Annotated in this window: 38 protein-coding genes; 6 read left to right on the top strand and 32 right to left on the bottom strand. The window is 40.5% G+C overall.

What is annotated here, in order from left to right; translation table 11 throughout:
- Nucleotides 1-164: 164 nt before the first annotated feature.
- Both ACFILH_RS03460 and ACFILH_RS03465 read left to right on the top strand, forming a co-directional pair.
- Nucleotides 165-530 carry a hypothetical protein gene (locus ACFILH_RS03460; RefSeq protein WP_375667383.1) on the top strand — a complete coding sequence of 122 codons (366 nt, stop codon included), beginning with the start codon at nucleotides 165-167 and terminating at the stop codon, nucleotides 528-530.
- Between the two features lie 44 nt (nucleotides 531-574).
- Complete coding sequence (locus ACFILH_RS03465) at nucleotides 575-1024, top strand: hypothetical protein (protein ID WP_273791317.1); 450 nt, start codon at nucleotides 575-577, stop codon at nucleotides 1022-1024.
- Between the two features lie 2005 nt (nucleotides 1025-3029).
- On the opposite strand, the gene ACFILH_RS03470 is transcribed toward ACFILH_RS03465, so the two are convergent.
- The 6 genes from ACFILH_RS03470 to ACFILH_RS03495 form a co-directional block, all read right to left on the bottom strand.
- Nucleotides 3030-3791 (bottom strand): DUF4167 domain-containing protein, encoded by a 762-nt coding sequence (locus tag ACFILH_RS03470; protein WP_375631407.1) that lies wholly within the window; start codon nucleotides 3789-3791, stop codon nucleotides 3030-3032.
- 1690 nt (nucleotides 3792-5481) lie between these two features.
- A complete protein-coding gene (locus ACFILH_RS03475) occupies nucleotides 5482-5925 on the bottom strand; it encodes a hypothetical protein (protein WP_273791315.1) in 444 nt (147 codons plus the stop codon).
- A gap of 2040 nt (nucleotides 5926-7965) precedes the next feature.
- Entirely contained in the window at nucleotides 7966-8763 is a 798-nt protein-coding gene (locus ACFILH_RS03480; protein WP_375631408.1) for a hypothetical protein, read from the bottom strand.
- A gap of 90 nt (nucleotides 8764-8853) precedes the next feature.
- Nucleotides 8854-9180 (bottom strand): hypothetical protein, encoded by a 327-nt coding sequence (locus tag ACFILH_RS03485; RefSeq protein WP_273791313.1) that lies wholly within the window; start codon nucleotides 9178-9180, stop codon nucleotides 8854-8856.
- A gap of 699 nt (nucleotides 9181-9879) precedes the next feature.
- Complete coding sequence (locus ACFILH_RS03490; protein WP_273791312.1) at nucleotides 9880-10245, bottom strand: hypothetical protein; 366 nt, start codon at nucleotides 10243-10245, stop codon at nucleotides 9880-9882.
- 138 nt (nucleotides 10246-10383) lie between these two features.
- Nucleotides 10384-10671, bottom strand: a complete 288-nt coding sequence (locus ACFILH_RS03495; protein WP_273791311.1) for a hypothetical protein — start codon at nucleotides 10669-10671, stop codon at nucleotides 10384-10386.
- Between the two features lie 41 nt (nucleotides 10672-10712).
- Here ACFILH_RS03495 and ACFILH_RS03500 point away from each other — a divergent pair, with 41 nt between their 5' ends.
- Nucleotides 10713-11705 carry a hypothetical protein gene (locus tag ACFILH_RS03500; RefSeq protein ID WP_375667367.1) on the top strand — a complete coding sequence of 331 codons (993 nt, stop codon included), beginning with the start codon at nucleotides 10713-10715 and terminating at the stop codon, nucleotides 11703-11705.
- A 1280-nt stretch (nucleotides 11706-12985) separates the two neighbouring features.
- On the opposite strand, the gene ACFILH_RS03505 is transcribed toward ACFILH_RS03500, so the two are convergent.
- The 14 genes from ACFILH_RS03505 to ACFILH_RS03570 form a co-directional block, all read right to left on the bottom strand.
- The gene (locus ACFILH_RS03505; RefSeq protein WP_375667368.1) at nucleotides 12986-13990 is read right to left on the bottom strand and encodes a phage tail protein; all 1005 of its coding nucleotides are present in this window, start codon (nucleotides 13988-13990) and stop codon (nucleotides 12986-12988) included.
- Nucleotides 13987-15111 carry a tail fiber domain-containing protein gene (locus ACFILH_RS03510; protein WP_375667369.1) on the bottom strand — a complete coding sequence of 375 codons (1125 nt, stop codon included), beginning with the start codon at nucleotides 15109-15111 and terminating at the stop codon, nucleotides 13987-13989. Before ACFILH_RS03510 ends, ACFILH_RS03505 begins: the two co-directional genes overlap by 4 nt.
- Nucleotides 15108-15590: a hypothetical protein gene (locus ACFILH_RS03515; protein ID WP_273791308.1), complete on the bottom strand. Its 483-nt coding sequence runs from the start codon at nucleotides 15588-15590 to the stop codon at nucleotides 15108-15110. Before ACFILH_RS03515 ends, ACFILH_RS03510 begins: the two co-directional genes overlap by 4 nt.
- A gap of 315 nt (nucleotides 15591-15905) precedes the next feature.
- Entirely contained in the window at nucleotides 15906-17369 is a 1464-nt protein-coding gene (locus ACFILH_RS03520) for a hypothetical protein (protein ID WP_375659827.1), read from the bottom strand.
- A gap of 79 nt (nucleotides 17370-17448) precedes the next feature.
- Nucleotides 17449-17583 carry a hypothetical protein gene (locus ACFILH_RS03525; protein WP_273791306.1) on the bottom strand — a complete coding sequence of 45 codons (135 nt, stop codon included), beginning with the start codon at nucleotides 17581-17583 and terminating at the stop codon, nucleotides 17449-17451.
- Between the two features lie 95 nt (nucleotides 17584-17678).
- Nucleotides 17679-17876, bottom strand: a complete 198-nt coding sequence (locus ACFILH_RS03530) for a hypothetical protein (RefSeq protein ID WP_375667371.1) — start codon at nucleotides 17874-17876, stop codon at nucleotides 17679-17681.
- A 56-nt stretch (nucleotides 17877-17932) separates the two neighbouring features.
- Nucleotides 17933-18154, bottom strand: coding sequence for a hypothetical protein (locus ACFILH_RS03535; RefSeq protein ID WP_375658163.1), 222 nt, complete (start codon nucleotides 18152-18154; stop codon nucleotides 17933-17935).
- Nucleotides 18155-18175: 21 nt separating this feature from the next.
- Nucleotides 18176-18871, bottom strand: a complete 696-nt coding sequence (locus ACFILH_RS03540; protein ID WP_375667372.1) for a hypothetical protein — start codon at nucleotides 18869-18871, stop codon at nucleotides 18176-18178.
- A gap of 83 nt (nucleotides 18872-18954) precedes the next feature.
- Nucleotides 18955-20073, bottom strand: coding sequence for a N4-gp56 family major capsid protein (locus ACFILH_RS03545; RefSeq protein WP_273791303.1), 1119 nt, complete (start codon nucleotides 20071-20073; stop codon nucleotides 18955-18957).
- 1126 nt (nucleotides 20074-21199) lie between these two features.
- On the bottom strand, nucleotides 21200-21973 hold the full coding sequence (locus ACFILH_RS03550) for a hypothetical protein (protein ID WP_375637709.1): 774 nt from the start codon (nucleotides 21971-21973) through the stop codon (nucleotides 21200-21202).
- A gap of 567 nt (nucleotides 21974-22540) precedes the next feature.
- Nucleotides 22541-24391, bottom strand: a complete 1851-nt coding sequence (locus tag ACFILH_RS03555; protein WP_375659832.1) for a portal protein — start codon at nucleotides 24389-24391, stop codon at nucleotides 22541-22543.
- The gene (locus ACFILH_RS03560; protein ID WP_273791300.1) at nucleotides 24376-25737 is read right to left on the bottom strand and encodes a PBSX family phage terminase large subunit; all 1362 of its coding nucleotides are present in this window, start codon (nucleotides 25735-25737) and stop codon (nucleotides 24376-24378) included. The genes ACFILH_RS03555 and ACFILH_RS03560 overlap by 16 nt, the downstream gene beginning before the upstream one ends.
- A gap of 704 nt (nucleotides 25738-26441) precedes the next feature.
- Nucleotides 26442-26597 carry a hypothetical protein gene (locus ACFILH_RS03565; RefSeq protein ID WP_375667373.1) on the bottom strand — a complete coding sequence of 52 codons (156 nt, stop codon included), beginning with the start codon at nucleotides 26595-26597 and terminating at the stop codon, nucleotides 26442-26444.
- Between the two features lie 45 nt (nucleotides 26598-26642).
- Nucleotides 26643-26969 carry a hypothetical protein gene (locus ACFILH_RS03570; protein ID WP_273791298.1) on the bottom strand — a complete coding sequence of 109 codons (327 nt, stop codon included), beginning with the start codon at nucleotides 26967-26969 and terminating at the stop codon, nucleotides 26643-26645.
- Between the two features lie 807 nt (nucleotides 26970-27776).
- Between ACFILH_RS03570 and ACFILH_RS03575 the strand changes: the two genes are divergently transcribed.
- Nucleotides 27777-28145 carry a helix-turn-helix domain-containing protein gene (locus tag ACFILH_RS03575; protein WP_375637705.1) on the top strand — a complete coding sequence of 123 codons (369 nt, stop codon included), beginning with the start codon at nucleotides 27777-27779 and terminating at the stop codon, nucleotides 28143-28145.
- A 423-nt stretch (nucleotides 28146-28568) separates the two neighbouring features.
- On the opposite strand, the gene ACFILH_RS03580 is transcribed toward ACFILH_RS03575, so the two are convergent.
- Nucleotides 28569-28835, bottom strand: coding sequence for a hypothetical protein (locus ACFILH_RS03580; protein WP_273791296.1), 267 nt, complete (start codon nucleotides 28833-28835; stop codon nucleotides 28569-28571).
- Nucleotides 28836-29544: 709 nt separating this feature from the next.
- Here ACFILH_RS03580 and ACFILH_RS03585 point away from each other — a divergent pair.
- Entirely contained in the window at nucleotides 29545-29913 is a 369-nt protein-coding gene (locus ACFILH_RS03585) for a helix-turn-helix domain-containing protein (protein WP_375667375.1), read from the top strand.
- Between the two features lie 2052 nt (nucleotides 29914-31965).
- Here the strand turns inward: ACFILH_RS03585 and ACFILH_RS03590 are convergent.
- The 7 genes from ACFILH_RS03590 to ACFILH_RS03620 all read right to left on the bottom strand — a co-directional run bounded on the left by ACFILH_RS03590 (nucleotide 31966) and on the right by ACFILH_RS03620 (nucleotide 36816).
- Nucleotides 31966-32361, bottom strand: coding sequence for a hypothetical protein (locus tag ACFILH_RS03590; protein ID WP_375637704.1), 396 nt, complete (start codon nucleotides 32359-32361; stop codon nucleotides 31966-31968).
- A gap of 645 nt (nucleotides 32362-33006) precedes the next feature.
- On the bottom strand, nucleotides 33007-34242 hold the full coding sequence (locus tag ACFILH_RS03595; protein WP_375664658.1) for an MFS transporter: 1236 nt from the start codon (nucleotides 34240-34242) through the stop codon (nucleotides 33007-33009).
- Between the two features lie 429 nt (nucleotides 34243-34671).
- Nucleotides 34672-34890 (bottom strand): hypothetical protein, encoded by a 219-nt coding sequence (locus ACFILH_RS03600; RefSeq protein WP_375667376.1) that lies wholly within the window; start codon nucleotides 34888-34890, stop codon nucleotides 34672-34674.
- 296 nt (nucleotides 34891-35186) lie between these two features.
- The gene (locus tag ACFILH_RS03605) at nucleotides 35187-35357 is read right to left on the bottom strand and encodes a hypothetical protein (RefSeq protein WP_375667377.1); all 171 of its coding nucleotides are present in this window, start codon (nucleotides 35355-35357) and stop codon (nucleotides 35187-35189) included.
- A 220-nt stretch (nucleotides 35358-35577) separates the two neighbouring features.
- Nucleotides 35578-35796, bottom strand: a complete 219-nt coding sequence (locus tag ACFILH_RS03610; RefSeq protein ID WP_375667378.1) for a hypothetical protein — start codon at nucleotides 35794-35796, stop codon at nucleotides 35578-35580.
- A gap of 297 nt (nucleotides 35797-36093) precedes the next feature.
- Complete coding sequence (locus ACFILH_RS03615) at nucleotides 36094-36249, bottom strand: hypothetical protein (protein ID WP_375667379.1); 156 nt, start codon at nucleotides 36247-36249, stop codon at nucleotides 36094-36096.
- 264 nt (nucleotides 36250-36513) lie between these two features.
- Nucleotides 36514-36816: a hypothetical protein gene (locus ACFILH_RS03620; protein WP_375654320.1), complete on the bottom strand. Its 303-nt coding sequence runs from the start codon at nucleotides 36814-36816 to the stop codon at nucleotides 36514-36516.
- A 316-nt stretch (nucleotides 36817-37132) separates the two neighbouring features.
- Here ACFILH_RS03620 and ACFILH_RS03625 point away from each other — a divergent pair, with 316 nt between their 5' ends.
- Nucleotides 37133-37504: a helix-turn-helix domain-containing protein gene (locus ACFILH_RS03625; protein ID WP_375667384.1), complete on the top strand. Its 372-nt coding sequence runs from the start codon at nucleotides 37133-37135 to the stop codon at nucleotides 37502-37504.
- Nucleotides 37505-37676: 172 nt separating this feature from the next.
- Here the strand turns inward: ACFILH_RS03625 and ACFILH_RS03630 are convergent, their stop codons facing one another.
- From ACFILH_RS03630 to ACFILH_RS03645, 4 genes are all read right to left on the bottom strand, one after another.
- Nucleotides 37677-38804: a hypothetical protein gene (locus ACFILH_RS03630; protein WP_375667380.1), complete on the bottom strand. Its 1128-nt coding sequence runs from the start codon at nucleotides 38802-38804 to the stop codon at nucleotides 37677-37679.
- An 835-nt stretch (nucleotides 38805-39639) separates the two neighbouring features.
- Complete coding sequence (clpB, locus tag ACFILH_RS03635; protein WP_375631423.1) at nucleotides 39640-42219, bottom strand: ATP-dependent chaperone ClpB; 2580 nt, start codon at nucleotides 42217-42219, stop codon at nucleotides 39640-39642.
- 69 nt (nucleotides 42220-42288) lie between these two features.
- Nucleotides 42289-42606: a hypothetical protein gene (locus tag ACFILH_RS03640; protein WP_375667381.1), complete on the bottom strand. Its 318-nt coding sequence runs from the start codon at nucleotides 42604-42606 to the stop codon at nucleotides 42289-42291.
- Between the two features lie 250 nt (nucleotides 42607-42856).
- Nucleotides 42857-42985, bottom strand: a complete 129-nt coding sequence (locus ACFILH_RS03645; protein ID WP_273790827.1) for a hypothetical protein — start codon at nucleotides 42983-42985, stop codon at nucleotides 42857-42859.
- Nucleotides 42986-43265 lie beyond the last annotated feature (280 nt).

Below are 43265 nucleotides of genomic sequence, written 5' to 3' on the forward strand. Positions count from 1 at the left end.
CATCTCAAAGGGGAAAACCCATCTCAAAGGGGAAAACCCATCTCAAAGGGGAAAACCCATCTCAAAGGGGAACTAAAAAACTTTGAAAGCGTTTAACAGTGAAGAAGCCCCTAGGCTGACAAATTGGAGTCCGCTCTGTCAACCTCTCATTTGGAAAATAATTGATGAATCCCCTTGTTTTTATCCTCTTATTAGTTTCATGTACAGATGATTTTAATAGTTGCTATTCGAACAATACAATGGTTAAAATCTATCCAACGGCTCAAGCTTGTGAACAAGCCATGGTACCGTCCACAAAAAAGTTTGCACTTTATGGACAACAAATTTTTGCCCAATGTATAAACGTACATGCAAATTTGCATCAACAAGAAGTAAACTTGATCTGGTCTGTAACAAACCATGGAAATTTTCTTCTTAAAAGCCAAAACGTAAAGGACAAGGTGTCTACAGTCCACAAAGAAGATACTTTACCAACATCGCTTCCTCTTTTGCATTCTTCTTCCACAAACCTCTTGCACAAAAAACTTTAAAAGCATAAACCCATCAGATCTCAAAAAAATAATCAATGAAAGACATGATGGATAATAAGCGAATGCAACCTTCAAAAGACCATCACACAGAGCAAAATTCTCTGCCTCAAGATCTCCCTTTAGACCCTGCCGTAGAACGAGTGAGAAAAAAACTTATGGGTTTAATGATTATTTCCGTTTTAATAACGCTTTTCCTTATTCTAACCGTACTGTTTTTAATTGTTTATAAAGTGATAACAACCGGATCAGCGCCAAAACAAACCGAGTTATCTTCCTCTCCCAGCAAAAACCCACACGTTATCCATCATACGCTCTCTCTACCGGAAAAAACACAGATTTTGTCGCAAAGCCTCTCAGAACACAATATTGTACTGAAAGTTTTAACCCCTGATGGACAAACAAAATTTATGATTTACAATTATCATACCGGTGCTCTAATCGCCGTTCTTTCTGTTGAAACAACAAAAGAGAGTTCGAAGATAATGCCTCATTAAGAAAACTAACATCAATAAGCGCTTAACATAGCATCCTTGAAGATTTAACATTTTCTGCAAGCCGACACTATCACACGCTTTGCCAACTCGTGGGTGTTGCCAACAGCCCTTGGCGCTAGAGAGAGTTCATAAGAGCCATTTTTATTCCTTTCTTATACAAATTTATCCACACGGGCTCTCCCCGTTTGCAACGTGCAAGCGAATGGTTTTTGTTGATTCAACATGGAACAAATTTGGACATGAGAGAATTCTAGGGGCTTAGGGGCTCCAACCTAACATTCAAAACAATGAATTATTATTATAAATCAATGTGATAAGTCTTAAATATTCACCACACGGGCGACGGCGCGTTTTTTTTACTGTATCCCCTCACTTAAATCTTGGAAAAGAAGAAACCTTTCTGTCAACGCATTCCATTTTTAAGAAAACTGACATCACTTGGGAAAAGCTAATAAACGTGCAAGAAATACCTCTTCTTGAGTGCAAAAATTCAACATATTAATTTATAGTGATGATTTATTTTGCATGTCAAACGAGAATCTCAAATACTGTATGATTCTCCCTTTCAAATCTGTTCGTAAGAAACTGAATCAAAATCATTTCTTTACATATCCCAGCAAGGAAATGGATGAATAAAAATACCTCTTATGAATGATCCGGTATCAAAAGAAGAACTGTTGCAACATTGAAAATTAAAGCAATAACGCCCAGCTTACATCTTTTATTAAGCAAAGATAGCCGATGAATTTCACATAATAGAATTCATGAACACCAACGCGAAATGGGCATAAATACATTGAACAATATTAAATATAAGTGTGAATTAAATAAAACAACGACATTGCGTTCTTCATAAAAGAACTGCCTCTTAAAATACACGGATGCGGTTTTCTCTGTATTCCCTTACTTAAATCCCAGCAAAGAGGCAATCTTTTCTGTCAACACCCTTTGTTAAGTCTCAATACTGCCCGTGAAAATCTAAAGAAAGCGCAAGAGGCTTCTTGAGTATATACAATTTACTATCATGATACCAATAACATCACCACAAGCGCTTATACAGCACCTTTCAGGTTTAAACATTTTCCTCTGCCTCAAGATTGACCACTTGAGCGACGACGTATCTTTCCCTGTATTCCCTTACTTAAATCCCAGCAAAGAGGCAATCTTTTCTGTCAACACCCTTTGTTAAGTCTCAATACTGCCCGTGAAAATCTAAAGAAAGCGCAAAAGGCTTCTTGAGTATATATAATTTACTATCATAATACCAATAACATCACCACAAGCGCTTATACAGCACCTTTCAGGTTTAAACATTTTCCTCTGCCTCAAGATTGACCACTCGGCGACGGCGTGGTTTTCTCTGTATACCCTCACTTAAATCCCAGCAAAGAGGCAATCTTTTCTGTCAACACCCTTTGTTAAGTCTCAATACTGCCCGTGAAAATTCAAAGAAAGCGCAAGAGGCTTCTTGAGTATATACAATTTACTATCATAATACCAATAACATCACCACAAGCGCTTATACAGCACCTTTCAGGTTTAAACATTTTCCTCTGCCTCAAGATTGACCACTCGGCGACGGCGTGGTTTTCTCTGTATACCCTCACTTAAATCCCAGCAAAGAGGCAATCTTTTCTGTCAACACCCTTTGTTAAGTCTCAATACTGCCCGTGAAAATTCAAAGAAAGCGCAAGAGGCTTCTTGAGTATATACAATTTACTATCATAATACCAATAACATCACCACAAGCGCTTATACAGCACCTTTCAGGTTTAAACATTTTCCTCTGCCTCAAGATTGACCACTCGGCGACGGCGTGGTTTTCTCTGTATACCCTCACTTAAATCCCAGCAAAGAGGCAATCTTTTCTGTCAACACCCTTTGTTAAGTCTCAATACTGCCCGTGAAAATTCAAAGAAAGCGCAAGAGGCTTCTTGAGTATATACAATTTACTATCATAATACCAATAACATCACCACAAGCGCTTATACAGCACCTTTCAGGTTTAAACATTTTCCTCTGCCTCAAGATTGACCACTCGGCGACGGCGTGGTTTTCTCTGTATACCCTCACCTAATCCAGGCAAGGAAGAATCCTCTTTTGTTGCTGTTGATGCATCTCCATTGCTAGAGCTTTCTGCTGTTGTAAGTGAAAGCTCAAGAGATGATTCATCTTGAGTCCGTACAGTACGTCGACGGGGAGAACGACGTGTTTTTTTGACGGGTTCAACATTTTTCTCAGAAAGACTGTGCTCTTGATCTGTTTTTCCATCCGATAGAGCCTCTAAAGCGTTTTCACGCGCATCCCCATTTTGCGCTTTATCATATTGGCCATTGCCATTTTTTTGCGACGACATTTGTAATACATCTGTATCACCCTCGACAGCATCCTTTTTTTCACCATCAAGATTTATTTCACCGCATTCTTGCCCATTGTTTTCATCACGATTTTCGTTTTCATCACCACGATTTTCATCACGCCGAACCGATTGAGACATTTGCCCAGCTGCTGCTAAAATAATACGCAAATAGTGCTCGGCATGTTGTAAATAATTTTCCGACATAACACGATCGCCTGCACCTTGTGCATCACGCGCAAGGCTTATGTATTTATCAGCAATTTGCTGAGCATTCCCGCGAATTTTAACATCCGGACCGCTACTTTCATAATTGCGAGACAACGGATTAGGACCGCGACGATTATTATTGTTATTACCATTATTGTTATTATTGCGACCGCGTACCCGTCTATTTTGTTGTGGCCTCATCTTTATCCCTTTTTGGAGTGTTTGTCTTATTGTGTGTCTTAATTGACGCTTCCTCATTACATTATCTTTTGATAATGCTGATCATTTTTAACATACGATTATCAAGCTATCCGCGTTTATTTCACTCAAACGAACCCTACTGATATTGATAAAAGCATATATTTTCTTGAAAATCACAAAACAGCAGGGAAATCGTAAATCAAAAATTCCCTTTTTCTCTGTCAAACAGCAGAAATCTAATGATGTTCACGTAAAATGCCAAGTGTTTTTTTTAAAATAAACCATATTTCACTAAAAAAATAATTATCTTGTGGAAAACAAAAAGGAAAACACACACACAACATACCTGACAAAGAAAAAATTCCTGCCAGAGAATATTAGAAGCTTCCTTTTTTGCTCTAAAACCACAGCTCTTAAAAACGCCGATATTCTCTACCCCTCGTGCATTTAAACCACAAGCACTTCCATCCCAACGAGTCACTGCGCGAACCTCTTTATTTTATAAATATAGCCTCTCTTCATCGCTAAAGCAACCCCTTGCGAGCGATAATCCACGATCGCTTCACAAAACCTCTTGATTTTTATAGATAGATTAACACGAAGTATTATTCAAGCCCTATAATCACCAAGAGATCAATCTTCTTTTCCAAATAAGCTAACGATACTATCAATTTCTATTTTAACCCATAGAGTTTTTAAGTTAATCACAGTTTTTATTTATAACAAATTGAGCTTAAAAATAAAATATTTAAATACAAAAAAATATTAAATTATGAAAAACCCGACCAATATATCAAACTTTTTTTAAAAAATCAGTTTCTTCTCAACAAAATACCCTCCTCAAAGCCTATCAATAAGAATGGCCTAACGCATTTCCTCACTTATCTTTTCTGATAAAGTATTTTCTGATAAAGAAAACTAGAATTATAAAACAAGCACATTTGTAAACCCAGCACAGCGTTTTACGCATGAAGAAGCCTTGAATGTTTATAAAAGGAAGTTTTTTTACTCATTTTAGTCATGTCTATTGACTTACCCCCTCAAAGAACGAAGATTCTCGAGTCACACTGGTCTGTCAACAATGAAAATTCTTATAAAATTCGTACAGTGAATTGGTTTATAATGATAATTCATATTTGTTGTGTTGAGTAAGAAAACTTAATACCGTAGGATTTTTCATTTTCTATCTGTTTGCTGTTGAATCAATCTCTTTTTCTTGCATGTTACACGTGGGAAAACCTGCGTGGAGTAAAAACAATAAAAAAGACTTAAAGTACCTCTTATGAACCGTCTCTAAGGCTAAAGGGCTGTCGAGAGGCACCATTGGGAGCAAGCAAAGTGTGAGATAGTACCGGCTTACTCTTTTTCAAACCATAAAGATGAACATACTCTATAAATTTTATATATTTCATGAGGATTATACCATTCACCAGAACCATTACGAAATGGATTTCCCACACTCGTTATTTCCCTTTAAAAAGCGCAACAAATCCTCCTGAAACTCTACCACGCCCTCCCCTTAAACATTTCAAGACGGCATCCATACCTTATGTCGCCACACCTTAAATAAGAAGTGCGATATAACAAGATAAATAAATCAGGTTGCTATTGGTCTTGAGGCAGATAGTCATTTAAGAGGCTTTTATTTTTTTATAAAAATTCGCTTCCTTTTAACTTTCCGTATAAAAACTTAAAAGTAATTGCGCCTTTTGCCTGTTTTATTTTCTTTTTCATTGAGAAAACAGTCTCGTAAGAGAAAATAATTTCCATCCCCAGGACGGACCATCGTCAAACATTGTTTTTTAGCACTATCAGAAAGCTTATCCCACATTTCACGAATAGCAAAATAGGCCTCACTTTCCAAATTAAGACAATGCTGATAAACTTCTCTTTTCATATCGGGCATAACGGAAGCAGAAATTTCCTTGCAGTATACGCGCAGATCAAAAACAGGAATAACCAATTCAACGGGTGCTTGTTGTGTTACTTTTTTATGAGAAGAAAAATAACTAACCACCTTAGCAACAACAAAACACAAAAACACTATACAAAAAAGTATTATGCAAACAAAAGCAATCTTGCGATATAATCTTTTGAAATAAGCCTTTTGTCTTGCTCGGATTCTTTTTTCCATAAAGATTGTACCCTTTAACATCCCAAGAGAAGCTTTTACAGCAAAAAATGATAGAAGTATTTGTGTATACAATACAGGTTATAGCAACAAACGATCAAGACTCTTATGTCAAAAGCCCCTCTTTTTTTATCGTATAATTTTTATCGTATAAAATTCTTGTAAAATACTTTTCTCATACCCTTTATAAAAAAATAGGGCTGATGATTTTCTCTCACCACCTTTAAAGACGAAGATTCTTCATCCATGCGGATCTATAAACAATTCGTCTTCTTTAAGACATGTCATATTGATTTATAAAGAGTATTTATTGTTTTTTCATATTGAATGAGAGATCCGAACATCGCAGGATTCTCTCATCCTAAATTTGTTTTCTGTTGAAACGATCAAAACCATGTCGCTTGCAAGTTACAAGCGGAGCTGGCATGTGGATTAAAAACTGTACAAAAAAGGCATATGCCTCTTATGAATCGTCTCACGAACCAAGGCTTTCGTAACATTGGAAACTGGAAAAATATATGAGAGTACCAACCTGCACTTTTATGAAGCATAAAGATGAGGGAGATACCTTATAAGTTTTATACATTTCATAGGGGCTTTACCCCTATACCATTGACGAGTGTTCTTGTAAAAGGGACTTGGGAGTGGGATATCTCTTTAAAAACAAGTCCATGAATATGCAATAAATGTATATTCGGAGACAAATAATATTTTAATATTTGAGGCATTCTGTTTTTATGTGAGAGGCATGATCCCAAGAAGACACACGATACATAAAAGCATAAGGCATTATCTTCATTATTTAAATAATATTGCTATAGATAGTTTTGAAAATTATAAAGGAAAAAGATGATAGTCCGAAGAGTGATTAATATGCCTTTATATTTTTCTCAATAAGGCTGTCTTCCTATTTCAGAAATCACTCAAATACAGCCCCCATCTGACATACATAAAGTCTAGCTTACAAAAGCTGGAATCGCTCAGAGAGTGTTGCCCTTCTGAATCCGTAAGGCTCTCATTCTTCTTTCTCTCAAACATGTTACAGCTTTGAAATTTGATGTTGTTTGACAAGCAACAAAAAAGCTCTGTACTCTCTTAAGAAAACAACGCCTTAAAGTTACACACATAATGGATTGGAAAGATGTCTTAGCTTTTTATCAAACGCGCTGTAAAACAACGAGCGTAACATATTGGCTTTTTGCTTATCCCAAAATGTTCATCCTAATTTCTTGCCTCCAATTCCCTTGCCTCCAATTCCCTTGTGTCCCATGCATAAAGATCAAGTTGAAGGAAATATATGGATAACCCTAGACTTGAAAATATGAAAGGAAGGCGTGACAGAGTTTCGCGTTCCTTATGTCATGCAAAAGCATTAGACATTCTGAAATAAGCACTCTTGCTATCTCGTAATGATTTCTTTTTTCTGCTACCGGTCAAATCCCTTTATTTAGAGAATTGGCTATCACAAGTTATGCAACAAATAGCGCTATATGCAACAAACAGAACCTGATTTATATCCGCATGGAATTCGTTCCAGTTTACATGATTGGCTCGCAAAATCCACTTGACTTTCCCCTTCTTCTTTCCCCCTCATGGGATCTCTATCACCATAGAACAAAAAGCGATATTTTATGACGCTTTATGGACAAAATCCCCACCGCCCGAAGAGTTCATCACATGACGAAAAAACACCCCTCATATTCACCACACACAAACACTTCATATATAAAATCTTACACGCCTTCTATCACCGCACTCTCAAAAGGCAGCACGACAACAAGATAAGAAATTATTGATGTAAAACTCCAAACAAAGAAAAGAACGGACTTTCTAATCGAGATCAACAAATACTGTTAAATCAACGCTTCCATTTTTGATGATGTCACACCTATGCTTTATAGCACCCCTATCACACTTCATAATACCGAAAAATTTTCTCTGCCCTACGCACTATGCGCATCAGAACCAATCAAATAAAACAGAAATGCGCTATCTCCCTACTTTTTTGTTTTTGATTAAATAGCAAGATATAGCTGTAATTCTTTAAAGAGCTTCATACCATAGATTCATTTTATACATAATATCATCAACAGAATGTTTGTATGTGCTGCAGGAAGAATCCCCAGAACGCTCCATATGACCACTGGATGAAGAGCTGTTACAGGATTCTACAAGAAATGCCAGTGACATTGGAGATAACGCATCCTCGCTATCAGAATAATAAGCTGATAAAAAAGTGTAATCTTGTGAAGGAAGTGTCCCCGAATTTACTTGTGATGGAGCGGCAACAAAAAGAGAATTAAAGGTTCTAGGACCAATGACAATATCACCATTCGCTTGCTGCATAATACTTCTTGCAGAGTATATATGATTTGTATTGATTGCCCCCAGCGAAGCCCATTCATCCTGCCATAAATATGCATAATAAAGATCCATAACTTGTTCATGTTGAACAACGTTGTCAGCAGACATGGCTGTATCAAAGAGTGAGTTAGGAACATAATAAAAATTTATATCTGGAATAATTTCATATAGCCAGTACGTTTCATCAGGATTATTAGCAATCTGTTGCCGCGCCATTCTGTAAACTGCATCCATATTTGCAGTTGTAGACACAAATGCTGAAGTCTGTTGAGCAATAGAGTGCCCAGTTACATGATGTATGATATCCTGATCATCCCCCCAAGGGGCAAAACCTCCTCCAAAGAATATAACAGATGGAGAGCGATCATCTATACGGAAAACCATATGGGGAGGATCAATAGCATATGACAGATTTACATCTGAAAAGAAAAAAAATAAAACTGTCACTAAAAATACTGAGAATGCTCTTTGAAACATTTTTATACCTTTGATATACACTCCATATTTTATACCTGTAACCTCTTGAAGCGTTACAGATATAAAAAGGGAGAAAAACCCCTATTGATCTTATTTTAAAGTGATGGCTAAAACCCTTTTTGCTGGCACATGACCCGCTTCAAAAATAACCATTACTTTTCTGTTCAAAATGACTGCGGTTTTTGCCAAATCCAAAATACTTTTTCCAACAATGTTATCACAGCCCCAAATACCTTTTTGAATGTCTGAAGTAGGGCTGATACCGTATCTGAGCTCTAGGCGACATTGTGCTCCTGCGCTAACGACTTGAACCGAATTGAGATAACCGTTTTGTTCATAAACTCCAGCATGAGAAACACCTGTTGTTAATGCTATCATCACCAAAACAATGGATATTTTTTTCAAAAAACTTTTCATAATTTACCTCTTTTAAATTTATTGCAACGGACATGAAATGCATCCCCATGCAATCTAATGGATATTTTTAGCCTCCTCGCCTCCTTAAAGACGAGAATTTTGACCAGCTTTAGCCCGTGATAAGGCTGCCTCATCTCAGTCTATTCTGACCCCTACCCCGCTTGTTGCACGATTTATTTTACAGGCTCTACAGCAAAGCCTTCCCTTATTGGTGCCGCGTGAATGATGACTTATTCACACAACAAAACATCGCATGCACAAGCTCTATCATTGGCAATACTACCACTGAAAATGTCTGCCATTGTTAATGTACGTGCATTCTACGGATTCAAAATGTGTCTATGATTTATTGCCTATCGCAAGCGGCATACTGTCAACAAAGACAATTAAGACAAGTATTTACAGCCTCACTACGCTTAAAATCTTTCTAACACCAAACGCTAGAATGAAATTGCCATCTAAGCTCAAACGACGATTGATGCAAAATTACTCAGTTTAAAATAGAAAAAACTGTAGTTGAATATCTTAAGATAGATCCTCAATACCGATCACTCATGAATTCTGTAAAACATGAACGATTATACTCTGAGTAAAAACTGTAAATCAGAAAACTGCTAGGGTTAAAATAACCTTAGTGTAGAAGATTGACCATTTTCCAAGCATCACTTATTTAAGTCACAACGAATACAGATAATACGCTTAATTATCACGCACTCTCAGCCCTCGAATAACATTGATTGGATAGTTACTTCTGTAACAAATATCAACGAATTGCGATGTACTGTAAGCTCTATAGGCCAGCTCAACAATCTCAGGACTTTGAATATGAAATGTTCTTCCTGTAATTTGTGACATTTCTGGCTCTTCTGTAGGCCTCGTTTCCAAAACAGAGAGAATATTTACCCCTTGCAAATTTTTATATGGAATGACAGAAATATTATTGATGATTTGTGATCGAACCATTGTTCCGCCGATATCTGAACAATCATCTGAAATAGTCCTCAAACGTGCAGAAGCTGGTCCAGTAAGACACAAAGCTAAAAATATTAAAATCAATTTTTTCATTATAGAATACCTCTTTTTCATTTTTGGTTGATCAAAAAAATAAATGCTCTATGGACAGGCAAATAACTATCCTGTTCACAACTATCTATCTCACTGCTTTAAAGGAGCTAAATCCCATAGAGACACAAATCGAGATGGTTAATCACCCATCGTTTTACTTTTATCCGCTTCTTCAGCGTCTTGTTTGTGTTTCACATCTTCAAGATCTTTGATAATCGTTTTCAATTGTTGTTCTAAAATATCCAAACGCTGTGTAAGTTGGAGAATATTTTGAGTCTGTATTTTATCAAAACATTGGAGATCTTGACGTGTTTGCTTCAACAGAGCATTCAAAGGAGCATGTCCCATTCTTCCGCTAGCATAAAGAACCACACGAATACATTCCGGATCATCAATATCAGCAATAGAAAATGGAAAAAGTGCCATTATATCCCCCTTTTTGATAAGCTAAACGCGTATTAAGGCATTTGCATCTCTTTTTTCGTTGTACGGCTCTTGCATTTCTCAGAAAACCTCAGAAAACCTCAGAAAACCTCAGAAAACCTCAGAAAACCTCAGAAAACCTCAGAAAACCTCAGAAAACCTCAGAAAACCTCAGAAAACCTCAGAAAACCTCAGAAAACCTCAGAAAACCTCAGAAAACCTCAGAAAACCTCAGAAAACCTCAGAAAACCTCAGAAAACCTCAGAAAACCTCAGAAAACCTCAGAAAACCTCAGAAAACCTCAGAAAACCTCAGAAAACCTCAGAAAACCTCAGAAAACCTCAGAAAACCTCAGAAAACCTCAGAAAACCTCAGAAAACCTCAGAAAACCTCAGAAAACCTCAGAAAACCTCAGAAAACCTCAGAAAACCTCAGAAAACCTCAGAAAACCTCAGAAAACCTCAGAAAACCTCAGAAAACCTCAGAAAACCTCAGAAAACCTCAGAAAACCTCAGAAAACCTCAGAAAACCTCAGAAAACCTCAGAAAACCTCAGAAAACCTCAGAAAACCTCAGAAAACCTCAGAAAACCTCAGAAAACCTCAGAAAACCTCAGAAAACCTCAGAAAACCTCAGAAAACCTCAGAAAACCTCAGAAAACCTCAGAAAACCTCAGAAAACCTCAGAAAACCTCAGAAAACCTCAGAAAACCTCAGAAAACCTCAGAAAACCTCAGAAAACCTCAGAAAACCTCAGAAAACCTCAGAAAACCTCAGAAAACCTCAGAAAACCTCAGAAAACCTCAGAAAACCTCAGAAAACCTCAGAAAACCTCAGAAAACCTCAGAAAACCTCAGAAAACCTCAGAAAACCTCAGAAAACCTCAGAAAACCTCAGAAAACCTCAGAAAACCTCAGAAAACCTCAGAAAACCTCAGAAAACCTCAGAAAACCTCAGAAAACCTCAGAAAACCTCAGAAAACCTCAGAAAACCTCAGAAAACCTCAGAAAACCTCAGAAAACCTCAGAAAACCTCATGAAAAGCTTTTGAAAAAAATTTCCTCATCAAAAATTTTTACAAGGTATTTTTTTAGATTATATTCTGTTTTCCACCTAAAATGTTGATTTTATCACCTGAAACCAAAGAGAAATGCATGTCACCTTGCACGCTGTGTCAGCTTTCCCCAAAAGGACAAAGCCCACACCGGTCTTTAAATAATGCCAATCGATAAACAACAGTCTGTTAACAATCTGGCTTCTTATCTAACGGATTTGACTCAGCTTCCCCTTTCAAAGGCATCCTTGTAATGCAACCTTGTAATGCAGCCTTGTCTAGAGTTATTCTACAAAAAAAGCTGTTTTAAGAATACGCACAGACGAAAGGCATCCCATGCATAAAATTTTAACCGCATCTCAAACAATATTATTTTACAACACAATGGGATAAACTATTGTCTTACAGATTTTCTCGTATCACTCTCATTCTGTTTCAAGAAGTTGCCTGATAAGCACAAAATGCCATCTAAGAGAGTTCAATGCCTCACCATGTACTACAACGCATCGCCAACCTGCTGCTCTTGCCAACAGTGCACCCATTTTGAAAACAGTGCGACCATTTTGAAAGCAAAGAGCCCTTTTTTCCTAAACGCTTTGCCAAAAAAGAAAGCGCTCCATTTTGCCTTTTCTCGCTTTAAATAAACATATCCGTTGACCTCTTTCCACCACCTAAAAGGACGAAGATTTTAGCCCACATCGGTTTGTAAACAATCCAACTCTTCTGAAAGGATTCCGTCTGCTGCTCACTTATATGATTCACTTGCATAATACTTAACCAAGCAAATCCTTCTCTAAACAATTGCTAATGTATTAAATACTTTAAGCTATCTTACTGATATAACCACCTTCAATAATAGTGTTTTAATGACGGTGTTTTACGGTATAATAGGATAAATTTTACCCATGGGTTTTTTGTCATCGCACAGCAGCGCTTTAAACCCAGCACTTGAAATAATGGATCACGACACCACAAGAGAGAGGCATTTGGGATAAAATCTTTATTCCTCAGTAAAAAACGCCATGAATAAAGAAGGTTTTTTTGTTCTCCCTCTACCTTCAATAATCACTGTCTTGATCCTCTAAAGAACAATAGGCAAACTGACCGTTACACATCCAACAAAGGCAGCACAAAAAATAAAATAATAAAGAGAATTGAGTTTTTTTCTAAAGCGCCTCAAAACTTTCTACACAATATATTCAATAAGACTTTTTTTCATAACAAACATTTTAGCATTTTTATCTTTCTCTCACACAGCTTTCATTCTCAGGCTTTGACGGCATAAACCACCGCCATATTGACGGGGCGTGTTTCATCCCCCCCTGTTTTTTGCAACAAGACCTTATGTTCATGCTCTCCCGCAGCCTTCGTTAACCGATCTTTATTGTAAACTTGAGCCAGATTTTTATAATATTCACCGTGATTCATATCCCAAACTAGCTTGTCAAACATTGGATAACTATGCTGGTGGTTACCTGTTGAATCTGTTTTTCCCTCATGGGTATGGGATTGAAAAGACTCTTCTTGTCGGCTTCCCAAGCGACGTCCTCTATCAATTTCTTTTCCACTATCGAGCCCCCGTAAAAACATTCCACGCAAATCGGGAACATTGAATGTTGTTCTCCCGTCTCCTTTTCCCCATGTTTCTCCCAGAACAGCAAAGAGATTGGCATAGTTCCTTCGCGAATATTCTTTACCATCACACAGTAACCATCCAGAGGGTATTTTTTCTGTAGCAAAAGTCCCGATAAATCCAGAAGAAAACGTTTCCGGTAAAGGAGGAAAGGGCGGAATTTCAGGAAGTTTTATAGTAGGATTGGTTAAAAACCAGCCATCAGCATTTTTTCCGGCAATATCACGCGTATAGACGATCTCATAAAGCCCCCCTTTTTGAATTTCCCCGCCCTTTAAAGGCATAATACCCTCTGGCGTTGCCATATAAGTTGGTCTTGGCGGCAATTGATTTAAAGAAATATTTGTTATTCCTCTGTTGACGCCTTGTGCTTTAAAGCGCACAACAATGCCATCCATATAAGTCTCAAAAAAAGACTTTGTTGCCAAACGAAGTGATGTCCTCTCGTTCTTCACATCGACAGTAAACTGTGTTTCAATCACGCCCCCATTATCCAACAAATATTCTTTGATGCGTTGCATCATAGCGCGAGCACTATCATTGACTGTGCTTGGCGGTTGCCCTTCTGCCCAGTTTATATTCTCGTCGACATAAGCATTTTCTGATGCAACAATTGACCAATCATAAATCGAACTCATAGAAGATACTCTTTATTCAAAAAGGGAAAACGAGCAAAAAATGAAGAAAAGAAAGCCGCAATTTTATTTTTAGATGCCGGCATTTTCTCCATTTTCAGGCCTATTTTGTCATAATCAACATGCAATAATTTTGTTTTCGCATTGACATAAACAGCTTCAGGGTTCACACGCAACACGTCTTGCGCCATAACGCCCTGATAACGTTGTGGATTTCCCTTATAATTAAAGGTATAAAGTGGATATCCCTTTTTCTGCCCCACCGGGATAATATTTTCTTTTGCTCTCACATCACAAAGCCCTAAAATTCCTCCGACCAATCCAAGTACTTGCTGCGCATCACGCAATGGATCTTTTGTCACAGAAGGCATTGTCGTGGATTTTCCTGAAGTCGTTCCGTAATTTCCAGCAGCCTGTGTCCCTACCTGTAACAAGCTTTGCAATCGGTTCCAATCTTGATTATCTTTTTCTGACCATTTTTGGCGTTCAGCATCTAAGACATTTTGGCGGTTTATATCTTGAATCATGCCCCCTTTCAAAGCATTGCTTTGCACGTTACTCTGTCCTTGATAATAGCTATTTGCCGCATTAACTTGATCATTCTGAGAGCGATCAATCATCTGGTTTGCATTCATCATATTGTTAATATCTTGATTATATTGCTGTGCTGCAGCATTTGTTGCCAAGGCGCCTAACTCATCGGCCAGCACACCAGTATGAGCCCCAGAGCCATAACGTCCTGCTCCCGACATCGATTGATTAATTGCATCGGACGTTTTATTCAGAGCATTTTGCAATGCAGTATTAAATTTACTATTGCTTCCAATCCAGCTTCCCTTAGCCATACCGGAAAGATTTGTAGCGCTGTTGGTTGGTGCATTCAACCATTGCGTTACCGTTGGATTGTTATAGAGCCCTGCTGCTTGTTGTAAACCGGTCAGCGCATTTTTTGTCATATTGCTAAGACCAGCGACTCTGTCTCCCTGATAAACGTTTCCGCCAATTCCTTTATTATAAAGTCCAAGTGCATCAGCACTGGCTTGTTTAAGAATATCAGCCGCCCAAGCAGGTGGAGCATTTGTTTGTGTTGTTGTCTGCACTTGAGGTGTGGTTTTTCTACTCATGGGTTCAGAACCTTTCTATATTGAATAAGATTACGAGAATATCCGTGATGAGCGAGCTTTTTCGCCCATCCAGTTCTTCCAAACATGTGCATTTCTTCAGCATTAATTGTTCGCGCCCATTTTTCGACTTCATCAATCAATTTGACCAATTTCAGCCCTCCCTCTCCAGCAAGATCAGAGAGAACGACGCATTTTTTTCCCGTATGGGTTATTTCAACTTTGGTAATTGCAAAAGCACTAAATTGGATTTTATTTTTTAAGACCAGCCACAATTGTGCTTGTCCTGTAGCGATTTCTTCAGCAATTTTTTCCAGACAAACATCATCCGGAAAGCGCTGAACATATTTTTTCAATGCAGCATTGAGAGCCTCTTGATAGGGAGCTATTTTTTCCCATGGCCACTGCTCTGTCAGATGAGCAGAATATAAATCTTGACTCTCTTGTATCATAATTTTAGCTCTTTTAGCTTTGTCACTCATCTCCCCTCAAATAACATTCCGTCTACGCATTTCACGCATTCCATGCCCCCCGCACAATAAAAGAAAAAAGCCCCATCATCCCTTTGTCACAACAAAGAGGGAACTTTTTTCTTTATAAAAATAAACCATGGTGCAGCCTATTTTCCTTTATCGCAGAAAAGCATGAAACATAACGCACCACCTTGTTCTTCATATTATAAAGACACAGCTTATCGCATTGTGCCTTTGTTTATAAAGGTTTGGGAAGCCTATGGGGCATTTGTTCTTTAATAATAGAGGCTTGAGCCTATCGCATGATATTACAAAAGGGCATGCCTATCGCATGCCGGCCCGCGTCAATTCCACATCAAATCCAGTGACATGAGTCCAATTCACCCCTTCAGGAATACGCAATTTAAAGCGATAAAACCGTGCCCTTGCACGACAGTGAATTTGTCCAGTATTATAAGAGGGCTGTTTTTCTGGCAACCAAACAGTTTCCTCTTCAAGAGATTGTCGAAAGCGCATTCCCACAGACAAATAAAACTTTCCACTATTGACTTGAGGCATAATATTTTTCACCCGTGTTATCATGCCATTTGTCTGCCCCATTTCTTGTGATGTCACGACACAAGCCATAGGACCCCCAGAAAACGAACCCAGTCTCCCCTGTTGATCAAATGCCCCCAGAATAGGCGATTCATTTTTCCAAGCTTTACTATCGAGAGAAAAGGACAAATCGTCAATATTCTTAGTCACAAAATCAAGACCTTCTAGGGTTGTTCCTGCTAAGAAAATAGGCAATATCATTTTGATATCGACGAGAGCTTTTGTCCATTTTTGCAATCCCCAATCATAAATGAGCAAGATACGTTTATGAAGGTTCTCATCAGAATCAACCATCCAATAAACACGATTATACACCCCATCGATAGCAGCAGACAGAGTGTACAGATTATCCTGCCTTGATTTTGCGGTCATCGTTCGATCGACTTTTTCGAACCCAATGGGTATAATCTGTCCCTCATTTGTTATTTGATAAAACCCGCCCTCATCGGCAAAGAATGCTAAATCGCCTCTACAAACAATTGATTCAGCATTTTTTGCGCCTCGTTTATCGTGGATTTTTTGGAAACTAAAAATAATCTTAGAGCCAGGGATAAAAGAACCAGCATAGATTGCAGAACGCATAAAGATAATTGGATTTGTTGTCTCCGTTGCCCCTTGGACGAATCCGCCATCAGGAAAATCTTGATAATCACAACTTTTTTTTCCCACGGTCCAAAATTCAGCATCATTTAATCCAGACCAATGAACCCGTCTTGGATACTCAGTTAATTTCATCAAACAAACGAAATCTCCCCAGATTCGAACAATCCCTGCCTGTGGTGGATTTCCTCCTAAATTTCTAAATGTTTTATCATGATTAATATCAATCACTTGTGGTTTATCATTGGCATTCACAGCAATGATAAAATCACCAAACAAAGCAAAAGACCACGGAGCATCAACATTAGCCAGATAAGATTTTCCTTTTTGGCTAATATCTTTCCAGTTCATTGTTGTATTATCAAGTAAGTAGATTTTATCTCTTGTCCCGACAATAATAGAAACCCCATTTTTTGTTTTAACCGCAAGAGTGCCTAAGATTGGCTCCGGACAAGGCTCTGATAAAGGTTCAAAACTTGGCATAGGGATATAGGAGCCATCCGCTGGGAGCACATTAACAAGTTCATCGGTAAAAATTCCATTGATATCCGCCACATCGGGTCGATAATCAGCGATTGGGAAAAAAGCCATCAAGACCCCCATAAAATCTTTGAAGAGCCCAGTGCCATTCAAAACACCAAGGCTTATTGATAAAAAACCACAAAAGCCCTTAAAACTCTAAAGGCATAAAATTCAACAAAATAAACAACCTTAGATTGTTTAAAGCACCAAAAAAAACGATACCATAAATAATGGCCACCCCAACGCCATCCACCAGCGCCAAACCAAAATCAACTGCCCGCAATCACATCAACCCCCACAATGACGGGGGAAAGAGCCATCAAGAGCCCCCCCCCATAAAATCTTTGAAAAGCTCAGTGCCATTCAAAATACCAAGGCTTATGGATAAAAAACCACAAAAGCTCTTAAAACTCTAAAGGCATAAAATTCAACAAAATAAACAACCTCAAGTTGTTTAACGCACCAAAAAAAAACGATACCATAAATAATGGCCACCCCAACACCATCCACCAGCGCCAAACCAAAATCAACTGCCCGGCAAATCACCCCCCCCACAATGACGGGGGAAAGAGCCATCAAGAGCCCCCCCATAAAATCTTTGAAAAGCTCAGTGCCATTCAAAATACCAAGGCTTATGGATAAAAAACCACAAAAGCCCTAAAAACTCTAAAGGCATAAAATTCAACAAAATAAACAACCTCAAGTTGTTTAACGCACCAAAAAAAAACGATACCATAAATAATGGCCACCCCAACGCCATCCACCAGCCCTTCACCATCAACACCCAACGCGCAAATCCAGCCATAAGTGACAAACCAGCCATCAGTGCCAAACCAACCTTCAACGCCAGCCATAAACGATTTGAAATGAACTTTTTAAAAACGCATTGGGCGAATCTTTGAAGAACCTTTTCGGCGCGATGTTTCAATGCGCAAAGCTTGAAGCTGTTCTTGAAAATCTCTGAAAGAAACGGCGGCATATTCAGGATCTTTAAGGATATTTTTATAAAGTTCATATTTTGCCCGTGCTTTAATAAGATCAAAAGCATAAATCAACCAAGGGTTATCATCCTCTTTCAGCTGTTCATCAGCAAAATGAACAGGAGCATAAGAAAGCTGTACAGTTTCCACATGTTCTGGTGTTGGAAAGAGTCCTATTTTTTGATCAAGGTACGTATAAAAGAATGGCGTTCCTAGCGCAGGATGCATACCATATTGTTGATGCAACACTTCCAAGGGCTTAAAGAACAACTTTGTTGGTGTTGCATTCTTTGTTACTAAAAAGACGCCCTCCAAACTCTTTTCTGCTTCAATAAAAACCCCCTCTTCTTGCCCATACCATGTTTTACCACTCTGTGTTTTAAACGTCCTTTCTCTTTTTTCATTAAAGAAAAAGGGTTCGCGTTCACACAAACGCAAAGCCGTAAAAATTGAATCTTGAATTTGCAGGGAATATTCCGCTGTTGTATCATCAATTTCATCTTGAATAAGCGCGACCATATAAGCAAAAGTTTTAGAATGGTCTGAATGTGTAAGGTTTAGATTTTGGGGATCAGTGGATAAAGTGGTCATAAGCCTGTCCTTGTTTCTGGAAGCATTTTAAATTTTTCCCCCAACAGATCCCTCTTGTTGGGGGAAGAGAGCAAACATTCGCTTTAAGCGGGTGCTCCATAAGTTGGGATGACAATAGTGCCAAAATCCTGAGCCCCTTGCGTACTCCCTGGCAAGGTAAAGCAAGTTTTTTTCATACCAATAATGGTTTTTGCCGCAACCCCGAATTCTCTTTCATAGTCGAAGAGTTCTTCCACCAATTTATAGCGTGTCGCCCCTCGATCTTTACCAAAAGCAATCACAGCACTCTGCGCACCAAGCAGAACAGCCCGCCGCACATTTGGCACAGCTTTATTAGCGGTTCCAGCTTCGACCCCTTCAGTAATATGTTCAGCTTCGCGCAAAACCACACCATTATACATGCCCAAAGACCCATCATAGAGCGGATTTTTGATACGACTTCCACTATAGATTGCCTTAGTAATATCGAGCCATTGCCCCGCATCAGTATTGGTTCGCAATTGTGTCACTTGGGTTGGATGAAGATAAAGCACATAAACATTTTCCCCATCGATCCGCACGGGTCTAATTTTAGGATTTGCCAATTTAGCCCGTTCAACCGCTTTATCAATCAAGCTGAGATCAAAAACATCGTCTTCTTTTAAGTCTTCATCTTTTGCTTTATCGTTAGGACGTACCACGCGTTTATTGGTTGGTGCCGTTGGCGCATTAAACCCATAATGAACAGGTTTAAGGGTAATCGTGCGTCCTTCAAAGTTAATTGTTTTTGCGGTATAACCACACACTTGAATGAAGAACATCATACTCAGACGATCTGCATACCAATCAACCAAACCATTTTTTGCCTCGGTGCGCAAATCATGGAGAATTCGTTGTTGATCAATCGTTCCCTCATTTTTGACACGCACGGCATGAACGAGTTCATTAATTGCCAAGCGATCATTGAGAAACTGTAAAGCTTCTTCATTGCCTTCCAATGTCTGCCCTTCGCTCACCCCATCGCCTAGCAACTGCACACGCAAATTAAAGCTAATAGCATCCCCACTTGCTTTTGTGGTTTCATCTTTTAATTGTACGATACTGTTTGAATCATTTCCAATCAACGGTGCAATTGGAAGTGCTTTTGAGACTTCTTGGTTTAGTAATTTAGACCATGTGCGCACTGCCATTGGGTCATTAAGTCCGATATAAGTTACAGTCATTTTGTCCTCTAAAAGTTTTATTGACATAAAAAACCCGGCAAAGCGCCGGTTGTTAAAACACCACATTTCATTTCAAATGGTGAATAGGTTGTTTGTGAGTTTTATCTAATTTCTGTTAGCGTCTGCCTCCCCCTTATAAGAGCTCTCCTCACCACATCCGTGCTGTGAGAAATCCCCCCGCATTCTCCTGCGCCAAAAGCCTCTTAACGTTCCCGCAAAAAACACTCCCCCGCATTCTCCTGCGCCAAAAGCCTCTTAACATTCCCGCAAAAAACACTCCCCCGCATTCTCCTGCGCCAAAAGCCTCTTAACGTTCCCGCAAAAAACACTCCCCCGCATTCTCCTGCGCCAAAAGCCTCTTAACATTCCCGCAAAAAACACTCCCCCGCATTCTCCTGCGCCAAAAGCCTCTTAACGTTCCCGCAAAAAACACTCCCCCGCATTCTCCTGCGCCAAAAGCCTCTTAACATTCCCGCAAAAAACACTCCCCCGCATTCTCCTGCGCCAAAAGCCTCTTAACGTTCCCGCAAAAAACACTCCCCCGCATTCTCCTGCGCCAAAAGCCTCTTAACATTCCCGCAAAAAACACTCCCCCGCATTCTCCTGCGCCAAAAGCCTCTTAACGTTCCCGCAAAAAACACTCCCCCGCATTCTCCTGCGCCAAAAGCCTCTTAACATTCCCGCAAAAAACACTCCCCCGCATTCTCCTGCGCCAAAAGCCTCTTAACGTTCCCGCAAAAAACACTCCCCCGCATTCTCCTGCGCCAAAAGCCTCTTAACATTCCCGCAAAAAACACTCCCCCGCATTCTCCTGCGCCAAAAGCCTCTTAACGTTCCCGCAAAAAACACTCCCCCGCATTCTCCTGCGCCAAAAGCCTCTTAACATTCCCGCAAAAAACACTCCCCCGCATTCTCCTGCGCCAAAAGCCTCTTAACGTTCCCGCAAAAAACACTCCCCCGCATTCTCCTGCGCTAAAAGCCTCTTAACATTCCCGCAAAAAACACTCCCCCGCATTCTTCTGCGCCAAAAGCCTCTTAACGTTCCCGCAAAAAACACTCCCCCGCATTCTTCTGCGCCAAAAGCCTCTTAACGTTCCCGAAAAAAACACCTGCCACATTCTTGTTTTTAAAATTCTCTTCCCCCCATTAAACGATTAAAAGCGGCTTTATTTTTAGGATCAGAAACCCAAGCGCTAAACTCTGCTTCTGACATTTTATCAAGCATATCCAAAGAAATCGGCCCATTTGGCGTCAAGCCGTTATAAGCAGCAAGAGTACGTGCAGAATTGTGTCTTTCCTGTAAATTTTCACCCATGTTATTGGGAACATTTGTGTAGCCAATTTTTTGTGCAATAGAGTAAATCACTTCAGCCGGATTTTGATTTTTTTGCGCACAATCGCGCAAGATCTGCTTCAATTCATCACCAATCAACGCATCAATATTTTTGGGATCTGCCATCTCAGGATAGAGCGAAGCACAAGCTGCCAATTGTTTAGCCCGTGTTTCATAAATAAAATCAGCTGCTTGATCAAAATCATGATGCTTTTGTTTAACACTGGCAACAGACTGCTGAAAAAACGCATGCAACTGTTCTGCTTCGCGAGCCAGAGAAGGTTGTTGTTTTTCATGTACAAGCCCTTGTTTTTGGAGTGTTTTTCCCAACCATTGCATATAGCCCATAAAGTCTTTTTGCGGATCTGGCGCAGCATCTTCGCCCCCTTGAACCTCTTTTCCAGCTTTTTGCGAAGAGTCCTGTTGTTGAAGCATTTGCCCTTGAAAATTATCTTCAAGAGTTTTTTCTTCTCTTCCAATTTCACCATTTTCTCCCTCTTGTGTTGAGACCAGAAAATCTTGTTTCAATTGGTTTTGTTCTGCCGGCGTTAAGTGTTCTTGATCCATGACATTAGCCTTCTCTTTTTTTTAACAATAAAATAAAATTTTTCAGATAAAACAGCCCCATAAGCACTTATCCCCTCAATGCTCTCTCATCATTTAGCACCAGCATTCCCCACCATGTTCACCCCACATGACGGCAAGCCTCCCTCTCCACCCTACTTTTCCCAACAGTCCTGCCCTACAAAACAGTTCTTTTAAGAAAAGGGAGCCCATGCACTACGAAAATCGATAAGCCCATTCTGCGCCCACCATTCCCCACCATGTTCACCCCACATGACAGCAAAACTCCCTCTCCACCCTGCTTTTCCCAACAGTCCTGCCCTACAAAACAGGTCTTTTAAGAAAAGGGAGCCCATGCACTACAAAAATCGATAAGCCCATTCTGCGCCCACCATCCCCCACCATATTCACCCCACATGACGGGCAAGACTCCCTCTCTACCTTGCGTTCCCCCAACAACACTGCCCTATAAAACAGGTCTTTTAAGAAAAGGGAGCCCATGCACTACGAAAATCGATAAGCAATTTATGATATATGGCGTTTATCAGAAGTCACGCATGACAAAGCACCCTATTGTTGAGCCTTTAGTGTCTGCAACATCTGCATTATCTGCTCTGTCCCCACATTATCCCCCATCTGCGCTGAGGCATTTTGCTCTTCTTGAAAAGAGTTTTGCGCCTTTATCGCAATTTTATGAATAAGTGAAGCCGGTAAAGGCGAATAGCGTAAGAGATCGAGCATAATCTCAGGCGTTGTAAAATTTTGCATCAAAGGCAGCAATTGCATGATCAGTGCAAAAGTACGCTCTTTTTCATTAAGACTTGTTGGTGCATCATCCACGACAATATCATATTCCAAGCTTGTCACCATTTCGCGTGTCAGCGGCACATACTGGGCATTTTCATCACCAGCAATACGCACCAACCGCCCATCGGACAGATAATTTTGAATAAGATAGAGAATAATTTTTCCCTGTCGTTGCCGATATCGACGCAACCCATCAAAAAAGGAAGCCAAAAGATTAAGTGACGATTGTCGCCGTTGTTGCTCAAGAATGCCAGGCTGATTGACAGCTCGCGTCCCAATAAATTCAGAAGACAACCCCGTCACCTGTTCGAGAGCGCTCTTTGCTTCATTAAACAATTGGAAAAACCCTTGCGGAAATTGTGCCATGGGTTTAGGCTGGATTCTTCCCCCAGACACCGCCCCACTTTTCAACCAAGTAATACTATCGGCTCTAGCCCAACTCTCGAGGGCTTGTCGATCATCATCAAAAGCATCGCGCTCTGCCATAATTCCGCCTTTTGATTGGCTATTGAGCAAATGCATCACTTGACTAAAATATTTGTTTGCCCACCGTTGCGGATCTTTTGTAGGGCGCACAATTCCATAAAATTGCCGGCTTAACTTATCAAAAGTACCGGTAATACACTCCCATCCCAATTGATTGGGTGGAACCAAAGGCTTATCAGGCGCTTCAAGCAGCTTTCTACCTAAAAATGCCCGTTTGACAATTTTTCTGTTCAACCTTGTTGCTTGAACATGAGGAAAGGTTTTGCTTAAATTTTGGAAATCCTGCTCTGAATAATCGACAAACTTTCCACTTAGAGGCTCAAGAACTTTATAAACCACCTCGCGTTCAAACCAGCGACATTCTACCAATGTCACCATTTTAGGACGTTGATAACCACTCCCCTCTTCTCCTTGATACCCCCTCTCGGACTGATAACTTTGTGTCATCCCATCGCTGGTTGAATGTAAAAAACTCTGATGTTTAACCCAATCAGCATTAAGGTCACTCCAATGAACATGGGGAAACATTTCCTGCGCCACAGCAAGGGGTTTTTCATCAATATACCATAAGCGTTGTGCATCAATGAGATTAGACTTGACAGCACTTGCATCCCACACCATTTTCATCGGGTCTAAACGTGCAATGATTGGTTTTCCTTGCGGATCTTGTTCATAATCAAGGCGTGTATCTGTCCAGCCCATTCCGCAAATAATAGCATCTTGGAAGGCATCGGAATCTTCGTATTCCCCATCAGCTTCATCACGAAACCACTCAGCCGCCCCTGTCAAAATCTGGTTTGCAAAGGCAGCTCCTTCTTGTCGTGGAATAAATTGCACTTGCCTTTTATTATTGCGCTCAGCCCCAATCACGGCATTAATTAAAGGCGCAATACGGTTAAAAGTCATAACCGGTCTGTTTTGTTCGTGCAAGACAGCCAAGTCTTGCTCATTCCATTGCCGTCCATTATAAAAATCGTAATCTTCTTGGGCATTTTTTCGCCATTTTTCGACATGATCAATATCATCCTGATACCAACCCACGAGTTTTTTAAAGAGAGCTTGATTTTCAAGCGTTTCGATTTGATTAAAAGAAGAATCTGTAGAACTATTCATTAAAAAGCCATCCATGAAGTTTGAGAATGGTGAAACGAGCGATAAGGTTTTTTTCGCGCTCTAGCATTTGGCTGTTCATAAGCCACACACATCAGTCCAAAGGCATCGGCCCCATGGCTTGCCCAATCATGTTCAGCGCCTAGTCCGATATTGCGCTGTTCGTCGCGCTTTTCATGATACCAAGCAAGCGCTTTTCTGCCCGCACATGTCGTTTCACGATTAAACCATAGTGCAGGAAACAACCGCCTTACGGCTTCGATACGCATTTTCACAGCGCCTGTTCCTTGGTTAGGAATTATTTTGGTTTGAAAACCGGCTTGTTGAAGGGCACTTTCAAAACTCACATTATAGACACGATCTTTTGTTGCGCCATCATGAGGCAAAACCATAAGAGCCTTTTCATATCCCCTTTGAAAGACCCACCCCACATGTTCTGAGAGAGGTTGACCTTGGGCTTCATAATAATCGAGCACTCGGATTTCCCGTCCAACAAACTGCGCGACCCACAATGCGGTAGCATCAGCCTTTGCGCCTGTTCCCCCGATATCCCAAAAGATTCTCACCTGCATCAAAGGATCACGTGGAACAGTGGTAATCCGCCCTTCCATTTCGGCTTCGAGAAGACATTTCTGATAATAAGCCCCTTGGACAGCTTGGAGATATTCGCCTTCCCAAATATGGTTATACTGCTCTGGTCTTTGCTGCAAATCGTCCATTCGATCACGATTGAGTTTTTCAGGAAATTGCGGATTATCACGCCAATTGATTTCCACCCCTTTGATATGAGGATTATCGACATTTCGGAAACGTTTTTCCACGGCTGCATTTTCATGGCACGGGTTCCATGTGACCCATAATTCTGCATTCCAATCTTTTCCTTCTTCGCGCAAAGTTGGAATAAGTGTTTGCCAAGCAGTCTCAGTCACGGGCTCTGCTTCATCGACCCAACAAAGGAAAACGCGCCCCATTGATTTAATACTTGCGATATTGCGATCAAGCCCAGCAAACACATAGACAATCCGTCCATCTTTTGACTTAATATATTTATCACCGATTTCATAATAGTCTTGTAAAAAAGGATAAGCTTCGATAGCGCGTTTAATTTCTTCCAAAGAACTTTCATTAAGAGAATTTTGAAATTGCCGTGCACAAAGAATAATCCCGCGTTCTCCAGCCATTCCATGGCGATATCCCACAACAGCCGACATCAAAGCAAAAGAACGTGTTTTTCCAGAGCCCCGTCCTCCCCAAGCGGCTCGCACATCGGCATTTCCAGTAAAGACAGGAATAAGCTTTGGAATAAGAGCCACTTGAGCCGTATTCTGCTCAATTTTTTGAGAAATTTTCTGAACAGTTGTCATTATAAATTTTCATATTTTAGCAATAATTGCGCTTCACTCTTTTGCTTATCCCAAGTTTAATTATCCCAGAGCAATTGAAGGAAAAGAGTAATTGAGCGAAAAGAGCAATTGAACGAAAAACGCCCTTCTCAAAAGCAGCGCTTTACCTTCCTTCATCCTAATATTCAATAAATTTCACTTTTTTGCATGAGATCCCCTTGACCACACCTATGCGCCCCAAAGTCCCTATCCCCCCAAAGATCATTATCTCCAAGGGGTCCCTATTTTCCCCCATCACCGCCCCTCAAACACCGCGCCTGTCATCCCCCAACCACAAGCACGGTATCCCCCACCCAAATCATAGCCTCAGCACATAGCTCTCGGGCATATCCAAAGCCCAATATCCTCCAATATCATGCCCTCTCAAGCATCACCAATCCTCACACTTGTCTATCCCCCCAAGATACTCCCACCAAAACACATGTATCCCGCAAGCATAACACTTCTCTCAAGTTTCATGCCCTCACCTATCAAAACACTGTTCCATATCCACCACACAAATACCCTGCACCAAATCCCCTCCAGCACACGGGCCCTTACGGCATCATTCACCAAAGCCCCTTCCAGTATCACGAGCGCCCACAAGCACGATAGCCTCCACTTCAATTCCCTCAAGATAGGCAATCACCAAAGCAGCCCCCTTCCAAGACATCACCCACCTCAGCCTAACATTTTTCAATATCACAAGCCTCAGTTATCGAGGTATCACACTTCTCCGGTTCGCTATTTTTTGCATTCACTGGTACAATCTCAATACGCAAAACTGTTTTTGATATCTCCACACCTTCAATAACGAGAAAAGCCCAAATATCTCCCACCAAAATATTCTGCTCTCCAGTAAATGCCCAAACATCACAGCGCCTTCTTCAAGCCTCAGTTATCGAAGTATCACACTTCTCCGGTTCGCTATTTTTTGCATTCACTGGTACAATCTCAATACGCGAAACTGTTTTAACCTGCCCTTCTCCAGCCCCCTGAAGAGGCAACACTTTTGCCAGCAGCGAAAAAAACGGTACGGGATTATTGAGAGCATGATACTGAAGATAAGACACCAGCCCATCTTCACCATAGTGATATCCAGCCTGCTCCGCCGCTGTCAAAAGAGCTTCATTAAATCGCTTTGTTGTTTTATTTAAAGCCCCTTTTTTCCGCCCTCTTCGACGTAAGGGAAGACAATGTTCATCTACCATCATCATGTTCCTTCCAACTAAAGAGAAACCAAAACCTCAAACACAAAAAATGACATAAAAATCAGCAACAAAATTTGCCAAGCATTCAACAATTAAAAAATGGGACACACCCAAAAAGATAAGAGCCCACATAAAGCCCAAATCCTCCGCATAATTTTACAGATTCACATTTTTACGCTTTTACATCATTACAGAACGCAGCCAAATGAAACGCTCAAATCACTACCCCGCACCGTTCTGTAAACACGGGTGTGTCAACAAGCTGATTTCTCGTCTATCAGATTTCCCTGCTGATTATTTCATATGGCTATCCCACACTTCAAAGCATGGTGTTTCATCAAACACGCCAGATAAGCTCTGATCTACAATTCGGCTTCAAAAAGCAAATTTTCCTCTGCTGAATAAAGCTTCCACCCCGCACCGGTTTTAAACTATCATCCAACCTCTTACCCAATAAATTCCCCTACTAACATCAGATTACTTACCCTACTAACATCAGATTACCGCCCCCAAACATCCCTATTTTACAGTATAACAGACTAAAAAATATTTTAATTTTCTTGCCAATCTTCTGAAATTACTTTACTAATGAGGCAATTTTGGTCGTCTACGCAACAACCAAGAGGGGTTAAAAGCCCTAAGTTCAGTACATAAAAATCGATACCACTTTGTGGGTATCTCCCGGATTCCGGGAGCTTTTGCTATGTCCAGGTGCTTGTCAGCACTAAAAGCAAAAGGCTGACTGAACTCAGTACTTTTAACTCCCGGAATACTCATGCGAGGGCGCTCGCAACCGGAGGGGAGCTTGAAGTGCAAACTAAAAATTCACATTTTAATGACATTTCAATAGGTAAAAGAATCCGTTATAGACGTATTTCAATGGGACTTTCTCAAAAGGAGTTAGGAAGCTATTTAGGTGTCAGTTTTCAACAAATCCAGAAATATGAAAAAGGTTTAAATCGTGTAAGCGCGGGGTGTTTGCTCGAAATTGCTAAAAAACTAGAGGTTCCTATGAACTTTTTTTATGCGGACCTTTTAACAGCAGATATTCCCACAAAAGAACATGCCTTACACCACGATCAAGACACATACAGCGAAAAAGAATACGCACTTTTGAAAAACTTTAGAGAGCTCCAGCCGAAAAAACAAAAAGCAATCTTGTGGTTAATTTCTGATTAGACAAAAGCACACCCATCAACATCCCAATATATCCAACATCTTTAAAATATAAGCTTCAGATCACGACACTTCAAGGAAGGCAATTTTATCAGACAAGACAGATAAGCCCTGCCCTAAAATATTCCCTCACACACCTTTCTCCAGTCAACGCGATTTATACCCCTCTTCATCCCAGCTTTCCCCACTCCATTCACAAATGCGTCCCCTAGTTCTCCGACCACATTCCATGCCAAGACAAAAACATACAACGCATAAATCTTTCACTTCACTTTTACGGATTCACATTTTTACGCTTTTCCATCTTTACAAAAGGCAGCAAATGAAACTGTTCCCCCAGTGTCTTATACTGCTCTGTCAAGAATCCGACATCTTGTAGCAGTTTCCTTCTACCAACCACTCAGACAGATCAGCATACCATACCCCTCAAACAACGGATTCAACAAGCAAGGCTTTTCTGAATATTCTTACACCCGTCCCTCTCCAACACAAAGAGCGAAAGCTCCCACAAATACCGAACAATTCCGCTTCGAAGCAAATACCCCACCCAAAAGACAAAGCTTCACACACACACCAAAAAGCTTCTCCCACAGTGCCAATTTTCACATGCTTCATCCTAGCTTTCCACTTCATTTGCAGACTTGTTCCCCAGTCCTTTCCCACATTCCATGCCAAGACAAAAGCATACAACACATAAATTCTTCACTTCATTTTTACGGATTCACGTTTTTACGCTTTTCCATCTTTACAGAAAGCAGCCAAACGAAATTTCCAAACCAGCCCACCACTCAATAAACAAGAGTCTGTTAACAATCCCACTTTTTATCGAGCACATTGCATTTGGGCAACCACCTCTCACCACCCCTCAAAGAATGCTGTTTCACCAGACACGGACAGATAACCCCTACCCTCCAATATCCAGACACTCTCACAAAAAGCACCGTATAAATTGATGTACTTGAAGGTCTCTCAACGGCATATATTTGCCTCTAATGCCCCATCTCCCCCTACCTCAAATGACAATATTTTACAGCATAAGGCATAAGGCATAAGGCATAAGGCATAAGGCATAAGGCATAAGGCATAAGAATATAATGAGATAATTTTTAAGATACAAAAAAATGCTCTCATTTTCCAAATCTTTTAATTGTTCTTGCCAATCCCTTGAAATTACTTTATCACTCAAAAGGTGCCTTGATCGTCTACGCAGCGATCAATAGGGAGTTGAAGCCCGAAAACTCAAACGTTAATTTACCCCACGTTGTGGGTATCCCGGAGTTCCGGGAGTTTTTGCTATGTCCAAGTGCCATGAGCACTAAAAGCAAAAGGCTGGCTGAGCTCAGTGCTTTCAAACTCCCGGAATACTCATGCGAGGGCGCTCGCAACCGGAGGGGAGCTTGAAGTGCAAACTAAAAATTCACATTTTAATGACATTTCAATAGGTAAAAGAATCCGTCACAGACGCATTTCAATGGGACTTTCTCAAAAGGAATTAGGAATCCATTTAGGTGTCAGTTTTCAACAAATCCAAAAATACGAAAAAGGTTTAAATCGTGTAAGCGCGGGGTGTTTGCTCGAAATTGCTAAAAAACGAGAGGTTCCGATGAACTTTTTTTATGCGGATCTTTTAACAACAGATATTCCTGCAAAAGAACATGCCTTACACCACGATCAAGACACATACAGCGAAAAAGAACACGCCCTTTTGAAAAACTTTAGAGAGCTCCAGCCGAAAAAACAAAAAGCAATCTTGTGGTTGATTTCTGATTAGGCAAAAGCGCATCAATCGACATCCGTTGCCAATATTCCCCTCTGCCTAAAGCCTTGCCCGCCTGATATCACCACATCTCAAAAAACGGTTTACGGCACCGGTTTACGACATCATAGGATCAAACTTCAAAATAGGATAACAAACACCAAAATCTTGGAAAGACATCCCCACCCCTCTCACAGAATTTTATCAAGAGATCTCTTCTGATTTAAACGCACAATTCCGATTGTATCATTATGATACCTTTTTACATTTACCTTGTCAAGTTTTTATATTTTTCTTTTGATACTTTTGTGTTTTTCTTTAAGGGAGCCACATCCCTCAAAACACCTTTCCTGCAAAATGCCCCTCATACAAAACACAATGTCTAAAACAACAAGAGCTAAAATAGGATTTTTCCTAAATAGGTATCCCTCTAAATGGGCTTCCCTCTAAATAGAATTCCCCCTCTAAATAGGCTTCCCCTCTAAATAAGATTTCCCCTCTAAATAGGATTTCCCCTCTAAATAGGATTTCATTGTATTGCTCATTCACCCGCTTACTAAAAAACACCTCTCAATGCTTCTCACACCCATTTCACGGATATCCCCCATACAAATATAGATGCAACTATAATTGTTAAGTTCCGCATAGAATATAAACGCCCACCACGATTTTTCTCTCTTCACATCTCTTTACACATCAGCTCTGCAATCTGTTCACAGCCATTCCCCACACACTCTTCTCCAGAAAACGCACTTCAACACCCCTCTTCATCCCAACTTTCTCCTCCATTCACGAAGACACTTCCCCCAATTCTTCTCACCACTCCATACAATAACAATATATTGATTTATAAGGATAATTTAGCATTATTTATATTGATTGAGAGTTCCGAATATCGTAAGATTCTCTCATTTCAAATCCCTCCCATGTTGAATCAATCAAAATCATTCGCTTCCACGTTAAAAGCGAGGAGAGCCCGTGTAAAACTATTAAGAAAGGAGTAAAATGGCTCTTATGAACCGTTCCAAGAGCTGTCACAACATTAGGGGCTAGCAAATATAATGATAATACCCAGCTTGCTTCTTCATAAGTGTAAAGATAGGGGTGCTCAATGGATTTATCATTATACCATGACAAAAAAATGCACAATACACAAAGCACAAATCCTCCGCATCATTTTACAGATTCACATTTTTACGCTTTTACATCTTCACAGAACGCAGCCAAGGAAAGGTTCACCACCCCGCATCACTCTATAAACAATAGTCTGTAAACGAACCCAGCTTTTTGCCTAGTACCCCCCTTACAGTCTTCAGACGCCCTCCTCAAACGACAGCACTTCGTCAGGCTTGACAAATCAAGCCCTATCTCCTTAAAAACCGCCATCCTTCACGCATCTCTTTGCACCAACGCCTTACCCACACTCTCCCCCTATCCATGCGCACACTCTCTTCATCCTCCATTCCCCCTTTTTCTCTCCCATCACACACTCACAACTGAACACCCCTCTTCATCCCAGCTTTCCCCGCTCCATTCACAAACGCGTCCCCTAGTTCTCTGACCACATTCCATGCCATGATAAAAACCCACACAAAGCACAAATCCCTCACTTCACTCTTACAGATTCACATTTTTACGCTTTTACATCTTCACAGAACGCAGCCAAAGGCCCCCCCCCCAAACCACCACGCGACAATTTGATAAAAACAAAACACCTTTCCAACAATCTCAAACAACAGATTTCTGTAAAGAGTTCATATGAATTTGATTGTTTAGATCTGACTATTAGATTGGCATATAGAGCCGTAGAACAGAAAGTAATTTTCTATAAGACAGAAACGATAAAAGCGCTATATAACTGAGACAGAACATGAAAGATTGCAAACAGATAAAACGACATCTTTCTTCGTTACAACACTGAAATTGTAACCGAGACAACGAATAAGTATCATCTGAATATGCAATTTTCATATCTGCAAATTTTTATTGATTAATTCAATCCCAACACTTCCCCTGAAACACATTTCTTCATTATCTACTTCTTTGAGACAAACCGGCAAAGGGGTTTCATCTATTATAAGTGCGAATATAATAACGCGTTACTCCAACCTCATCATAAGAAACCATAGACAAGATACCTGTCTTTATTGGCGTTATTTGATAAGTCAAAATTACACCATTTTGCTGTTTGTTTGGTTGATCTGTATAGATCACGTTATATCCATTCCGTCGCAAGAGATTAATAAATACAGGAGTAAAGTTGTCTTCTGTTTTATTTTTTTTCACAATAAGTGTTGTTGTAGCGGGCGGTAAAGGTTTTTTAAGATTACGAACAAAATCGTTAGCAATTAATTTTATATCATCTTGCGTAATATTTGGACTAACATAACTTGATGAATAATTATTGATAGATGCACAACCAGCCACCAATACAAGCGGTAACGGAAATAAATATTTTGACATCTTAACTCCCCTATTAATTGTATTCTCTTCTGAGAAGCTCCTACACCAGAAATAAGAGCATCCTTTCAAAGAATAGCCTTAACAACATACTGCTTTACTATCAAGCATTAGTTAATCACTTTCTCGCTTGTTTAAAAAACGACCACCATCTCTCATAGTACTCAAAGCTTATGTTTAAGACACAAAATATATATGTTAAAAGTGCGAAAAAACACATGTAAAGCATATAGTATATGTATACTTACTTTCATGGTGTGTTGCATTACATAAACCAACGCACAGCACCCTTCATTTCCCCTCCATTCACGAAGACACTTCCCCCCAATCCTTCTCACCCCTCCATATCATGACAAAAAACACGCACAATATATGAACCCATAAATCCTCCACTTCACTTTTACAGATTCACATTTTTACGCTTCTCCACATTTACAGAACAAAGCCAAGGAAAGGTTCACCACCCCGCACCACTCTATAAACAACGGTCTGTAAAGAATTCAAATGCTTGCCTAGCAAGTTTCCACCACTGACCACTCATTCGTTTCAGATCACCCCCTTCAAAGAGCTGTGTTTTTACCTCATGAATAAGATAATGAGCAAAACCGTCTTTAAAAAAAAAGAAACGGCATGGAGATATCAAATATATCAATGGTCGTCATCGACTGTCGTGTTAAGAGGTGTTAACTCTTTATTTTTCTTAATTTTTACAACGCCAATAATTCCCGTGGAAATAATTAATGCGGACATCGCTAAAAAAGAGCTTAACAATCCCACGAGAGCCAAAAGTCCAGCAATAAAGCCAGACATTGCTTCCGCAGAGTTTGCTAAAGTTGAAAAGGTTCCAAAACTCTTACCAAAATCTTCACGACGAGAATATAATTGAATAGCTGAGACTAAACCAATATCCACAAAGGCACCAATAAATCCTAAAACAAATGCTAACACGAGAAGGAATTTTAAATAAATTTCTGCAGCTAAGGGCATAACAAACAGAATAACCCCATAAAGAAGCCAAAATATCATGAGCTTCAACGAAGTAATATTTAATATAATTTTACTATATAACAAACCACCAACAATAGTTCCAACAGCCATGAGAGAAAAAATATAACTCACAAAGCTTTCCTCTCCCCCCACAAAAAGAACAAAAGCTGGAATTAAAAATCTTAAAATTGCACCCGTAAAGAGAATAGCAAACGACGAGCTAACGAGCGTAATAAATAAATTATTATTTTCTGTAGAAATATATTTAAGATATGAAGCTGTTTCTCGATAAATTTTTATAAAATTGAATGATTTATTCTCGCTTGAATTTAAATTCATGAGATTAAATAACATGATAATAGATATAAAATAGGTAAAAAAATCAAAAATGAGTACTGCCGATTTATTTGCTAAAAAAAGCAGTATGGAACAAACCAAAGGGCCAATGACGGCTGCCGTTTCCATGATAATTTGAGCAATGCTATTGGCCTTTGTAAGATCTTTTATTGAAAACATTCTGGGAATAGCAGCTTGAAAACTTGGTTGGAAAATACTTCTTCCTATCGTTGTACATATTGCTGCAAAAATAAGAACAATGATATGTGCCGTACCTGTTATATAAGTTATAAAAACAAACAATGAAGCTAATAATCTAACAACTTCACTTAAGATCATATTTTTCTTCAAAGAAAAATTATCCGCTAACCAACCTCCTATAGGGCCAAAAAAGAGAAAAGGGATAAATCGAAAAAAATACACAAGACCTGTAAAAAAGGTGTTATCTGTTAATTCTAAGACCAGTAAAATAAAAACAACTTCATAAGCATAATCACCAACTTTGGAAATAAAGAGAGAGCAAAAAAGAGCTAATGGACTCTTTTTTAAAAACAAATTCATATCAACCATCCGATATTAAACTTTTCTACACTTAAAGTTACACTTCCTTCGATACAATTGGTGATATGAACTTCAGAAGAGTCTTTTATTCTAATAAATCGCTTAATAAGTTAAGTGAAAATTTTTAAAGAAATACTCCTCTTGATATAAGCATTTAGACCAATATCAAGTAATATATTAATTTTTCTTGCTTATTTGCTTTAAAAAAAGAAAGAATGTAAAAATTATGAGATCAAAATCTGCTATATTAGTACACTGACTTCCAGCCCACGTCTCAAAGAATGAAAATTCCCAACCAGCACTAATCTACAATCCCACGCCAAAAAGCAGCTTTCCCCACAAAATAAAGCTTACACCCACCCACTCCTCAAACGACAGCACTTCGTCAGGCTCGACAAATCAAACCCTATCTTCTTAAGCCGCCATCCATCACACATCTCTTTGCACCACCCGCCTTACCCACACTCTCCTCTTATCCATGCGCACTCTCTTCATCCTCCATTCCCCCTTTTTCTCTCCCATCACACACTTAACAACTGAACACCCCTCTTCCTCTAAACGTCCCCCTCCATTCACGAAGACACTTCCCCCCAATCCTCGCACCACATTCCACGCCCCCCAAAGCCCAAAGTGACCCAAAACACGCACAATATATAATCCACAAATCCCCCACTTCACTTTTACGGATATACGTTTTTACGTTTTTACATCTTTACAGAACGAAACCAACGAAAGGTTCACCACCCCACACCGCTCTATAAACAACAGTCTGTAAACGAACCCAGCTTTTTGCCTAGTACCCTTACAATCTTCAGACACCCCACCTCAAACGACAGCACTTCATCAGGCTCAACAAATCAAGCCCTATCTCCTCGCCATCCTTCACGCATCTCTTTGCAACACCCGCCTTACCCACACTCTCCTCTTATCCTTGCGCACTCTCTTCATCCTCCATCCCCCCTTTTCTCTCCCATCACACACTTAACAACTGAACACCCCTCTTCCTCCCAGCTTCCCCCTCCATTCTCGAAAACACTTCCCCCCAATCCTCGCACCACATTCCACGCCCCCAAAAGCCCAAAGTGACCAAAAACACGCACAATATATAAATCCACAAATCCCCCACTTCACTTTTACGGATATACATTTTTACGCTTTTACATCTTTAAAGAACAAAGCCAACGAAAGGTTCACCACCCCACACCGCTCTATAAACAATAGTCTATAAACGAACCCAGCTTTTTGCCTAGTACCCTTACAGTCTTCAGACACCCCCCCTCAAACGACAGCACTTCATCAGGCTCAACAAATCAAGCCCTATCTCCTCGCCATCCTTCACGCCTCTCTTTGCAACACCCGCCTTCCCCACACTCTCCTCTTATCCCTGCGCACTCTCTTCATCCTCCATTCCCCCTTTTTCTCTCCCATCACACACGTAACAACTGAACACCCCTCTTCCTCCCAGCTTCCCCCTCCATTCACGAAAACACTTCCCCCCAATCCTCGCACCACATTCCACGCCCCCAAAAGCCCAAAGTGACCAAAAACACGCACAATATATAATCCACAAATCCCCCACTTCACTCTTACAGATTCACATTTTTACGCTTTTACATCTTTAAAGAACAAAGCCAACGAAAGGTTCACCACCCCACACCGCTCTATAAACAACAGTCTGTAAACGAACCCAGCTTTTTGCCTAGTACCCCCCTTACAGTCTTCAGACGCCCTCCTCAAACGACAGCACTTCGTCAGGCTTGACAAATCAAGCCCTATCTCCTCGCCATCCTTCACGCATCTCTTTGCACCAACGCCTTACCCACACTCTCCCCCTATCCATGCGCACTCTCTTCATCCTCCATTCCCCCTTTTCTCTCCCATCACACACTTAACAACTGAACACCCCTCTTCCTCCCAGCTTCCCCCTCCATTCACGAAGACACTTCCCCCCAATCCTCGCACCACATTCCACGCCCCCCAAAGCCCAAAGTGACCCAAAACACGCACAATATATAATCCACAAATCCCCCACTTCACTTTTACGGATATACGTTTTTACGCTTTTACATCTTTACAGAACGAAACCAACGAAAGGTTCACCACCCCGCACCGCTCTATAAACAATAGTCTATAAACGAACCCAGCTTTTTGCCTAGTACCCTTACAGTCTTCAGACACGCCCCCTCAAACGACAACACTTCATCAGGCTCAACAAATCAAGCCCTGCCCTCAAATATTCTAGCTCTTCACTCCCCCTAAAAGAGCAGTGTTTTACAGCATAATAGAATAGAAAATTCTTGATTGTTCTTGCCAATCTTCTGAAATTACTTTATCACTTAAAGTGTAATTTTGGTCGTCTACGCAACGATCAATAGGGATTAAAAACCCGAAGACTTGACACATAAATTTATCCCGCTTTGCGGGTATCCCGGGATTCCGGGAGATTTTGCTATGTCCAGGTGCTTTGGCACTAAAAGCAAAAAGCTGAGTCAAGTCAGTGTTTTTAACTCCCGGAATACCAATGCGAGGGCGCTCGCCCCCAGCGGGGGCTTGAAGTGCCAACCAAAAATCCATATTTCGCACTTTTTTAAAAAGTACCCAATCTTATAGTCTTTGAGATTATTTTCATTTCTCTTGCCAATTTTCTGAAACTACTTTATTACTTAAAGGGTGAGTTTGGTCGTATACGCGACGATCAATAGGGAACTGAAAGCCCGAAACCTCGATACATAAGAATGAACCCACTTTTGTGGGTGTCCCGGGATTCCGGGAGATTTTGCTATGTCCAGGTGCGATGAGCACTAAAAGCAAAATGCTGATTCGAGGTCAGTGCTTTCAGGCTCCCGGAATACCAATGCGAGGGCGCTCGCAACCGGAGGGGGGGCTTGAAGTGCCAACTAAAAATCCACATTTTATCGACATTCTGATAGGCAAAAGAATCCATCACAGACGCATTGCAATGGGAGTTTCCCAAAAAGAATTAGGATGCCATTTAAGCGTCAGTTTCCAACAAATCCAAAAATACGAAAAAGGCTTAAACCGTGTAAGTGCCAAATGTTTACTGGAAATCGCCCAAAAACTAGAGGTTCCCGTAAACTTTTTTTATGCAGACATTGCCACAAAAGAAGATCTTTCAACAAAAGAAACTCTCTTACACCACAATCAAGAAACCTATAGCGAAAAAGAACAGGCACTTTTAAAAAACTTTAGAGAACTTCAGCCGAAAAAACAAAAAGCAATCTTGTGGTTGATTTCTGATTAAGCAAAAGCGCAACGATCAACATTATTCCATTCATATCCCCCTTAAGTCGAATTCAAACCAGCTCCCCACACCCCCTCAAAGAGCAATATTTTACGGCAGATAGAATAATCAGCTGCATTTTTGTTGTCACTTATAATTTTCCAATGACTTTTGAATGCCTCAATTAGTCTTTTTATAGCACTTTTACTCTTTTTAAAGCTTCTTTCTCTGCTTCTTCTTTTAACTTCATGTCATTGGCGACTTCGTACCTTTTTATTGTTTTTTCAATCTGATCATCAGTCCCTGCTTTAAAAACAATCATTGTTTTAAACGGACGAAATAATGACGATTGCGAAATATGAAACAAGATATTCGTGCGCAAATTGCTTGGATCACACTCGCTATACCCTTTTCTTTTTAAGTCATGGATAGATATCGTTTTTTTTGACATAGCAAGACCAATAACATCGCTATTTTTCTCACCAAAATCTTTCACTGTTAAAAGGTTATTTTCAGCGTCACAAACTGTCGATATATTCATGACTTCGTTAAGAACTTGATCATTTATGTCAAATTGAGCATTGCTGACAAAAATGAATACAAGATCACGCAAAGAACAAGCTTTTTGAAAATAACAAGCATTGTACAAACGTGAGCGAATCCCAAGACATCCGACTGCTTGTCGAATGATTTTTATAGCGAGCTCATATGATTTTTCATCTAAACGATGATCACGAATGTCTGGAATGTAGATTTCTTGTGTTTCTTGTAACGGTGCAACTTCACTGTTTAATGCACGATCAATAAGCTTTTCTAACCAATTGTAACTCTCACTATTATCCTGCTCTCGGACAAACGATCTGATCTCTTCTAAAAGATTGTACAGCCCACACTCGTCTCTAAAAGCACGCTCTCTTCGGTCACACGTCATCGTAAATGTATGGGTATTTTCTCGTTTGTCCGGTATAGATGATGCTTCAATTTCTGGATCATTCACTTTAAATGGATCAACGCTTTCTCCACTTTTAACAGATATCGAATGCTCACCTCTAATAGTATCAAAAACTCTCGCCCCTTGCTCCTTCCTAAAAGAAATGCCTTGTTCAAGAAACATCTTTAATGGATTGGAATCATCCGGTGTTAACGATATACGCTGTATTAAAGAGTCCAAAATTTCCTGTTGAAGCACAGCATCACTTATTAACGAATCTTTCTTATCCTCATAGAAATCCTTTAAGCTTTCTGGAGTATGCCGATTATAACTCTTCACGCCCTCTGCAAACCAGCTGTTAATTAATTCCTTGTTTGTGGCTAATTTCATGAGATTATACCCCCGCTTAAATTTCAAATGATCCTTTTTATCAATAAACTCCAATACAGTTCTTATTAAAGTTCTTGAAAAAAGTTCATTATCTGTTTATTTTACTTAATATTTACCATATTATAGTTTATTGGTAAATAAGTAAAGTAAAATAAAGTAAGATATAGATGATATTTTTAATATACACCTCCACTTAAACTTGTCTTTGTAATAGGAATAGCAAAAATTTTAACCAAAAACAGGTTAGGGAGCTTTTTTTAAGTCTTTATCTTGATTAAAAAACTGCAAAGGAGCAAACTTGATTGTGCAGATAATCATGCTCCCTCATCTACGAGCCACTAACAAGAGTGCAATCAATCAAACAGTTAAAAAAAACTTTTAGCAAAATTTTAAAGCAAAAAAACGCACATCACCGAAAAAATGAGAGAGCAGTGCATTTTACGCATCCTCCACCTTTTTCTTAAACAGCAAAACTCCAATCCATCATCAAAATATCTTCGTCTAAAATCCCCCACACCCCCTCAAAGAGCAATGTTTTACGGCGAATAAACGGCATTTGTCTTTAACGCTTTTACGCACAAAGCAATAAAGCAATCCCGCTTGTGACTTCACTTATAACATTGTAAGAAAATAGCTTTCACGACAAACAGAAGTAAAAGAATCCTACGATATTCGAGAACGCTCATTTAACATGCAAAAACACCGACCATTCCCTTTGCTTTGCGATAAAACACCGCTGTCTCATCGTGAATTTTCTAAATCAGCACACCTCAAAGAGCGGTATTATCGCATAATAGGATTATCACCGCCCTTTATAGCGTGAATTTTTCCACACCTAATCTTCAGGCAAAAATTCCAACCGATCTCCTTGTTTTGTAATTTTCACCGTCGTCTCATCGTGAATTTTCCCAAATAAGATATTTTCCGCCAGTGGATCTTGAATTTCTTTTTGGATAATCCGTTTAAGCGGACGCGCACCATAGAGCGGATCATAGCCCTTATCGGCAAGAAATTTTCTCACCTCTGGCTCGATTTGCAAAGTTATTTTGCGTTCATTGAGCAAATTTTGCAAATGTTCTATCTGAATATCGACGATCGCTTCCATATCGTGACGTTGCAGCCTTTGAAAGAGAATAATCTCATCAATACGGTTTAAAAACTCAGGACGGAAAGCCGCTTTAACGACATTCATGACATCATTTTTTGCCTGCTCAACGGTTTGCCCTTCAGGCAAAGCAGTTAAAAACTCAGCACCAAGATTAGAAGTCATAATCAGCAAGGTATTGCGAAAATCGACGGTACGTCCTTGACTATCGGTCAAACGTCCCTCATCCAACACTTGCAACAAGAGATTAAAAATATCAGGGTGTGCTTTTTCAATTTCGTCGAATAGAATGACCTGGTAAGGTCTTCTACGTACAGCTTCCGTCAGCACGCCTCCCTCTTCATATCCAACATATCCAGGTGGCGCCCCAATCAGCCGCGCCCCAGCATGCTTTTCCATATATTCCGACATATCGATGCGCAACATGGCATTGGAGTCTTGGAAAAGAAAAGCGGCAAGTGCTTTGGTTAATTCGGTTTTTCCCACACCGGTAGGACCCAAAAACATGAAAGAGCCAAGCGGGCGATTGGGATCTTGCAACCCTGCGCGCGCACGGCGTACAGCGCGAGAAACAGCTTGAACAGCCTCTCCCTGCCCAATCACACGTTTGCTAATTTCATCTTCCATACGCAACAGCGCCTCCCGTTCTGCCTCCAGCATTCGATCAACAGGAATACCGGTCCAGCGTGAAACAATCCGCGCCACATGTTCAGCAGTAACCGTCTCTTCAACGAGATGATTTTGTTGATCATCATTTTCCGCAATGCTCAATTGTTTTTCGAGTTCAGGGATAACGCTATAAGCGAGCTCTCCAGCGCGTTGGAATTGTCCATCACGTTGTGCAATAGCCAAAGCATTACGAGCTTCTTCGAGTTGTTTTTTCAAATCAGCAGCATGCCCTAATTTTTGTTTCTCAGCCTGCCAAGCACTTGTCATCTCAGCGGACTGTTGTTCCAATGTTTTGAGTTCCTCCTGCACATTTTCCAAACGTTCTTTTGCTGTTGGCTCGACATCTGTTTTCAAAGCTTCCCGTTCGATCTTCAACTGTAAAATACGCCGATCAACAGCATCGAGTTCTTCCGGCTTTGAATCGACCTGCATGCGCAACCGTGCCGCCGCTTCATCGATAAGGTCAATAGCTTTATCCGGCAAGAAGCGATCCGTAATATAGCGGTTAGACAAACGCGCCGCCGCAATCAAAGCACTATCAGCCAAGCGCACTTTGTGATGTTGTTCATATTTTTCCTTAATACCGCGCAAGATAGAAATAGTATCTTCTAAAGAGGGTTCCGGTACAAAGACAGGCTGAAAGCGTCGTGCAAGAGCAGCATCTTTTTCGACATATTTTCGATATTCATCGAGCGTAGTAGCCCCCACACAATGGAGTTCTCCGCGTGCAAGAGCAGGTTTTAACAAGTTAGAAGCATCCATAGGACCGTCAGATTTTCCAGCCCCAACGAGATTATGCAATTCATCGATAAACAAAATGATCTGCCCATTTTCAGCTTGCACCTCTGCCAACACCGCTTTGAGACGCTCTTCGAATTCCCCACGATATTTTGCACCAGCGATAAGCGCTCCCATATCCAACGCATGAAGCTGTTTATCCCGCAAAGTTTCAGGCACATCGCCATTAACAATGCGCAATGCCAACCCTTCCACGATAGCTGTTTTCCCCACCCCAGGCTCACCGATAAGCACAGGATTATTTTTGGTCCGCCGTGAAAGCACCTGAATAGTGCGGCGGATTTCCTCTTCCCGCCCAATCACAGGGTCGAGTTTTCCTTCACGGGCATCTTTTGTGAGATCACGGGCATATTTTTGCAAAGCATCATATTGGCTTTCGGCATGGGGGCTTGTTGCTGTTTTTCCTTTCCGCAAATCATTAATAGCCTCATTAAGCGCCTGCGCTGTCAACCCTCCGTTTGTAAGAATATCAGCAGTTTTTGCGGTCTTTTCCATGATCAGCGCTTGCAACACACGCTCAACGGTCACAAATTGATCACCGGCTTTTTTCGCCAAATCTTCCGCCATGTTAAAGACTTTTGCCAACGGCTGAGAGAGATAGAGCTGTCCATTCCCCCCTTGCACTTTAGGCAAAGCATCAAGTGCTTCATTAAGCGCCTTTCGAATAAGAGTAAGATCACCACCCGCTTTTTGGATCAGTGATGCTGCCAATCCTTGAGAATCGTCTAACAACACTTTCAACAGATGCTCCGGCAAAAACTGCTGATGATCAGAAGCAAGGGCACCACTTTGTGCTGATTGTAAAAAACCCTGCACGCGTTCGCTATATTTTTCCAAATTCATTTTTTTTCCTTAAATCTCAAGCCACCACCGCACTTTAAATTCCCCCAACATTCCACAAAAGAGACATCTTCAAAGGACAGCCCACCCCCCACAAAACACCGCAAATGATGCCGCATGAAGAAGAACCGTAGTGCTAAAAAGAATATGGGTTTTTACACACCTCATAGCAAGAGGGAGAAAAAAATACGCTATCAATTTAAACAAAAACCGCAACTCCCCTATACGCCCCACCATCACCAACCCCACCAGCCCAGCCTCCCCACCAGCCCAGCCTCCCCACCAGCCCAACCCCAACCGGCCTAGCCCCACTATTACAGTCTCTTCACCCCCAATGCTCCCATCGATGTCAGACAAAAGCCCACCATGACAAAAACACGCACAACACATAGCCCCCCCACCTTTCTCACAAACACATTTTTACGCTTTTACATCTTTACAGAACGAAGCCAACGAAAGGCTTACCACCCCACACCGCTTTGTAAACACTGTTCTGTAAAAGAACCCAGCTTTTTGCCTAGTACCCCCCTTACAGTCTTCAGACTCCCCTCCTCAAACGACAGCACTTCATCAGGCTCAACAAATCAAGCTCTATCTCCTTAAATCACCATTCCTTCACGCATCTCTTTGCACCACCGCCTTACCAACACTCTCCTCCTATCCATGCGCACTCTCTCCATTCTCCCTTCCCGTTTTGCTCTCCCGTCACACACTCACAACTTAACAGCACTCTTCCTCCCAACTTCCATTCACAGACTCTTTCCCTCATTTATCTCGCCACATTTCTCACCATGACAAAAACACACACAACACATAGCCCCCCACTCCTTTCTCACAAACACATTTTTACGCTTTTACATCTTTACAGAACGAAGCCAAGGAAAGGCTTACCACCCCACACCGCTTTGTAAACACTTTTCTGTAAATAATTCAAATACTTGTCTAGCAAGTTTTCACCACTGACCACTCATTCGTTTCAGATCACCTTCCATTCCTCCCACACTCTTCTCCAACCAACGCACTCAACAACACTCTCCATTTCTCTTCCA

It is taken from the genome of Bartonella sp. CL435QHHD (genome assembly GCF_042195095.1).
Classification (GTDB): Bacteria; Pseudomonadota; Alphaproteobacteria; order Rhizobiales; family Rhizobiaceae; genus Bartonella.

Excerpts from the sequence above, each read along its gene's own strand:
- ACFILH_RS03640 (WP_375667381.1), bottom strand. The coding sequence starts at position 42,606 with ATGTGTTGTGCGTGTTTTTGTCATGGTGGGCTTTTGTCTGACATCGAT.
- ACFILH_RS03645 (WP_273790827.1), bottom strand. The coding sequence starts at position 42,985 with ATGAGGGAAAGAGTCTGTGAATGGAAGTTGGGAGGAAGAGTGCTGTTA.
- ACFILH_RS03465 (WP_273791317.1), top strand. The coding sequence starts at position 575 with ATGATGGATAATAAGCGAATGCAACCTTCAAAAGACCATCACACAGAG.
- ACFILH_RS03620 (WP_375654320.1), bottom strand. The coding sequence starts at position 36,816 with ATGGATTTTTGGTTGGCACTTCAAGCCCCCGCTGGGGGCGAGCGCCCT.
- ACFILH_RS03590 (WP_375637704.1), bottom strand. The coding sequence starts at position 32,361 with ATGTCAAAATATTTATTTCCGTTACCGCTTGTATTGGTGGCTGGTTGT.
- ACFILH_RS03460 (WP_375667383.1), top strand. The coding sequence starts at position 165 with ATGAATCCCCTTGTTTTTATCCTCTTATTAGTTTCATGTACAGATGAT.
- ACFILH_RS03485 (WP_273791313.1), bottom strand. The coding sequence starts at position 9,180 with ATGAAAAGTTTTTTGAAAAAAATATCCATTGTTTTGGTGATGATAGCA.
- ACFILH_RS03535 (WP_375658163.1), bottom strand. The coding sequence starts at position 18,154 with ATGGCTGGCGTTGAAGGTTGGTTTGGCACTGATGGCTGGTTTGTCACT.
- ACFILH_RS03490 (WP_273791312.1), bottom strand. The coding sequence starts at position 10,245 with ATGAAAAAATTGATTTTAATATTTTTAGCTTTGTGTCTTACTGGACCA.
- ACFILH_RS03545 (WP_273791303.1), bottom strand. The coding sequence starts at position 20,073 with ATGACTGTAACTTATATCGGACTTAATGACCCAATGGCAGTGCGCACA.
- ACFILH_RS03510 (WP_375667369.1), bottom strand. The coding sequence starts at position 15,111 with ATGAGTAGAAAAACCACACCTCAAGTGCAGACAACAACACAAACAAAT.
- ACFILH_RS03550 (WP_375637709.1), bottom strand. The coding sequence starts at position 21,973 with ATGGATCAAGAACACTTAACGCCGGCAGAACAAAACCAATTGAAACAA.
- ACFILH_RS03480 (WP_375631408.1), bottom strand. The coding sequence starts at position 8,763 with ATGTTTCAAAGAGCATTCTCAGTATTTTTAGTGACAGTTTTATTTTTT.
- ACFILH_RS03540 (WP_375667372.1), bottom strand. The coding sequence starts at position 18,871 with ATGACCACTTTATCCACTGATCCCCAAAATCTAAACCTTACACATTCA.
- ACFILH_RS03475 (WP_273791315.1), bottom strand. The coding sequence starts at position 5,925 with ATGGAAAAAAGAATCCGAGCAAGACAAAAGGCTTATTTCAAAAGATTA.
- clpB (WP_375631423.1), bottom strand. The coding sequence starts at position 42,219 with ATGAATTTGGAAAAATATAGCGAACGCGTGCAGGGTTTTTTACAATCA.
- ACFILH_RS03470 (WP_375631407.1), bottom strand. The coding sequence starts at position 3,791 with ATGAGGCCACAACAAAATAGACGGGTACGCGGTCGCAATAATAACAAT.
- ACFILH_RS03630 (WP_375667380.1), bottom strand. The coding sequence starts at position 38,804 with ATGAAATTAGCCACAAACAAGGAATTAATTAACAGCTGGTTTGCAGAG.
- ACFILH_RS03515 (WP_273791308.1), bottom strand. The coding sequence starts at position 15,590 with ATGAGTGACAAAGCTAAAAGAGCTAAAATTATGATACAAGAGAGTCAA.
- ACFILH_RS03520 (WP_375659827.1), bottom strand. The coding sequence starts at position 17,369 with ATGGCTTTTTTCCCAATCGCTGATTATCGACCCGATGTGGCGGATATC.
- ACFILH_RS03555 (WP_375659832.1), bottom strand. The coding sequence starts at position 24,391 with ATGGATGGCTTTTTAATGAATAGTTCTACAGATTCTTCTTTTAATCAA.
- ACFILH_RS03530 (WP_375667371.1), bottom strand. The coding sequence starts at position 17,876 with ATGGCTCTTTCCCCCGTCATTGTGGGGGGGGTGATTTGCCGGGCAGTT.
- ACFILH_RS03595 (WP_375664658.1), bottom strand. The coding sequence starts at position 34,242 with ATGAATTTGTTTTTAAAAAAGAGTCCATTAGCTCTTTTTTGCTCTCTC.
- ACFILH_RS03560 (WP_273791300.1), bottom strand. The coding sequence starts at position 25,737 with ATGACAACTGTTCAGAAAATTTCTCAAAAAATTGAGCAGAATACGGCT.
- ACFILH_RS03570 (WP_273791298.1), bottom strand. The coding sequence starts at position 26,969 with ATGATGGTAGATGAACATTGTCTTCCCTTACGTCGAAGAGGGCGGAAA.
- ACFILH_RS03505 (WP_375667368.1), bottom strand. The coding sequence starts at position 13,990 with ATGAGTTCGATTTATGATTGGTCAATTGTTGCATCAGAAAATGCTTAT.
- ACFILH_RS03495 (WP_273791311.1), bottom strand. The coding sequence starts at position 10,671 with ATGGCACTTTTTCCATTTTCTATTGCTGATATTGATGATCCGGAATGT.